The organism is uncultured Abyssibacter sp. (genome assembly GCF_964000955.1).
Lineage (GTDB): Bacteria > Pseudomonadota > Gammaproteobacteria > Nevskiales > OUC007 > Abyssibacter.
In genome coordinates this window covers 1-44,618 of sequence record NZ_CAXFCL010000173.1, presented here as the reverse complement: position 1 = coordinate 44,618, position 44,618 = coordinate 1, and the positions used below count along the sequence as shown (strand labels likewise).

At 65.9% G+C, this 44,618-nt stretch carries 34 protein-coding genes; 10 read left to right on the top strand and 24 right to left on the bottom strand.

Annotated elements, in window-relative coordinates:
* The 9 genes from ABNS06_RS08500 to ABNS06_RS08460 form a co-directional block, all read right to left on the bottom strand.
* Positions 1-886, bottom strand: an 886-nt coding sequence (locus tag ABNS06_RS08500) for a cytochrome c peroxidase (protein ID WP_348673880.1), incomplete at its 3' end; no start/stop codon positions are given.
* On the bottom strand, positions 886-1,779 hold the full coding sequence (locus ABNS06_RS08495) for an MbnP family copper-binding protein (protein ID WP_348673878.1): 894 nt from the start codon (positions 1,777-1,779) through the stop codon (positions 886-888). The genes ABNS06_RS08500 and ABNS06_RS08495, both read right to left, overlap by 1 nt.
* A gap of 43 nt (positions 1,780-1,822) precedes the next feature.
* Positions 1,823-2,719, bottom strand: a complete 897-nt coding sequence (locus tag ABNS06_RS08490) for a hypothetical protein (RefSeq protein WP_348673876.1) — start codon at positions 2,717-2,719, stop codon at positions 1,823-1,825.
* Positions 2,720-2,769: 50 nt separating this feature from the next.
* Positions 2,770-3,174, bottom strand: a complete 405-nt coding sequence (locus ABNS06_RS08485; protein ID WP_348673875.1) for a DUF2946 family protein — start codon at positions 3,172-3,174, stop codon at positions 2,770-2,772.
* Positions 3,175-3,253: 79 nt separating this feature from the next.
* The gene (locus ABNS06_RS08480) at positions 3,254-4,054 is read right to left on the bottom strand and encodes a ferredoxin--NADP reductase (protein ID WP_348673881.1); all 801 of its coding nucleotides are present in this window, start codon (positions 4,052-4,054) and stop codon (positions 3,254-3,256) included.
* A gap of 170 nt (positions 4,055-4,224) precedes the next feature.
* Positions 4,225-7,365 (bottom strand): efflux RND transporter permease subunit, encoded by a 3,141-nt coding sequence (locus ABNS06_RS08475; protein WP_348673874.1) that lies wholly within the window; start codon positions 7,363-7,365, stop codon positions 4,225-4,227.
* Entirely contained in the window at positions 7,362-8,561 is a 1,200-nt protein-coding gene (locus tag ABNS06_RS08470) for an efflux RND transporter periplasmic adaptor subunit (RefSeq protein WP_348673873.1), read from the bottom strand. The genes ABNS06_RS08475 and ABNS06_RS08470 overlap by 4 nt, the downstream gene beginning before the upstream one ends.
* Positions 8,558-10,603, bottom strand: a complete 2,046-nt coding sequence (locus tag ABNS06_RS08465) for an efflux transporter outer membrane subunit (RefSeq protein ID WP_348673872.1) — start codon at positions 10,601-10,603, stop codon at positions 8,558-8,560. The genes ABNS06_RS08470 and ABNS06_RS08465 overlap by 4 nt, the downstream gene beginning before the upstream one ends.
* A gap of 94 nt (positions 10,604-10,697) precedes the next feature.
* Positions 10,698-15,989 carry a carboxypeptidase-like regulatory domain-containing protein gene (locus tag ABNS06_RS08460; RefSeq protein ID WP_348673870.1) on the bottom strand — a complete coding sequence of 1,764 codons (5,292 nt, stop codon included), beginning with the start codon at positions 15,987-15,989 and terminating at the stop codon, positions 10,698-10,700.
* A gap of 305 nt (positions 15,990-16,294) precedes the next feature.
* On the opposite strand from ABNS06_RS08460, the gene ABNS06_RS08455 reads away from it, so the two are divergent.
* On the top strand, positions 16,295-18,793 hold the full coding sequence (locus ABNS06_RS08455; RefSeq protein WP_348673869.1) for a TonB-dependent receptor: 2,499 nt from the start codon (positions 16,295-16,297) through the stop codon (positions 18,791-18,793).
* A gap of 18 nt (positions 18,794-18,811) precedes the next feature.
* Here ABNS06_RS08455 and ABNS06_RS08450 read toward each other — a convergent pair whose 3' ends face one another.
* Positions 18,812-19,582: a DUF1571 domain-containing protein gene (locus tag ABNS06_RS08450; RefSeq protein WP_348673867.1), complete on the bottom strand. Its 771-nt coding sequence runs from the start codon at positions 19,580-19,582 to the stop codon at positions 18,812-18,814.
* Entirely contained in the window at positions 19,582-20,343 is a 762-nt protein-coding gene (locus ABNS06_RS08445; protein ID WP_348673866.1) for a hypothetical protein, read from the bottom strand. Before ABNS06_RS08445 ends, ABNS06_RS08450 begins: the two co-directional genes overlap by 1 nt.
* A gap of 223 nt (positions 20,344-20,566) precedes the next feature.
* Between ABNS06_RS08445 and ABNS06_RS08440 the strand changes: the two genes are divergently transcribed.
* A complete protein-coding gene (locus ABNS06_RS08440) occupies positions 20,567-21,481 on the top strand; it encodes a hypothetical protein (RefSeq protein ID WP_348673864.1) in 915 nt (304 codons plus the stop codon).
* Between the two features lie 19 nt (positions 21,482-21,500).
* On the opposite strand, the gene ABNS06_RS08435 is transcribed toward ABNS06_RS08440, so the two are convergent.
* The 5 genes from ABNS06_RS08435 to ABNS06_RS08415 all read right to left on the bottom strand — a co-directional run bounded on the left by ABNS06_RS08435 (position 21,501) and on the right by ABNS06_RS08415 (position 31,994).
* Positions 21,501-23,051 carry a S8 family serine peptidase gene (locus tag ABNS06_RS08435; protein WP_348673863.1) on the bottom strand — a complete coding sequence of 517 codons (1,551 nt, stop codon included), beginning with the start codon at positions 23,049-23,051 and terminating at the stop codon, positions 21,501-21,503.
* A 205-nt stretch (positions 23,052-23,256) separates the two neighbouring features.
* Entirely contained in the window at positions 23,257-24,699 is a 1,443-nt protein-coding gene (locus ABNS06_RS08430; protein ID WP_348673861.1) for an outer membrane protein transport protein, read from the bottom strand.
* 120 nt (positions 24,700-24,819) lie between these two features.
* Positions 24,820-25,602, bottom strand: coding sequence for a co-chaperone DjlA (djlA, locus tag ABNS06_RS08425; protein ID WP_348673860.1), 783 nt, complete (start codon positions 25,600-25,602; stop codon positions 24,820-24,822).
* 85 nt (positions 25,603-25,687) lie between these two features.
* Positions 25,688-30,739 carry a choice-of-anchor U domain-containing protein gene (locus ABNS06_RS08420; RefSeq protein WP_348673859.1) on the bottom strand — a complete coding sequence of 1,684 codons (5,052 nt, stop codon included), beginning with the start codon at positions 30,737-30,739 and terminating at the stop codon, positions 25,688-25,690.
* 406 nt (positions 30,740-31,145) lie between these two features.
* A complete protein-coding gene (locus tag ABNS06_RS08415; protein ID WP_348673858.1) occupies positions 31,146-31,994 on the bottom strand; it encodes an OmpW family outer membrane protein in 849 nt (282 codons plus the stop codon).
* A gap of 136 nt (positions 31,995-32,130) precedes the next feature.
* Between ABNS06_RS08415 and ABNS06_RS08410 the strand changes: the two genes are divergently transcribed.
* The 4 genes from ABNS06_RS08410 (at position 32,131) to ABNS06_RS08395 (ending at position 35,116) form a co-directional block, all read left to right on the top strand.
* The gene (locus ABNS06_RS08410; protein ID WP_348673856.1) at positions 32,131-32,886 is read left to right on the top strand and encodes an ATP-binding protein; all 756 of its coding nucleotides are present in this window, start codon (positions 32,131-32,133) and stop codon (positions 32,884-32,886) included.
* Positions 32,883-33,551, top strand: a complete 669-nt coding sequence (locus ABNS06_RS08405) for a response regulator transcription factor (RefSeq protein WP_348673855.1) — start codon at positions 32,883-32,885, stop codon at positions 33,549-33,551. Before ABNS06_RS08410 ends, ABNS06_RS08405 begins: the two co-directional genes overlap by 4 nt.
* 67 nt (positions 33,552-33,618) lie before the next feature.
* Complete coding sequence (locus tag ABNS06_RS08400; protein ID WP_348673854.1) at positions 33,619-34,389, top strand: tetratricopeptide repeat protein; 771 nt, start codon at positions 33,619-33,621, stop codon at positions 34,387-34,389.
* A 31-nt stretch (positions 34,390-34,420) separates the two neighbouring features.
* Complete coding sequence (locus tag ABNS06_RS08395) at positions 34,421-35,116, top strand: hypothetical protein (RefSeq protein ID WP_348673852.1); 696 nt, start codon at positions 34,421-34,423, stop codon at positions 35,114-35,116.
* On the opposite strand, the gene ABNS06_RS08390 is transcribed toward ABNS06_RS08395, so the two are convergent.
* From ABNS06_RS08390 to ABNS06_RS08375, 4 genes are read right to left on the bottom strand one after another with little or no spacing between them, the layout of a single operon-like run.
* Positions 35,088-35,666, bottom strand: coding sequence for a hypothetical protein (locus ABNS06_RS08390; protein WP_348673851.1), 579 nt, complete (start codon positions 35,664-35,666; stop codon positions 35,088-35,090). The genes ABNS06_RS08395 and ABNS06_RS08390 overlap by 29 nt on opposite strands.
* Positions 35,663-36,205, bottom strand: a complete 543-nt coding sequence (locus ABNS06_RS08385; RefSeq protein ID WP_348673850.1) for a pyridoxamine 5'-phosphate oxidase family protein — start codon at positions 36,203-36,205, stop codon at positions 35,663-35,665. Before ABNS06_RS08385 ends, ABNS06_RS08390 begins: the two co-directional genes overlap by 4 nt.
* Positions 36,202-36,753, bottom strand: coding sequence for a glutathione peroxidase (locus tag ABNS06_RS08380; protein ID WP_348673848.1), 552 nt, complete (start codon positions 36,751-36,753; stop codon positions 36,202-36,204). The genes ABNS06_RS08385 and ABNS06_RS08380 overlap by 4 nt, the downstream gene beginning before the upstream one ends.
* Before the next feature lie 16 nt (positions 36,754-36,769).
* Positions 36,770-37,327, bottom strand: a complete 558-nt coding sequence (locus tag ABNS06_RS08375; protein WP_348673846.1) for a DUF2845 domain-containing protein — start codon at positions 37,325-37,327, stop codon at positions 36,770-36,772.
* A 91-nt stretch (positions 37,328-37,418) separates the two neighbouring features.
* On the opposite strand from ABNS06_RS08375, the gene ABNS06_RS08370 reads away from it, so the two are divergent.
* Positions 37,419-39,575: a thioredoxin family protein gene (locus ABNS06_RS08370; RefSeq protein ID WP_348673844.1), complete on the top strand. Its 2,157-nt coding sequence runs from the start codon at positions 37,419-37,421 to the stop codon at positions 39,573-39,575.
* Between the two features lie 24 nt (positions 39,576-39,599).
* Entirely contained in the window at positions 39,600-40,202 is a 603-nt protein-coding gene (locus ABNS06_RS08365) for a redoxin domain-containing protein (protein WP_348673843.1), read from the top strand.
* 48 nt (positions 40,203-40,250) lie between these two features.
* Here the strand turns inward: ABNS06_RS08365 and ABNS06_RS08360 are convergent, their stop codons facing one another.
* Genes ABNS06_RS08360 through ABNS06_RS08345 form a run of 4 tightly spaced genes read right to left on the bottom strand, consistent with a single transcriptional unit; the run spans position 40,251 to position 43,367 of the window.
* Positions 40,251-40,700, bottom strand: a complete 450-nt coding sequence (locus ABNS06_RS08360; protein ID WP_348673841.1) for an MgtC/SapB family protein — start codon at positions 40,698-40,700, stop codon at positions 40,251-40,253.
* Positions 40,694-41,194 carry a hypothetical protein gene (locus ABNS06_RS08355; RefSeq protein ID WP_348673840.1) on the bottom strand — a complete coding sequence of 167 codons (501 nt, stop codon included), beginning with the start codon at positions 41,192-41,194 and terminating at the stop codon, positions 40,694-40,696. The genes ABNS06_RS08360 and ABNS06_RS08355 overlap by 7 nt, the downstream gene beginning before the upstream one ends.
* Entirely contained in the window at positions 41,184-41,951 is a 768-nt protein-coding gene (locus ABNS06_RS08350) for a slipin family protein (RefSeq protein ID WP_348673838.1), read from the bottom strand. The genes ABNS06_RS08355 and ABNS06_RS08350 overlap by 11 nt, the downstream gene beginning before the upstream one ends.
* 33 nt (positions 41,952-41,984) lie before the next feature.
* Positions 41,985-43,367 (bottom strand): nodulation protein NfeD, encoded by a 1,383-nt coding sequence (locus tag ABNS06_RS08345; protein WP_348673836.1) that lies wholly within the window; start codon positions 43,365-43,367, stop codon positions 41,985-41,987.
* A gap of 181 nt (positions 43,368-43,548) precedes the next feature.
* On the opposite strand from ABNS06_RS08345, the gene ABNS06_RS08340 reads away from it, so the two are divergent.
* Both ABNS06_RS08340 and ABNS06_RS08335 read left to right on the top strand, forming a co-directional pair.
* Positions 43,549-44,190: a hemolysin III family protein gene (locus tag ABNS06_RS08340; RefSeq protein WP_348673834.1), complete on the top strand. Its 642-nt coding sequence runs from the start codon at positions 43,549-43,551 to the stop codon at positions 44,188-44,190.
* A 35-nt stretch (positions 44,191-44,225) separates the two neighbouring features.
* Positions 44,226-44,618, top strand: a 393-nt coding sequence (locus tag ABNS06_RS08335) for a hypothetical protein (RefSeq protein WP_348673833.1), incomplete at its 3' end; no start/stop codon positions are given.

The following is a 44,618-nucleotide window of genomic DNA, read 5'->3' as shown; positions in this document are numbered from 1 at the left end:
TGCCCATGTCGGCCGGGTTTTCGGTGAACTCGTAAAGCCCCTGGTTGCCGGCCGGATAGTTGCCACTTTCCAGCGGCAGCCCCGGACCGGGACCGGCGATGTTGTAGAGACCGTTGTTCTTGTACTCGATGGTCTCGATGACCGATCCGTTGTGCTGCACGGACTGGGCGAAGTTGAACGCACCGTGGCAATGGAAACATTCCAGTCGCTCGGAAAAGAACAGCTCGCGACCGCGTTGCGCCGAGGCGGACAACGGCTCGGGGTCGACGCTGCGCTCGGAACGGTCAAAGGCCGAATCGCCGGAGATGAGCGTCGCCGCGAAGCTCGCCAGGGCCTTGGCCACGTTGTCGACCGTGAACGGATCCTGCGCGTCGCCATAAGCCGCGGCGAACAGGGACGGGTAGTCCGCATCCAGACGCAGCCGGTCGAGAATCTCGTCCTCGTGATTGGCCCAGCCCAGCTCGATGACATCCTCGTTGAACAGCACCGCCACGGCCTGCTGCCGCAGGTCGGTAAGCGTCGGGTTCGCCCAGTTCTGCCTGGCGTTGTAGACCACGTTGGTCAGGCTCATGGCATTGCGGTTGTGCACATCGCCCGTCGGTCCGACGGACGTGACGCGGCGATCGGTGAACGCATGGCGCTGCTCGTGACAACTGGCGCAGGAGCCGACCTGGTTGACCGAGATGCGCTGGTCGTAGAACAACCGGTGCCCCAACGCGACCTTCTCGACGGTCATCGGGTTGTCCGCCGGAATCCTCGGTTGCGGAAAATGCGCCGGCAGATCGAACACGAACGCCGCGGCGGCGGGAGCATCATCGCCCCCGCCACCACAGCCACCGAACAGCACACCCAGCGCCAGCAGCGCCGCTTTGCCCGGACGCCGCATCACTGGAACAGGCTGGGGGTGCCGGCCGGCACCGTCGAACCGTTCAACGAATAGCTCAGGCCGTACTTGGGCATGATCGTTTCGCATTCCGGATCGTCGATGAAGCTCATGCAGCCCGCGGCCGTGCCTTCGGTGTTGGTCCGGATGTCGACTTCATCGAGCACCCGCGCCGGATCAACCGACACCGTCGGCGTGTACTGCGCACTGGCACCCAGCGCAAAGCAGTACGTCGGCGTGTTCGGGGCGCCGCAAGGCTCGCTCGGCGGCTCGGTGGCCGAGGCGCTGTCACAGCCGGTGCTGCCCAGATGCAGGTTGAAGCGATTGTTCACGCCGCTCGGGTCGCCGAAGCCGTCGAAACGGACGAACTTGCGACCGCCCTTCCAGTTCCAGTTCATCGCCGGCAGATTCAGCGGGCTGGGCGTGTCGCCGGCGGTGGGGTCACTGTGGTTCAAGTCGAACGGCACGCCGAGGGTGAAGCACAGCTCGGTGTAGTCGTCTTCCGGCACCGTGCCGGTGACGGTGAAGTTGCTCGCCGGTTCGGCATCCCCAGTGTCGCAGCCCGACACGAAGCCCAGCAGCGAAACGTTGTGCGTCTCGCCCTGGTACTGAAGGCCATCGCCGCGGTCATCCAGCAGGATCGGTGTCGCGTCGCCGCTCGCGGTCCGCAGGTGGAAATCGCTGGCGTACCAGCGGTACTCGACCAGTTGGTAATCCACGACCGGATCGCCGACGCTGGCCAGGTACTGACCATTGCAGGCCGGCGCCTGACCGGCGACCGTCGGCTCGAACGTGACCGTCACGGCCTTGGTGGACATGCCATCACCGTCATCGTCGCTGCAAGCGACCAGCACGAGCGCGGCCATGGCCGCCGCGAAGCATTTCGTAGTCCGCATATCCCTAATTCCCTTGGGTTGGTCCCGTGATGACGGGACGCAATCAGAAGTCGTAGGCGAGCCCGACACGGATCGATGGGTCCTGTGTCTGCTCGCCGTAAAGCGCATCGATGACCGGCCACTGCCCGAGGGCGCGAATGACCAGCTCCTCCGTCGCCCGCAGGGCAATGCCCGCGCTAGCGAGGACGAGCGTGCCGCCGGAATCCGGATCGGACTCCCCATCGAAGCGATTGCGCTGGGCATGGCGGCCGTCCAGGCTGCCGACCAGCGCGAATTTCGGAGTGAGGGCGTACTGACTCAACAGGCTTCCGACCACGGCGTGGCCGGGTTCGAACCCCTGCTCGCCGTCACCGAACAGATAGGCCTGCAACGAGGCCGTCGCGAACCACGGGAACCGGTGCCAGGCGTACCAGCCACCGAACCGCCCGGCCGGCGCACCGGCATCGGGCTGCACATCGATGTCCAGCGGAGCGCCGGAACCATCCCGTACCGTCTCCGCCGTCGGCAGGCGCAGGCCCAGGCTGACACCCGCCAGCCGGCGACCCGACATCGGCCCCTGCTTCCACAACCGGTAGCGGGCCGACAGATCGACATCGCCAAGACCGCTGGCGCTTTGCCGGTCCAGATTGCTCTGCGTCAGCGTCTTGTCGACGAAGGGCAGCTGCACCGCGGCGGTCAGACGCTCACCGAAGCTGTAGGCCGCACCCAGGGTGTAGCGTGTCTCCTCGGTTTCGGAGCGGTTCGCCCCCGCACCCTGGGTTTCGGTACGCCACAAGGCGTCCACACCCAGCCGAAGTCGACCGGAGAAGCCCTTTTCCTGACCCATCAGGGTGATGGTGGGGTCCCCGCATTTGCAGGTGGAACAAGCCAGCACGGCTTGTGGCGCCGCCACGGCGGCAAGCAGGCCGACAGACACGGCCAGCCGGACAATGGACATCATGGAATTCCTGCGTTGAGGCCGCGGACGCGACCAACGTGTTCGCTATCGAATCAGAACGCGCAGGAGAGAGCGGGCGGAGCCCTGGACTGGTAGGGCCGCAACATGGCCACCGACAGACGCCGGAGTCGCGGGAACGATATTGCGGTGGCCGAGCGTCGCTGCAGTGCGAACACGCACACAGCGCCGGCCATGAGTGCGGAGGCCACCGCCGCGACGGTCAGACACAGCGGGCAACCTTCGGCCAGCCGCTGGCCGTGATCCTGGGCACCGGAATCCAGCTGGGGCGAAACCTCTCGCAGCTTGGCGAGAAACTCCGGGGAACCGGTGCCGCAGAAGGCATACAGACGCGCATCACCATTGTCCCGCGCCCAACTGCTGGCATGCAGCATCGGCAGGAAGAGCTGCGACAGAATGGCCAGCACGGCGAGCGTGGCGGCCAAACGGCGGTGACGCATCATCATCTCTTCAGTCTAGCATTCGGGCGCACGATGGGATTGACCTGGGAGGCGCGATTTTTCCCGTCACGACGCCGGTTCAGCTATCCACGAAGGCGCGCTCGAACACGTAGTCGCCCGGCACGCCCTGACGCGGCGAACCCTCGAAACCAGTGGCGTCCAGCCGCTGGCGGACATCCTTCAGCATCGCCATGCTGCCGCAGATCATCACGCGGTCGCTTTGCGCGTTGAGTTGCGGCAAGCCCAGATCACGGGCGAGCTGACCGTTGTCGATGGCGGTGGTCAGGCGGCCGGCATGCTCGAACGGTTCGCGGGAAACTATCGGGTAGTACAGCAGGTGTCCGCGGACCATCTCGCCCATCAGTTCGTCTTCGGGCAACGCCCGCTCAAGCAGGTCGCGGTAGGCCAGATCCTGCACACGGCGCACGCCGTGGACGACGATGATGCGCTCGAAGCGGTCGTAGACCTCCGGATCACGGATCAGGCTCAGAAACGGCGCGAGCCCGGTGCCGGTCGCGAGCATGTACAGGTTCTCGCCGTCACGCAGATCGTCCAGCACGAGGGTGCCGACCGGCTTTCTGGACACCAGCACCGAATCGCCGGGCTGGATGGCCTGAAGCCGCGACGTCAGCGGCCCGTCCGGCACCTTGATGCTGAAGAACTCCAGATGGTCGTCATAGTTCGGGCTGGCGATGCTGTAGGCGCGCATCAGCGGCCTGCCCTCGACCATCAGGCCGATCATGATGAACTGGCCGCTGCGAAAACGCAGACCGGAACGTCGCGTCGTGCGGAAGCTGAACAGGCGGTCGGTCCAGTGGTGGACCTCCAGCACCGTCTCCTCCGTGGGACCCGTCTCGGACCGGGGTGGACGCGCCTTCACGCGTTCTGGGCTGACTTGCTCGACGGATTCGACGACCGCTGCTGATGACGTCACCGTTGTGCTCCTGAAACATCACGACCGGAACCCAACTTTCGCGCGAGTCAAACGGCCGCCCGTTGATTCACATCAAGCAAACGGCGTGTTCAGCAACACAAGCGTCCACGCCAGGATCAGCCTGTGTGGCCACCCGGCTCCGGTGAACCCGCCAGCTCCGGCGTATCCACCCACACCAGGCTCACCAGCACCGGCACGAGGAACAGCGCGATGAAGGTGGTGATGAGCACCGCCCAGGCCAGCGACGTGGCCATCGGAATCAGCACCTGCGCCTGGGTGGAGCGTTCCATCAGCAGGGTCGACAGACCGACAAAGGTCGTCAGCGTCGTCAGCACGATCGGGCGGAAGCGCAGCACGCCGGCGGTGCGAATCGCCTCGTCACGGCTCATGCCCTCTCGCCGGGCGCGATTGATGTAGTCGATCAGCACCACCGAATCGTTCACGCAGACACCCAGCGCCGCGACGATACCGGCGAAGGACAGCATGCTCAGCGTCAGCCCGAACACGAAGTGGGCGAAGATCGCGCCGACGACGGCGAACGGCAGCACGCCGAACACGACCAGGGTCTGCACGTAGGAGCGGAACAGGATGGAGATCGCGCAGAACACGAGCAGGATGGCGGCGCCGCCGTACATCACCAATCCGCGGATCACGTCACCCTGCTCCTGCTGGGCGCCGATGAAACCCCAGTGCAGTCCCGGGTACTCCCGCAACAGTTCCGGCAGGTAGTTCAGCTTCAGGTCGTCGAGGATCCGGTAGGTGTTGCCCTCGTCGCGATTGACGTTGGCGGTGACGATGTTGGTCCGCCGCTGATTGACCCGCGTGACACTGGTGCTGGTCTTCTCCGACTTGAGGATCGCGGCGTTCGCCAGCGGGATCGCGACCCCGTCGCGGGTGCGGACCTGCATGGCTTCCAGCGCGCTCTCCGAACGGCGACTCTCCGCGTCGTAGCGAATGACGACCGGCACTTCCTCGCGTCCACGCTGGATGGTCTGCACGGTCTCACCGAGAAAGCCCTGACGCACCTGGCGAGCAAGATCCAGGCTGGTCAGCCCCAAGGCCTGCGCCTCGTTACGCAGCGAGAACTGGATCTCGTCACGGGGCGGCCGCTCCGAATCACTGACCTCGTGCACGCCAGGGTAGCGAGCCAGACGCTCCTTGAGCGCGGCCGCCGCCGCCGCGAGGATCTCATCGTCCCGCGAGGACAGTGCGATCTCGATATCCGCACCCGGCTGGTTCAGCGAATAGTCGAAGTTGATCGACGTGACATAGGGCACGCCCTCGACCGCCTCGCGCCAGTGCTCGATCAGCGTCGGGGTGTCGACCTTGCGATGTTCGGAGGGCGCGAGTTCCACGAACAGCTGCGCCGCGTTGGTGCCCTCGCGGACGCGGATGCCCAGACCATCGGAGGCCTCGCCGATGGAGCGCATCAGATGACGAATCGTCGGTTCGCTGTCGAGGCCCGCGCCATTGTCCACGCGGTCCGCTACCGACCGCAGCCGGGATTCCACCTCGCGCACCGCGGCCTCGGTCTCGGTAACCGGAACGCCACCCTGGAGCGTGATGTCGACGATCACGGAATCCGCGGCAACCAGCGGGAAGAACACGATCTTCACCTTGCCGCCAATCAGCAACCCCAGCGTCAGCACCATGATGCCGACGAAGCCGGCGAGCGTGGCCCAGCGCCAGGTCAGCGCCTTGAGCAGCGCCGGCTGATACACCTCGCTGGCAAATCGGGAGAGGCTGTCGGCCACCATCTGCTGAACGCGCTTGAGCCACGCCAGTCCACGCGCGTCACGCCGCTCGGGCTTCAGCCCGGACAAGTGCTCCGGCAGGCACAGCATCGACTCGAACAGCGAGACCACGTACGCGATCACGACAATCATCGGCACGAACGCCCAGATCTGCGCCTGCACGCCCGGCAGGAACATCAGCGGCGCGAAGGTCAGGATATTGGTCAGTACCGCGACGATGATCGGCCAGAACACGCGCCGGGTCCCGACGATCGCGGCCTCCGGCCCGGGCAGCCCGCGTTGATGCTCGACGAAGATCGCCTCGCCAACGACGATGCCGTCATCCACCAGCGTGCCCAGCACGAGCAGGAAGCCGAACAGCGTGACCATGTTCAGGGACACGCCCAGCATGTACATGCCCAGCAGCGTGCCCATGAACGTGAGCACGATGCCGCCGGTGACCCAGAAACCGACCCGCGGCCGCATGAACAGCATCAGCGCCAGGAAGACCAGGCACATGCCCTGGAGGCCGTTGCGCACCAGCGTGTCCACCCGGCTGCGGTAGAGATTGGAGAAATCGCGCCACAGCGCCACCTGGATGCCTTCCGGCAGCTGTGGCCGCAGTTCGGCGGCGTACTCCTTCACCGCGTCGGTGACTTCGACGATGTCCTGATCGCCGACCCGGAAGACCTGGACGGTGACCGCCGGCTGCCCGTCGAAACGGACCGAGCGATCCGTGTCGGCGAACCCGTCGGTCACCTTGGCGACATCGCCGACCACGACCCGGCTGCCGTCGGGCCCGGCCACCAGTTCGATGCCGGACAGCTCCTCGGCGGTTCGCGCCTTGGAGTTGGTTCGCAGCAGCACGCCGCCGGTTGATGTGTGCAGCTCGCCGGCGGGAACGTCCAGCGACGAACGGCGAATCATCTCGGCGACCAGATCAAAGCTGATGCCGTACTCGGTCATCGCCGCTTCCGACAACTCGATCGCGATCTCGTCGGCCCGCACGTTGGCGAGCTTGGCGCGGGTCACCGGCGACAGCGACAGGACCTCGTCACGGACACGGGTGCCCAGGGTCTTCAGCGTGCGCTCATCCACCGCGCCATAGACGGTCAGATAAATCGCGGGCATCTCCAGCAACAGCTCGGTGACATGCGGCGACTCCGCCCCCTCCGGCAGATCGACCACGCCCTTGACCCGGCTGTCGATCGCCTCCATCACCGGTCGCACATCCATCTTCGGATCGATTTCGGCGACGACGATCCCCACGCCCTCCAGGCCCAGCGAGACCGTGCGATCGACACCGTTGACCTCGGTGATCGCGTTTTCCAGGGGAATGAGCAGACCTGACTGGATCTCGTCGGGACCGGCGCCCGGATACGCCACCGTGACCTGCACGCGCTGCAGCTTGATGGCGGGGATGACCTCGCGTTGCAGGTTGGGCGCCGCCCACAGGCCACCCACCAGCAGCAGCAGGGTCAGCAGTTGCGCCGGGACCCTGTGCCGGACAAACCAGGCGATCACGGCGTGGTGGCCGTTCGCGTCGTCACGATCATGCCTTCCACCGGATATTCCGGAGGCCGCACGATGACCTGTTCACCGTTCTCCAATCCCCCGCCCACGACAACCCGCTCATCATCCCGGAATACGACGTCGACATCACGAACACGCAGCCGTGAGTCCCCGTCCACGAGATAAAGCCGATTGTCCGGCAGCAACGCGGCACGCGGCAGCGAGAAGACGTCGTCGAACCCCGCGCCCTCGATCCTCGCGTTGACGAACTGGCCAGGCGCCAGATCGTCGAGCGCCTGATCCGGATTCACCTCGGCGATGGCATAGGCCAGCCGCGTGCGCAGATCGAACGTCGATTCCACGCGGGTGATCCCGGCGGACCAGGTCCGTGCGCGACCATTGCTGTTGGCGGTGAGCTTGACTGGCAGGGGCTCCTCCAGCGGCCCGCCCAGACCCTCGATACCGAGCAACTGGCGCTGCTTGTCGGTCAGCGGCAGGCGCACTTCCAGCTCGTCGGCGGGGAATACCTTGGCGATGGGGCGCCCCGGGGACACGAACTGCCCGAGCCCGATCGCCACGCCCTGCACGCGCCCCCGATACGGCGGCGCCTGGACTTCCGAGCGTGCCACCGTCAGCTCGGCCCGGCGCACATCGGCCTGCGCGGTGGCCAGCGCGGCGCGTGCCTCGTTGAGCTGGGGTTCGCGGCGCGCAAGCGGCGGGGGCTCGCCCTGCCCGTAGCGATTCCATTCCCGGACCGACTGCTCGGCCTCGACCTCGACCTGAGCGAGGGCCCGCTCGGCCTGCGCGACCCGGGCACGCGCCTGATCAAGCAACAACTGGTAATCCCGCGCGTCGACGCGCAGCAGCGGCTGCGAAGGCTGCAATACGCCGCCGGGCACGAAGTTGTCCGCCATCCAGATCACACGACCGGAAACCTCCGGGGCGATCTCGGTGTCGCCGGTGGCGCGCACGGTGGCCTGGACCTCCACCGGAATCACCAGGGATTCCGACTCGGCGATCACGACCGACACCAGCGGCGGAGGCGCCAGCGCCTCCTCGGGTTCGGCCGGCTTGCGGCTCTTGATCAGGATCACGGCGGCGACAACGCACACCGCGAGAATCAGCACCGCGACCAGTGCCTGGCGCTTCCAGGATGGCGTGGAATCAGCGGCATCCGCGCCGGACGACGTGGTTGCTTCCGTGTTCATAGCGGTCCCCAATTCAGTGCCGCGGACGAAGACAGCACGCAGGCGTCGACGCCCCCGATATCCGACCGTTCACCACAGGCGTCGACACCGGTGTACGCGACAGGTGTACCCGGCGACTCCGCGGGCTCAACCGGATCATCGGCCTCGACCGCTTCAACCGACTCGGCGGTCTCCCCGACGTCATCCGCATCATTCGATGCGGCCTCCCCGGGGGCCTCGGCCGCGTCGCCCGGCTTGAGCGTTTGCGCCGGCTCGGAAACCTCGACGGGTTCGGTCGGCTCTTCCTGCGATTCATCGGCCTCGACCAGATCTGCGGATTCAGCCGCCGAGTCCACCACCTCGACCGCGTCTCCGTCAGCCACGGTCTCGGCCGGTTCCAGATCTGCATCCGCCTGCCCGTCCTGTTGGACCGGCGTTTCCAGCGCAACGGGCTCCGGCGCAAGCACGTCCTCCGAGTTCTCGGGTTCGGTGATTTCGCTCGAATCCATGGGCGCCTCCAACGCAGCCTCCTCCGTCGGATCGACGGACGCCACGGGTTCGGTGATTTCGCTCGAATCCATGGGCGCCTCCGACACGGCCTCCTCCGTCGAGTCGACGGACGCCACGGGCTCGGACACTTCAACCGGTTCGGCGGGTTCGGCCGAATCGAATGCGCCCTCGTCCTCAAGAATGGGCGCGGCCCCCAGCGCCACATAAAGCGCCAGCCGGTTCTTCAGCCGCGCCATGTCGATATCCATCAGCTCGCGCCGCGCCTGCAAGGTGTTCGCGCGGGCGGTCAGCAGCGTGCGCGCATCCACCGAGCCCCGCTGGAAACGTTCCTCGATGTCACGTTGTCCGTCCTCGATAAGCTGCAACGTCTCGCGCAGCCGCAGGCTCTGCTCGCCCAGTGCCTGATCGGCCGACAGCGCATCCTCCACCTCGCGAAACGCCGTCAGCACCTTGCCCTGGTAGGAATGGATGGCCTCGATCAGAAAGGCGCGCTGCGCGGCGATGCCGGCGCGGATCTTCCCCCCGGCCAGCAAGGGCTGAAACACGCCTCCACCCAGCGACCAGATGAAGGAATCGTCGTCGAACAACAGGTCACGATACTTGGCCTGCGACGCACCGGATGCAGAGATCGAGAAACGCGGCAGCAGGTTCTTCTTGGCCGAGCGAAGCTTGTCGTCGGCCGCTCTCAGACGCAGTTCGGCGGCGCGGACATCCGGACGCTGCTCCAGCAGCTCAGAGGGGACACCCGTCTCCGGCAGTGACGGCAGCGATGGCAGCACCTCACCCGCCTCGATGGCTCCCGACGGGTACCGGCCGAGCAGCACTTCGAGCTCGCGGGCCGCCTTGTCGACCTCCATCTCCGCCGCCTGCAGGGCGGCCGCTTCCCGCGCCTCGATCACCCTTGCCTGCTGCAACTCCGCGGCGGTGGTCAGGCCGGCGTCGTAGCGCTCCTTGATCATCACCGCCTGATCGCCACGCAGCTCGGCCATGCTTTGCAGCAGCTCGGCCCGTGCCCTCGATTCCGCCAGCTCGTACCAGCGCAACACGGCCTGGGCAGCCAGCGAGTGCTTGGCGGCCACGAGGTCCAGCGACGCGGCGCGGATTTCGCCTTCCACCGCGTTGCCGGCGTCGAGCACGCGGCTCCAGACATCCAGCTCCCAGCTGATACCCAGCCCCAGCTTGAGCCGGGACACATGCACCCGCTCGGGGATCACGTTGGAATCGCCCAGGAAGTCGTTAATGACCTTCTGGCGACCCGCCGTGGCTTGCAGATCAACGGTGGGGCGGGCACCCGCGACCTCGATCTCCGCCAGCGCGGCGTTGCCGTCGCGCTTCGCGATCGCGCCAAGCAGGTTGTTGTTCTGCGTCCAGGCTTCGACCACGATCGACGTCAACTGCGGGTCATCGAAATCGGCCAGCCAGCCAGCCTCGCTGACCAGGCTGCCACTCGGCTCGGTCGTCCACTGCTCGGGAATCTCGGGCAGCAGCTCGGTGCTCTCCTCGGGCAGCTCGTGCTGGAAGATGGCGCACCCGGAGGCCAGCGTCGCAGCCATCACGACTGCGAACCACGAGGATGGCCGCTGACCATGAGCCAGCGACCTCCTCGGATCAGGCGGACCGTTCATTCGCATCGTCAACAAGAGGCGATTAAGGCCGGATGTCCGCCATTGCGAAGCGTGGATTGGTAATCCCCAATCCGTTCACGGCCCAGTTGGCCCAGGTGTTGTCGATGGCCCCGTTGCCGGCATCCGCCGCGGTGTCCGGCACCTGCACATAGGTCACGACTCCATGGGTCGGCGTCGGATTGACCGAACCCAGTGCAGTCAGTCCGCCCAGATTGCCCAGTTCGTAGGATGTCTCGGCATAGGCCGGCAGATCGAAGCAGACGCTCTCCGCCTGGAGACCCAGCTGATCGGTCACGACATGCGCCTGTACGGTGAACGTGGTCCCGTCACCGGACTGGCTGACATCCTGGGTCAGATCGGCGTTGCTGTCGGCGGTCGAGGACAGGTCGACCGTGACATTCGCGGTACTCGGACCGGCCACGTCGCAATCCTGGAACACGATATTGCCCGTCGCCCGCACCGGTTCGTTGAAGCGGAACACGAAGTTCGTGCCGTCGTAGAACGCCAGCGACATCAGCGGCGGGGTCTGGTCGCGCAGCAGCACGAAGGCCCGCGTGTCCGCATCCGGGGCGTTGGCGTCCATGTCCTCGATGGCACCGGTCAGCGCGATCTCGGCGTCACCGTCACGAGCGTCGGCCTGGAGCGTGAAGATGTCATCGACATCGAAGGCCGCGACGTTGCTGGTGGTGCCGTCCTCGCCGACCAGACCGTTGAGCGCGGTCAGATTCGACAGCGTCGCGCTGACGTTCGTCGTGACCGGCGCGCCGATCGGAGCGATCTGCTCGGTCACGGCGATGCCGATACGCGGTGACGTCTGGAGGAAGGCGGCGGTGCCGTCGGCGTCACCGACCGCCGCGGTCGTGCCCAGCGTGCCGGCGAAGGTCTCCAGCAAGGCGTTGGACAGACCCTGAAGCTCGTCGGGACCCTTCCAGTCGTCGTTCGCGAAACCGGCCTCGGCGTCATTGACGTCAGCGGCCTGCGGCGTGATCGAGTACAGCACGGTGGACGCGGTGTCCGGACCGTTGTCGACGATGGCGCTGCCCGATCCACCCGTGGTGCCTTCACCCTGCGCGCCGGCGATCAACTCATCGAACAGTTGCAATGACACGGTCGGCGGCGAGACATCGAGCATCGCCATGGTCGCCGCGCCACCAACCGCTCCACCCGGCGCACGGGAGGTGATCGTCAGCACGTCGCCCGGCTGCGGTTCGTCACCACGCGGAGCGATGATCAGGTCGAAGCTGCTCGCCCCACCGTCATCGATGACGTAGGTCAGCGCGCCGAACGACGTCGGACCGTTATTGGCCGGCACGCCGGAACCCGTGTAGACCGGGAAGAACAGCACGTCCAGCGGCTGGTTGGTCCGCTCCAGCCTGACCAGATAGTCAGCCGCATTCGGACTGGTGGCGATCGAAACGCGGGCCACACCGGTGAACACCGTCCGCGTGGATGTCTCGATGGCGTCCAGCAGGTCGTTCAGCGGTGCGTCAGCCTCCGGCGCATTGAGCTGTTCCAGCCCGTCCGTCTGGCCCAGGGCCGTGGCGTAACCGATGGCTGCGCCGTTGGGCTCACGGGCCACGCGGATGTCCTCGCTGTCCGCGGCGACCGTATCGAGCATCGCCGATGTCGTCAGATGGGCGCCATCGGTCGGGAACAGCGTGGTCGCGGCCTGCCCGGTGATCACAGGCGCCTCCGCCGTGGCATCCGCCGGTGTGAACGTGGTGAATGCCAGCACCAGATACTGACTGGTGCCGTTGATGCTGTCGTAGGCCACCTCGGGGCTTTCGACGACCACGTTACCCGCCGGATCAGCCAGCGCTTCGCGCGCCAGCAGCACGTCCACGGGAGTGGACTGCGGGATCGGATTCATCACCGTGACCGTCAGCGTATCGCCCATCAGCGACACCGAGGCGATGTCGGCGAGGTACTGCTCATCGCCTGCGCCCACCTCGACGATCACGTCGGCGGCATCGAAGCCGGCCTGCAAGCTCTCGTTGAACCGTATGACGAAGCCGTTGGCGCCGGTTCCGTCGATGCGCGACTCCAGCGGAGCCGGGTCCACGGTTTCATCGACCACGCCTTCGGTGGTCTCGACGAACGGCGCCTGATCATCCGCGGCCCCGCCCGTGGCGAGGAACAGCGTGAAGAACTGCGCGTTGGCACCGGTGAAGCCGTCGTAGGCGATGTTGTCGTTCAGATCGATGCTGTTGCCGACGACATCCAGCAACTGTCCCTGCGGCATGCGCACGGTGACCTGGCTGCCCGCGGGCAACGCGTCGCTCAGCGTGATCTCCAGCGTGGTGTCGCCGACCAGTTCCGTGGTCAGCACGCTGGCAACGCCGGCATCGAGTTCCACGGTCACGTCACCGGGTTCGATGATGTCCTGCATGGCCTCGCTGAACTGGACCACCAGCGGTGCCGCGGCCAGGCCGGTCACCGAGGCATCCAGCTCGGCCGGGCTGCGCAGCGGATCAAGCACGCCATCGACTCCGTCGACCATCGGTGCGCCAGTATCGGGCACCGCGGCAGTGCGATAGCTCAGCACCAGGTAGGCGCTGTCACCGCTCAAACCGTCATAGGCCACCTCGGCTCCGAGCACCGCCACATTGCCGGCGGTATCGAGCAACGCCTCACGCGCCAGCCAGACCTCGACGAGCTGTCCACTCGCGATCGGGCCGGCCGTCTCGACACTCACGGTGTCACCGGAGATGCCAGCCGACGCCACGGTCATCGAGGCCTGATCGCCGGACTCGCCAACCAGCACGATCACGTCGCCGGTGTCGAGCACGGGCTGCAGCGCCTCGTTGAACACGATGGCGAAGCCATTGGGGGCGGCACCATCGATCCGGCTTTCCAGCGGAGCGGGTGTCACACCCTCGTCAACCACGCCGTCGGTGGATTCCACGAACGGCGGCTCCTCGTCGGCAGCCTCGCCGGTGGTGAGGAACAGCGTGAACAGCGTGGCTTCCGGACCGGTGAAGCCGTCATAGGCCAGCGCGTCGCTCAGCGCGATGCCGTTGCCCGAGAGATCCAGCAGTTCCGTGCGCGCGATCAGCACGGTGACATCGCCGCTGTCGGGCAACGCCTCGTCCAGCACGATCTGCAGTTCGTTGCCGCCGATCAGTTCAACGGTGCTGACGGCCACGGCGCCACCCTCGACCTGCACCGCGACATCACCGGGTTCGACGATGTCCTGCATGGTTTCGCTGAACACCACGGTCAGCGGTGCGGCCGCCAGCCCGGTGATCACGTCGTCCAGTTCCGCGGGGCGGGTGGACGGATCGGCCACGCCGGTGACGCTGGCTGCGGTCGGCGCCTCGGTATCCGGCGCGCCGGCCGTGCGATAGCTCAGCACCAATTCGGCACTCGACCCGCTGAAGCTGTCGTAGGCGACCTCGTCGCTGAGCACCGCGACGTTGCCCGAGGTGTCGCGCAGCGCATCACGGTTCAGTCGCAGTTCAACCTGTTCACCCGGACCGATCGCGGCCGCGGTCTCGACCGTGACCGTCGCGGCGGACACCGTGGCCGTCGCCACGGCAACCGTCGTCTGGCTGCCGGACGGCCCAACGAGCACGGTGACGTCGCTGGCATCCAGCCCAGCCTGCAAGGTCTCGTTGAAGCGGATCACGAAGCCGCCCGCACCGGTCCCGTCGATCCCTGAGGCCAGCGGCGCCGGGCTCACGGCGGGATCGATCACGCCGTCGGTGGATTCCACGAAGGGCGCCTGCTCATCGTCGGCACCGGTGGTGGCGAGGAACAGGGTGAAGAACTCGGCGCTCGCGCCGGTGAAACCGTCGTAGGCCAGATCGTCGCTGAGCACGATGCCGTTGCCTTCGGCATCCTGCAGCTCGCCGCGATCGATGCGCACCGTGACCTCGCTGCCAGCTGGCAACGGCTCGTCCAGCGCGATCTGCAACTGACTCTCGCCGACCAGCTCAGTGGTCAGCACGCTGGCGAAACCGGTATCCAGCTCGACGGTGACGTCACCCGGTTCGACGATGTCCTTCAGCGCCTCGCTGAAGCTAATGACAATCGGGGCGGAGACCACACCGGTCACGGCATCATCCAGCGTCGCCGGGCTCATGGCCGGGTCGGCCACACCGGCGACACCCAGGGCGCGCGGCGGCGAGAGGTCGGGCGAGCTGAAGCTGCGGTAGTCCAGCACCAGATAGGCGTTGTCACCGCTCAGACCGTCGTAGGCGACCTCCGCCGACGGCGCGGCGATGTTGCCGGCGCTGTCCAGCAGGGCCTCGCGCGCCAGCCACAGCTGCACGCGTTCGCCGGCAGGCAGGGCGGCATCGGTCTCCACCGTCACCGTGCTGCCGGACACCGAGGCCGCGGCGACCGTCACCGATGTCTGCGTCGGCGCCTCGCCGATCAACACCAGTGCATCATCGGCATCCATGCCCGCCTGCAAGGGTTCGCTGAACTCGACCACGAACCCGTTCGGCGCCACGCCGTCGATGCGGCTGGCCAGCGGAGCGGGACTGACGCTGTCGTCGACCACGCCATCGGTGGACGCGACATGCGGCGGGATGCCATCGCCGTTGGGATACGGGTCCACGGTCACGGTGGCCAGATCCATGACCCCGCCATCGTTCGTGGTGGCAAAGGCGATGGACGAGGTGTCGGTGTCCTCGTCGTCCAGTTCGGTGCAACTCGGCAGCGATGCCGCCGTGGTCACGATCTCGTGCCCGCCCACTGAGACCCGCACGCAGGAATCGGCGTAGACATCGGCGAAGCTGAACAGCCCGCCGTCATCGGTCGTGGCGGTGCGATTGGCTCCGGAATCGTAGGTCGCCGCGACCCCGACGTTACCGTCCTGATCGAACTCCACGCCCTGGAATTCCAGCGTAACCTGCACGCCAGGCACCGCGGCGCCAGTGTCAACGTTGCGTACGGTGCCCCGCACCTCGGTGTTCAGCGCGGGCAGACGGACCGGCCCAGTATCGACATTGAAGTTGTCGATGAACACCGGATCATCACCCGGGTTGGCGATCACGTCAGCATCGGGGCTGACCAGAACCGTGGCGCCCATGTGAGGCTGCTCCAGCTCACCGGTGTCCAGCACCAGCGTGATCGGCCCGTTGGCGTCGTTGGTGCCGACGCTGGATGTTCCGGAAACCACGACACCAGGCAGCTCGAACTGCCCCGCGTCGTTGGTCGTTGCGGACACCGCCGCCTTGGTCACGGCACCCGTGTACCGGACGAGAACACCCTCGATCGGGCTGCCGTTGCTGTCGAGCACCGTGCCGGTCACCGTGCCGGACAGTGTCGTCACTTCATTGAGCGTGTCGTCTTCATCGGGCGACATACAGCCCGTGAGCGCCAACGCCGCGCAGACCATTCCAGCCTGCACCCACCGCAAACCACGAAAAGACATCACCTACTCCCCGGGCGGTCCCCTGGACTTTCGTTAACCGTCAATGGTCGGGTGGCATCCCGCCACCTGAAACACCATGTTTGCCTGATTCTTGCCTACGACTTCCCAGACCGTCGCAACCTGTGCCTACGACGCTATCAGGCCATGTTGCAAGAACGGTGCCTTAATCGACAAACAGTTCGTTCAGTTTCCAGGGAACTCGCGCCCGTTTCGGGTGCGATGCACGGGGTGGGGTCATGATCGAATCGAGCACGATGCGCCGGCTGCGCGCACTTTGCACGATCGCAGGGATGGGGCTGGTGCTGCCACAAACGGCAACGGCGCAATCGGATACCGACGAGATCGAAACCGTGCCGACCATACCGGTCGCCGCGCTCGATCCCGAGGATGTGCCAACGGAAATGGACGCCGATCCCGTCGAGCTGGAGGAGCTGGTCGTCACCGCGCAGAAGACCCGGCAAACCCTGCGCGAGGTTCCCGCATCGGTGTCCGCGATCAGTGGCGAGAAGCTGGCCGAGGCCAACGTGCTGCTGCCCAACGACGTCAACAACTACGTCCCCAACCTCACCATGAAGGTGTCGCCGTACCTCAGCGAGGTTCGCATCCGCGGCTACGGGACCACCATCTCCAATCTGGGCGCCGAGTCCTCCGTGGGGACCGTCATCGATGGCGTTTACTACGGTCGATCGACCTTCCTGTCGACCATGCTCTACGACGTGGGCCAGTTCGAAGTCATTCGCGGCCCCCAGGGATCGCTGTTCGGCAAGAACACCATCGCCGGCGTACTCAACCTGACCACGCGCGATCCCGAACCGTACAGCGAGGCCTCGATCAGGCTGGTCGGTACCGACAATCTGGATCAGCGCATCGCGCAGGGCGGCGTCACGATCCCGGTCTCCGACACCTCGGCGATCCGGATTGCGGGTGCGTCCTACGGCATCGACGGCCTGCTCTACAACACGTTTCTCGAGCGGCCTGAAGCGGATTTCGTCGCGACCTACGGCCGGATCAAATGGAAGCTGCCCGATTTCGGCTACGGCGGGCGCATCGTGCTGGGCGCGAACATCGCCAATCAGTCGTTCAACAACAACGCCTTTCAGATCGCCAGCCTGACACCCACCGTCTTCGAGTACATGCAGCAGTTCGATCCCGATGTGGAGACGAACCCGCGCAACGATCTGGTTTCCAGCAACGTCCCGGCCTTCGCCAAGGTCGAGACGCGCTCGGCGCAGGCCCTGGTCGAATATCCGATCAATGGCTGGCTGGGTATCCCGAGCATCGATCTGACCTCGGTGTCCGGCTACGCCCGCACCACGACGATACAGCGCGACATCGACTTCGATTTCTCGCCCGTGCCGGCGATCAAATACACGCTGCAGGAACCCAGCCCCTACGAGCAGTACTCGCAAGAATTTCGCTTGAGTGGTTTTTCCGACAGCCTGTTCGGTCTGTTTGGAGAAACCGAGTTCATTCTCGGCGCGTACTATTTTGACGCCGATTCCTACAACAACGAATTCATTGAAATCGAGGATCTCGGCGCACTCGCGGGCCTTGTGCTCGCGAATCAGGCAGACAACCCGGGGGGTGGCGATGTCGTGCCCACGCCGACGCTCGGTGGCGGCATCCCGATCCCTCCGGTGGTGGTGGATGCCCTGACCCAGATCGTCATGTCCCCCCTGGCCGACGAGATCTTCGCCCTCCAGGGCCAGAACGAGAACGTACTGCTGACCTTGTCGCAACAACAGCAGTCCATGGCGCTGTTCGGACAGATCACGACCGAAATTCTCACCAACCTGCATGCCATCGTCGGTCTGCGCGTCGGCCAGGAGAAGAAGGATGCCTTCCTGACCTCCACCGCTCCCGATGGCGCGATCTTCATTCCGGCGGTGATCGGGCAGTCCAATCATCAATCATCGCTGTCCCGATCCGAGAGCGAGCTCTCGCCGAAACTGGGGCTGCGATACGACTTCGGGCAACGCGCATCCGCGTATGCGCTCTGGGCGCGCGGATTCAAGAGCGGCGGATTCAACGGCCTGCCGCTCAATGACGAAAACCTGGAGTTCGAACCCGAACGCGCCGACAGCTACGAGATCGGCTACAAGGCGCGGCTCCTGAACAACACCCTGCACACCAACATCGCCTTCTTCCAGACCGACTTCGAAGACCTCCAGGTGTCGTCGTTCACGGGGTCGGCATTTTCGGTACTGAACGCGGCGGCGGCGCGCACGCGCGGGTTTGAAGCCGACTTGCGCTGGCTGCCCCCCATCCGGGCCTTCGAACTCGACGCCAGCGTCGGGTATACCGACGCCTACTACACCAGCTACCCCAACGCACCCGCCCCGGCGTTCAGCGACGAAAGCACGCAGGACCTCACCGGCAAGACCCTGCAGAACGCACCAAAGTGGTCATTCAGCGTACTGCCGAAGCTGCTCCTCCCCGGATTCTCACCATCCTGGGGATTCATGGTGAATCTGGAAGCGAACTACATCAGCGAACGGTTTCTGGATGTCGACCTCGATCCCGCCACCCTTCAGGACGACAGCATCACGTACAACGCGCGCCTGTCCATCGGCGCCGTCGATCGCAGTTGGGGCGTGACGGTTTCCCTGCAGAACATCACCGACGAGCGCGTGCTGAGTCAGGTCACGGACATGCCGGTGGCGACGGGCAACTATGGTGCGGTCACGACCACTGTCGGGCGCCGGGTCTACGGCGCGATCACCCTGGAGTTCTGATTCAGGCGCCCGGAGGCATCAGAAGTCGTAGTCCTCGTTGTCGACATCGAAGTCGGCATCGCTCAGGCCGGGATTCACCGCGAAATCCCGAAAGCTGTAGTGCTCCATCAGCCGCCCGTCTTCGTGCCACATGCGAATCTGCGCAGGCAGGCCGTTGTCGTCATAGAAACACAGTTCCCGCTTGCCGATCGGATACGGCGCATGCCCGTCGTCCGGCGGCGGTCCGGCCGGCAGCAGACAGCGAGCCGGCGCATCGTGAACCGTGATCGCGGAGATGGCTACATCCGGTTCATCACCGTCCGACTCGGCCTCCGAACGCTGGGCCTCGATGCCCAGCTGCAGGCGCTCGGCCAGATTGAAGATGCCACCCTCGGTTGGCGGCCGCAGATTGCCTGATCGCTTCACGAACGACCCGTCCGGGTCCAGCGACATGGTCCACCCGAAAAAGCCTGGCTGGTGAAACTTGATCTTGCCCTTGTAGCGCTCGGCGCAAAAGATGATCTCGCGCCCCTCCTCGGGGCCGGGCAACCACTTCATGTACCGACATTCCGGCGCCCGCCGATGCTTCATGAACAGGGTTTCGACGGGCTGGAGTTCACCCTCGATGCGCTGCTGCTTGGTCATGATCGCGGTGTAGGCGTCAAAGCCTTCAACCTCGCCGACGAAACGGCGAAGCATGGCCGCGGCCTGGTCGCGATTGGAGACAGCCGGCTCATCGTCGGCGGCACCGGCAACAACCGGAACGGCCAGCATCCAGGCCAGCCCAACCGTCAAAACCATCCTGGTCATCAGATTCCGAACCCCACGGACAGCGTCGCATTCACGTAATCGGACCCCGCGCTGGCCTCGCCGTTCACGAATATGGCACCCAGCCATCGCGACAAACCGATTGCGAGACGTCCGGCGTCAACTGTTTCGGCGTCCAGCGCCGATTCATCGAAGGACACATCGAAGCGGCTCGTGGACCAGCCAGCGCTTCCGTAGACGGTCATGACCCTGAGCCGACGGCGCAACGCCAGATCCACGCCCACGGTATCCAGCTCGACATCGTTCTCGCCGATCATCGAGGAGTAGGCTCCGCGCGCGGCGATCTCCCAGCCGGATTGCCCCGCGACCGGCCAGGTCCAGCCCAGACTCGCGCCAAGCACGCCATAACCCGAATCCGGGATGGCGGCGGCGGTCGCTCCAACCGACCAGCCGGAGTCGAAGGCGATCTCGCCCGCCGCGCCGATCTGCCCGAGCAGGGACGTGTCCTGTCCGAACACGCGCGACCAGGCATCGTCATGCTGCACCGACGACGCGGAGAACACGCCAGCACCCAGCCCCCAGTACCCGGTCAACGGGCGAATGTGCTGCCACTGGCGAAACTGGTACGCGTTGGCCGCATCCTCGGCAATCGCTCGGAAGTCGGCCTGCGACGCATCGCGCAGCCGGTCGAAATCGAACGCCTGAACCGACGGCGCCACCATCCCCAACACCAGCAGCAGACCGCATCGGATGGATGCCCGGGACCGGAACTCGTTCCGGCGGCTAGCAACGGCTCTCGCCATCAGACCCTTCATTTCGATGCACCTCGTTTGCCTGCCATGGCCAGTCTTAGGGCTTGTTAACACGATTCAGGCCGCCGCCGCTGAACCCGAACCGCCGCGACCGGTCATAGACCTCAAGCGCCAGCAGTCGAACCGGCGCCGGGCCTCGGGAACGCACGCTGCATGCGACGGCAAGATTCTTGCCGTCTGCCAGTCCACGTACGCCGCATCCGGAGGAACGGCAATGAAAACAGTCCGCAACCTGGTCTTCTCGTCGGTCACCTGCCTCGCAGCCCTCGCCACCGCCTCCGCACAGGAGGCCCCGGAGCAAACCGACGAGCCCTCGCTGTGGGAGCGCCTGGCCGCCGAACGCGGCGTGACACTGCCCCCGCGCTTCGGCGTCGGCCTGATCTACGTGGGCTACAGCCACGATATCCAGATCGACGAGCTGCAGATCTCCGCCGACGATGGTCGCCGCGGCGGGATCGATTTCATCCAGTCCGACAACTCCGAGATGACCAACCGTCAACTCCAGTTGCGCGCCGACGCCTGGCTGCTCCCGTTCGTGAACGTGTTTGCGCAGATCGGCACCGCCGACAACAGCCTGAGCACGAATGTCACCGTGGATGGAGAGGACATCGTCGCGTTCGTCGGAGACGAGAGCCGCTGCGACCCGGACGCCTCCCCGCGCCCGGCGCTTTGCGACCAGACCTTCACCGCGGTCGGAAAGCAGGACCCCGGAGGCGAGGTCTACACGCTTGGCGCCCTGCTCGCGCTTGGCCGCGGCCCTTACTTCGCGATCGGCGGCGCGGCCTTCACCTGGGCTGATCTGGACACGTCCGACTCGCCGATGGAAACCCTGGCACTCACACCTCGCGTGGGCCGCCGCTTCAATCTGGGCGACGACGGCGAACTCGCGGTTTACGTTGGCGGGCTGCACATCGACACCAGCGTGGCGTTCAGCCGCAGCGTCAACGTGCAGACGCCCGACGGCGGCACGGTCGTGACCCTGACCGCCGACATCAGCAATCGGGATCCCTGGAGCTACGTGCTCGGCGCCAACTGGGACATGCACAACGGCTGGAACCTGCAGGGCGAGCTCGGCTACGGCGCGTCACGCGATGGCTTAATCGCATCGCTGACGCGCCGATTTCCCTGAACCGGCCCGCGGTTAGCCGTTAACGCGTCGCCGTCGGCGCAACCGTTGCCGGCGCGACCACCGGGCTGGAACCGCCGCCGAGATACTGCCAGGCCGCATACAAATCGATCAGACCGTAGCCATAGGCGTCGTCCACGCCGGGTCGACCCAGGTCGATGGCCGTGGCCGTCAGCGCCTCGCGCACCTGGCTCCCGGTCAGGCCGGGATTGCTGCTGAACAACACGGCGGCGGCGCCGGACACGTGCGGCGCCGACATCGACGTGCCGTTGTAGTACTCGTATGAGTACTCGTTCAGCAGGGTCGTGACGGTCGCATCGACACCCATGGACGTCAGCAGCGCGGTGCCGTCTTCCTGGGAAATGGTAATCGCCGGGATTGACGAGCTGTCCTCGCCCAGCGTGCCCAGGAACTCGCCCGGCTCGTTGTTGTAGATCACGACGGCGGCTCCGCCGCCGGCCTCGACGGCCGCGACCTTCTCGGCGAAGGAGTTGTCACCGCGCTCGCACAGGACGACCCGCCCACTCCAGGAGGCCGAACGCTTGCACAGACGGCCATAGGCCAGCGCACCCGACACCATCCCGTAGGCCGCATTCTCCAGCGCGTTGGCCGCGTAAACCGTGCCGGCCACTTCCAGGTCCGCCTGCTCGGTGTACGGCACGGTGCTCAGCACGCCAACGCCGGGCGCCGCCAGTTCCACCGCGTCGTTCTTCTGTGAGAAGCGGGCCACAGACATGGTGTCGTCCACCGCCGCGACCGACACCACCGAGGAATAGCTCGCGGGGTAATTGTAGGCTCGCGTACCGCTGTTCCCGGCCGACGCGATGGACAGCGTGCCGACGCTCTCGATCCAGTCAAACGCCGCTTCCTCCATGCGCTGGGCACGACCGCCGCCGAGACTCATGTTGATCACGTTGGCGCCCGCCTCCGCACACTGGAAGGCGATGTCGGCGAGCGTGGACGAGTAGGACCACGCGCATTCCGCGCCGTCGAAAACCTTGCCGATCATCACGTTCACCTTGCCCGGCGACACACCGACCACACCAATGTCGTTGTGCACGGCGGCGATGGTGCCAGCGACATGCGAACCATGACCGCAGGTATCGGTATCCCAGCCGGTTGGCGTCCCGTCGACCAGATTCAGGCCGGCAAGATCATCGTGCGCGGCGGAAATGCCGGAGTCGATGATGCAGACGGTGGCCCCGGCGCCGGTCGCGGCACCAGGATCGATCACACCGTCACGATCCAGGTCCCAGACATCGCGCGCACGCACCATGTCGATGCCATAAGGCACTTCCTGCGCCATCGGATAGCGCTTGACGTCCGGCTCGATGGACAGAATCCGGCTGTTCCGGCGCAACCGGTCAATCACGCCCGCAGGCGCGGAGACGACGAATGCGTTGATCCTGTCGAAGCGGTGATGCCGCTCCAGGTTCTTCTCCCTGGCCAGCACATTGGCCACCGCGGCCATCTTTCCGGGCTTGACCTCGATCCAGACCCGCTGCTTGGCAGCCGCCGAGACACTACTGACGTACAGACTCGCCACCACGGCGAGCGCAATCATCCTCAACATCGCGTGAATCCTCCCGATTCGGATAAATCAACCGCAGTTCCATCTGCCACAACCCCGCCATCCGATTCGGACGGAAAGACGCGACACGGTCGATAGTGCAGGCAACGCCGCCATGCACGACGCCGTATTCAATGCAAATTCAACGCCGATCTCTTGCGCTTTTGGCGCCTGGGAGCGATATCACATCACCGGAATGTCGCATCCATCACATCCGCCAGCGCATTCGCAGACCGAACCACAACAATGTCAGCGGCTGATAGCGACCGGTGACGCGATTTCCGGTCATCGGATCAAGGTCGTCGACCTCGCCCTCACGGCTGCGCAACACGCCGGTGCTGAAGTCCACGGTCCGCCGCTCGTTCACGACCCAGCTGAAGCCGCCGGTCAGGTAGAGGCGACCGGCATCGGCGGAACTCGCGCTGCGATTCGCATCGCTGACCGCGGCCGACTCGCCCGCCACGCCGGTCGACAGCGTCCAGCGCTCGTTGAGCCGGTAGCGCAGCCCGAGCGCGACCAGATAGGCATCCTGAAACCCGAGCTGGCGGCGGATCGTGGGCGTGGCGTTGTCGAAGCGGATGACGACCTCGTCGAACCGGGACCATCGTGTCCATCGCAGGCTGCCGGCGAAGGTCCAGCGCTCACCCGACCAGGTCACACCAGAGGACAGGGTCTCCGGCAGCGTCAGCGTGAGGCCGAAGCCGGTATCCGTCGTCGCCGCCCGAACCAGCGCGACCACTTCGTCCTCGAACGACCCGCCCGTCGCCAGCAACGCCGTTCGCGTGGTCAGGAAACAGGGATCGTTCTCGAACTCCTCGACGGTCCAGCCCAGGCGCTGCCGGGTCGCCTCGCCATCCAGACCATGCTCGATCGGCGCGAGATAGCTCATCCCCGCCGCCAGACGATCGGTCAGCGCGACACGCAGGCCCGCCTGCCAGGCCGCGGCGAAACGGCTGGCTTCGGCCCGGTGCCGGAAATCGTATTTACCTGGCAGCGCGTCCTCCCCAGCCACGAGACAGGCCGGTGTCACCAGATCGACGCCGGTGCGCGCCTGGACCTCGCGCTGGACGACGGCCCCCAGATCGACATCGTTCGAATACTGAAAGTCGAACCAGTGCAGCCGCAGCCCGGCGCCGACACGAATGCGCGGCGTCATCTGCCAGGCGGCGCCGGGGGTCAGCTCGATGCCGCGAATCACCGTGTCGATGGCGTTGTAGCGCCCTTTCCAGTCCGCATCCCGATGCTGGGAGGTGCCGTAGGGTGCGGCCAGCGTGGCACCAACGGCTACGCGCTCGTTCAGGCGCCGGGTCCAGGTCCAGTCCGGAATCGGTGCGTCGACACGACCGCTGCGGCCGCTGTTGCCGCCGCTGATGGTCGAGCCATCCGTGCCCTCGCGAACCGCCTCGCCCTCGAACTGCGTGGACAGATGCGCGAAATGCGCCCCGCTCGCCAGGCCGGATTCCAGTGCCAGACCATGCAGTGCGGGATTGCGCACCGCGGCGCCGGGATCGTAGTCGGCGGCATCGACACCGGCGAACCCCATGCCGCTGGCACCCACCGAATCAAACGGCAAGGCGAAACCACCCGCGGACCAGGCCGGAGACAGTCCCGCCAGCATCAGGCCAACCAGCGTTCCGACAATCCTGCGCATCTGATTCCGCCAACCGGGTCGGGATAACCAGCCGGCAGCAGAAACCAGGCCAGCCCGACCGCCGCCATCACCGGAGCCGACACCCGGGCCCGAGAGCACCGCCGATCCGGATGCGAGGCGTCAGGACGCCCGGGCCTGCTTGATCAGGTCGTAGGCGCGCGTGATCTCGCTGGTCTTCTGCTCGGCGACAGCGCGCATCGACTCGGGCAGCCCCTTGGCCGCCAGCCGGTCGGGATGATGTTCGCTCATCAGCCGGCGGTAGGCCTTTTTCACCTCGGCGTCGCTGGCCGAGGAATCCACCCCGATGATCTTGTAGGCATCGGCCAGTTCATCCCGCTGAGGGGGACGGCGACCGCCTGCCGCACCACCGCCCTGCGCCATGCGCAGCGAGGCATCCAGACGCGCGAGATCACGCTCCGACAGACCCAGACCGCGCCCGACGCGAAAAAGCAGTTCACGTTCGGCATCGGTAATCCGGCCGTCGGCAATGGCAACCTGGATCTGGGCGGTCAGAAAGACCTGGATCAGATGCATCTGGCCGCGGCAGGTCGCGCGGAACTGCCGGACCTCGGCGTCGACATCGAACCCGGTCTGCTTGCCGCGATTGAACGCGGCGATGGCCTGCTTGCGCTGATCCGGAGAAAAACGGAAGCGCTGCATCATGGTTTCCAGCGCGGCGATCTCGGACTGATCGACCCGGCCATCGGCCTTGCTGATCGCACCGGCCACCGCGAATGTGGATTCCAGGAACTGATGCTGCGCGGCACCGGCGATCAGCCGTGTCGGCGAGACCCGGCCGAGCTGCCGCCCCAGCCACCAGCCGGCCAGCGCACCAAAAATCAGGCCGGGTAACCGGCCGAACGCGAAGCCGAGCACGGCTCCAATCAGGATCGCGGGAAACATGGCGCCGGATTCTACGCCAGCTCACCATCCGGAAAGATGACGGCGCCGCCGGACCCTCTGGTCCGGCGGCGTTGAAAGGATCCGACTACGGTCGGTAGTCCATGAAGATTCGACCGGAACGGACGACCGGCTGACCGAAGGCCTCCAGCGCCTGTTCCCAATCAGGACTGTCGGTGGACGACCCTGGCAGAGTGGCATTTTCGAAGCTGTCGCCATTGTCTTCACTGACGTAGAGCCGCCCGTCCGGCGCCGTGACAACCACGTAATTTCCGACGCCTCTGGCGTCCGAGGTGATCTGGTTGATCACGGTCGTCCAGCTCGTCAGATCATCGCTGTAGGACAGCCCGCCGGTTGTCGGCACGAAGTAGCGGCCGTTGATCAGACGAATCGCGTTGATCGGGCTGGGCACACCGGGCGGCAGTTCCGTCCAATTCATCAGGTCGGCGGAACTGTAGAGCATGCCACTGCCGCCACCGAACAAGTATTGGCTGCCGTCATGCATGACCTCCAGCGGATGGAACCGACCCGTGCTCCCGCTGTAGACCTGCTCGGGCAGCGTCCCGGTGATGTCCGTCCAGCCGGTCCCGATATCGCGACGGATTTCGCTGCTCGAGAACCCGAACTGCGGATAGGCGAGGAAGGTGCCGGCGGCCTCATCCAGACCGGAGTACGTCCCGCGATTCAAGGTGTTCTCCAACGTCCAGTTCTGGCCATCCGCACTGACATACCCGATAACGCGGCCATCGCCCGTCTCCCCAAAGGTGGATGGATTGATGGGCCCACCTACCGCCACGAACTGCGACCCGTTCCACTCGATATCCAACAACGGAACGGTGTTGTTGATCCCCGTGTAATCCAGAGGCACGGTCTGCTCTTGCCAGGTAAACCCGCCGTCGTAGCTGATGGCAATGGCAGGCACCGTCTCTTGTTCGTTCCCGTTCTCGTCAAGGATGGTTTTTGCACCAGCCGCAACGAGTTCACTACCGGCCACGACAACATCGTTGATCTGAAACGGTGCGTGGTGGCTGCGGGTATCCCAGTTGTTCAGATCCGTACTCGCCCAGATCTGCCCGTTGTGACCCACTGTCACATAGTCCGTGCCGTTGAACGCGATGTCGTTCAATTGCATAACCGCCTCACCCACGCGACCGTGCGTGGTCCAGTTCGTGCCGTCGGCGCTGCTGTAGACGTACCCGAGACTTCCGACCACGATCAGTTGCGAGCCGTCGTAGGCGATGGCCTTGGGTGTGCCGCGACTGACAAAGGGTTGCGGGCTCACGGTCAGCCAAGTGCTCGCATCCGAGCTGGTCTGTAGCGTCGAACCGTTGAGGATTCGGTAGTACATGGTGCCGTCATAGGCCACCGTGGGACTTTGATTCGCCTGCAAAGCCGCAATGTACGGTGCATTGTCGGCTGCAGTCGTCCAGCTATGGCCGTCCGGGCTGACATAGGTGGTGCTGCCGTTGATCCCGACGAACTCAGTCCCGTTGTAGAAAATCTCGGTGACGGATTCGGTGGGCTCAACCTCACCCCACAAATCGCCATCGAAACTCTTGACTGTCGTTCCGCGCGTCACTGCCGCGACGAACGTCTGCCCATCGGTGGCGAAGGTGGACAAACTCCCAGAGCTCGAATCCCTCAAGGCCGGCGTGTTTGCCGCCACCCAAAGCTCGGTATTCGTGCTGCGGAAGATTTGACCACGCCCACCCACGGCGATGAATTGCTGGCCATCCCACACCACGCGATTCAGATTGTTGTAGGTCTGACGCGGCGACAGCATGCGCCAACCGTCCGAAGCCTTGGGCGGCGCCGTGTCCTGTGGAAATCCGAAATACCCGGCCGAACTCTGCCCCAGAGCGATTGTGCCAATCGGGCCGGTCGCCACGGTGTAGAGGTCGCTGGTCAGCGGATAGCCGGTCAGATCGCGCAGGCTCGGTCCGATCAGCATCGCATCGTCACCCACCAGCACGTACAGGCCATTCGCCACGGTGATGTCGCGGATGTGGCCATTGATACCGCCCAGTGACAGCCAGTTGAAACCGTCGGCGCTGATTGCCAGTGCATTCTGGCCCACCACGACGAACTGGCTGCCATCCCAGATCACCGACCGGAGGTCCGGTGTGTTCGGAATCGGGTTGGCGAGCGTCCAGGTCTGGCCACCGTCCACGCTCGTCACTATGTCACCGTCCAATGCAACGGCGACATAGGTGCCGTTGTGCTCGGTGACATCTTGCAGATTGCGAGTGCTCCCGGTCGCGACTTCGGTCCAGTTGCTGAGGTCACTGGACAGGAAGGCACGCCCGCCCAGCCCCACGCCGACGTACTGACCCGATTTGCCATGCAGATACTGCATGTTGAGGATGGCCTGATTCCCAGGCAGGTCGGTCCAGTTGCTGCCATCGGTGCTCGTAGAAAGGAAGGCACTTCGGACCGCGATGAACTGGTTGCCATCGAACGCAATATCCGTCGGCCCACCCTGGAAGCTTCCACCTCCGGTGAAGGTCTGGCCGTCCGTGGTGACAAAGGGAAGACTGTTGAACTGCCCGGCCATCACGAAGCGACCGTTCCCCCACTCCGCATCCAGAATGGTTCCGCTGGGCGGATTGGCGATGGGTGCCAGGCCGCCGATCACATCTTCGCACGGTGCGTTCAGGATCAGGTCGAAGCCTGGCATCGTCCCGGACGCGGAGTTGGGCGTCGGCAGACACAGCTTGCCTTCCGGATGACGCAGCACCTCAAAGGTATACGACGTGCCTTCCTCGGCCGTACCGTCGATCAATCGAATCGAGGCATTGCTCTGCGTGTACGTGTCCTCGATCACCTGGCTGCCGAGGGTGAAGCGGAAGTCCAGCGTCGTGCCGGCATCCATGCCACTGATGAACAGGTCGACGCTGGATTTCGCGGCCTGCGAACAGCTGATGTCGATGTCCGTGATGTCCGCCCCGCTGACCGTTCCCGACCCGTTGGCGACGGTGCAGGTGAGCCCGGACGACGGTTGCGCCCGCACCTCGTAGTCGCTGCCGTCGGCGATGCTGGCCGTGTAGGTCACCGCACCGTTGCGCAGGCCTCCGTCGTTCACGATGAACCCTTCGGACAGCAGCTCCCACTGCCCCATCGAGTTCGTGCCCGGGATACCCGAGATGGCGCCGGAGAGGCTGAAGGTGCTGGGCGTGGAGCAACTGATGTCGACGCCGGTGATGTCGCCACCGGAGACGGTGCCCGTGGCATTGGCCACGGTGCAGACCAGCCCGCCGGACGGCGACGCGGTCACTTCGTAGCTCGCGCCATCGGCCACACCGCTTGCGTAGATCACGGCGCCATCGGTCAGCGGACCATCGGCGACGAGGGAACCCTCGACAAAGGCTTCCCACTGGCCGTTGCTGCCACCGGTGCCGACACCGGAAATGTTGCCGGAAACCGAGTACGTCGCCACCTGCGTGGTCATGCAGTTGATGTCAACGCCGGTCACGTCGCCGCCGGAGACCGTACCCGCCGCATTCAGCACCGTGCAGCTATAACCACTGGGCGCAAAGGCCCGAACGATGTAGTTCGAGCCGTCGGGCACGGGGCTGACGTTATAGGTGATCGCGCCGTTGGCCATGGCGTTGCCGGCCACGACCGTGCCGTCGACCTCCACCTCGTAAGTCCCGGTCGCACCGGTGCTCGGCAACCCTGCAATGGTGCCGCTGATGTCGTAACCCGCGGCCTGCGAGCAGGTGATGTCAACGCCGGTCACGTCGCCGCCGCTGACCGTGCCGGAGGCGTTGGCCACGGAGCAGGTCAAGCCGCTGACTGGCGATGCGACCACCTGATAGCTCGCGCCATCGGCGACCGGTGCAGCCGTGTAGGTGACGTTGCCGTCGTTCAGCGGGCCGTCGTTGGCGAAGCTGCCGTTGATGAACAGTTCCCACTGGCCCGAACTGCCGCTCGTACCGGCGCCGCTGATACCACCAGTGATGTCGTAGCTGGCCGCGGATGCCTGCGTGCGGGACGTGAACGCCTGCATCACCGTGCCGACGGTCAGGGTCGTGGTCACCGTGGTGTCAAAGCTGCTGGCCGAGGTGTGACGCACGCATAGCGTCTGGCCGACCTCGACCACGCCGTCGGCGGTCGTGAACCCGCTGGGCTGGCAGTTCGGCGACCACTCGCCGTTCTGCACCGAGACGTTCACGGTGGAATCGATGCCGGTGATGGTCACGGTGTTCGACGTCACCACCGTGCTCAGCGGCACGCCGGTCTGATCGGTGAAGGCGAAGGCGTCGGGCGTCGTGTCCGGCCCGCCGGTCGTGCCCATGCGCAACTGGCCGAGGAAAGCCGGCACGCCGCTGCCCTGCGGCTGACTGGCGTCGCCGATGTTGATCTCGTTGAAGTTGCCGCTGTTGTTGTCGGACAGCGCGTACTCGATCTGCGCTCCGGCATCCAGCCAGATGATCTCGGCCGTGTTCGGAGTGCCACCGAAGCTGCGATAGAACGGGCTGCCGAAGGTCCCGGCAGGCACGGTCAGACGACCATCCGCGGCCACCGTCACGTTGACCGTGTCGCCGTCGGAGAACGGGCCACCCGAGGCCGCTTCGTGGTAGGTCAGCGTGTAGCTGCCCACCAGCGCGCTGTTGATCGTGCCCGGCGTCGTCACCCCGGCCCCGGACGTCTTGGTGCCCGGCGCGCCCGGATCGTCGATGACGCCGTTGGCGACACCGTCGTCGTCACCCCGCCCGCCGTCGACCAGCGTCAGCGTCACGGTGCGCCCGTTGAACCGGGCGCCGTCGGTGCCGTTGAAATCGAACTGGGTGAACTGGCCGTCCTGCACCTTGTAGTAGGTATTCGCGGTCGAACCCGCCGGAAGCTGAATGGTCACGTCCACCGATGCCCCGGGCGTCAGGCCCGTGACACTGAAATCGTAGAAACCGTTGTCGAAGCTCACGCCCGCCGGCGCCGCACCCGGGGCCGGGTTGTCGATGACACGCGCCTCGCTGAGGGTTCCTGCCGACGTGGTCAGCGTCACCGTGCCCCCCCCCGGCACCGTCAACTGTTGCTGGTTGTCGCTGACCCCTTCCAGATTGATCTCGGTCGGATCGCCGCAGGCGGCGAGGGCAAGGACGGCGGCCGCGCAGACAAGGCGCTTGAGATTGACGGACATGGACCCACTCCCCGGGGAAAATCAGGTCGCCCAAAGGTAGGTGGAGGATCGTCGGGCCCATACCCCCCAGACGGGGGTGTAAGAACCGGTGAATCAGACATGACCACCGATTTCACCCAGAAGCGCTCGGAAATCCTGGCGGTGACGACGGCACCCTGAGCTGCCGATCAAGATGAGCTCGGATAGAGACAATCCCTGCACGCGCGGACGGAAACTCGAATTCCGGCTGGAAAACAAGCCGGCACGCCGGCGCAACTATGGTGCTCTTGCTCGACCGCGATATCCGGCCCCGCAGACCCAGCGTGGAGCCCGGCATGCGACAGGAAGGGCGGGACGAGAGCCGGCGCAGTTCTCGTGTGAATGGCCGGTTCCCCGCCCTGGCGACGGGAGATCGTTAGCGGTTCAGCTAGAACCGGTATCCCAGCAGCAGGGCGGAGATCACCGGATTCACATCGACATGGGTCTCGCTGCGAGCGAGGCGTTCGCCGTTGTCGTCGTGGATCTCGATGATGGAGGTTTGATCCAGGCGCAGAAACGACACCGAGCCGATGACAGACCAGCGCGCCGAAAAGCGCCAGTCGAAACCGGCGTTGACGATGTACCCGAACCCGCCTTCGGCCTCGGCGGACACGCTGGTCTCGCCGGGATTCCCGGTCGCCAGTGCCAAGGTCTGGCCAAACTGCTGGTTGAGCGAGTCGCGCAGATCGGGATCGAGCTCCTCGTCTGTGTAGAAGGTGTAGGTCGTGCCCAGTGCCAGACTCGGGCGAAACGCGCGGGACGGATCGCGAAACACGTACTGAAACAGCACGGTGGGCGACCAGAGCCTGGCGGAGGCCAGCGGGTTGTTCTCGGGTGCGCCCAGATCGACCTCGATCACGTTGCCCGATGGTCCGGTGGGCCGAACCACGCCTTCGCCCTTCAACTCGAACTTGGGCGGAATGCCACCTTCCAGCTTGACCGTGATGTGATCGGTGAACGCCCGCGCATAGGCCAGCAACAGCGTCTGTGATTCCGAGACGTGGGCCTTGGTGCCAGGGGAGGAAAACGTCGGATCAATGCCCAGCAGGGTACCCAGCGCGCTGTCCTGCAACTCGGTATATACGGGATCGCTGTGCTCCCGCGGGGAGAAATGCGCACCGCCGATCAGCAACTGGTTCCTGCCGTCCCAGGCCGTCGCCCCGGGGCTGCCCATCATCAGCAGCAAGGCTGTCGCGATCCGCAGCATCGCGGCACGGGATCGTCTTTGCTCGCTCATCTCGCACCATCCGGTCGACCCCGTCCCGCGCGTGACCCGCATCACTGTGACCGGCCTTGAACAGGATTGTTCAGCTTGAACACGCCGACTCCGTCGGTTATCAATCCTGGTTACAAAGGGAGGGGGCGAATCTCGGATGCCTGTTTTCGAACTGGTCGCGGCGATCGTGCTGGGCGTGGGTGTGATCGTGCTGGCGCCGCTTTGCCTGCGGCAGCGGCGCGTGATTCGCCGACTGCGCGAGGCCGCCGACTCACTGTCCTCGGCCCGGAATGAGACCGAAGCCGTCGTGCATGAACGCGAGCGCATCTATCGCGATCTGCACGATGACATCGGCGGCCGGCTGCTGACGCTGGCGCATGGTGATCACGACCCGGCGGTCAGCGCGCTGGCCCGGGATGTTCTGCACGACCTGCGGGCCGTCGTCTCCAGCACCCAGTCCGCCGAAGGCACGTTGCTGGAGATCCTCGCCCAGATCCATGACGAGATGGAACAGCGCCTGGAAACGATGGGCGTCACGCTGATCTGGCAGCAGGCGCCGAACGTGCCCGACCCGCAGTTACCCGAAGCCGACGCGCTGCATCTGTACAGGATCGCCCGCGAGGCGATCAGCAACAGCGTGCGCCACGCGCATGCCTCGCGCATCCGCATCCGGGTCAGCGCCACCGGGCCGCTGTTGCTGATGGATTTCACCGACGACGGGGAAGGCATTCCGCAGGAGCGCATCGGCAAGGGTCGCGGCACCTCCAACATGCGCAAGCGCGCCGAGGAACTCCATGGCGACATCGACTGGAATCCGGGCACCGAGGGCGGCACCAAGGTCGTGCTGCGCGTGCCGATCCCCCCATCTGAGGGGAGCAGCGCAGCCCCACCACAGGCGATGATCAGGTCATGAGCGAGTCGTCAGACAACGAACAGGTCGCGTTGCGACAGGGTCTGGTGGTCGAGGACCTGCCGGCCTCGGCCGCCTGGCTATGCGATGTGCTGGAGGAGGTGTTTCCGGACATGGCGGTCCAGCAGGCCGACTGCATCGCATCCGGGCGCAAGGCCATCGAGACCGCGGTGCCGCAACTCGCGCTGATCGATCTGGGCCTGCCGGACGGCTCGGGCATCGAGCTGATCCGCAAGCTCGCCCACGGCGGCGAGACACCGCACATCATCGTCTCGACGATCTACGCCGACGACCGCCATCTGTTTCCGGCCTTGCGCGCCGGTGCGACCGGCTACCTGCTCAAGGACCAGTCCCGGGAGCGCGTGACCCGGTCGCTGCGGGGCATCGCGGCCGGCGAACCGCCGCTGTCGCCGCGCGTGGCGCAGCGGCTGCTGCGCATCTTCGCGCACGAGCAGGAGGAGCCCGAGGCGCCCTTGTCACCACGGGAACGCGAGGTGCTCACGCTGATCGCCAAGGGTTTTCGCCTGCCGGATGTCGCCGAAACCATGGGCGTAACCCGCAATACCGCAGCCGGCTACGTGAAAGCCGTGTATCGCAAGCTGAACATCTCCAGCCGGGCGGAAGCCGCGCTGGAGGCCAGCCGCCTGGGACTGGTCGGCGATCTGTAGGGAAGCACTGATTGAATCCCTGGTCCGGCGGATTTCCAACGGCTGATGCGACGGGTAACCTGCGCGGATGCGTTCGGTTCTGCTCATCATCGGTCTCGGTCTGCTGCAACAGGCGTTTGCGGCGGGGCCAGAACCCGTCTCCACGGTCATCAACGATCCGATCACCACGTACCGTACCGGCCCGGAACTCGTCGACTCGGCCAGTCAGTACTTCCGCTCGCAGGCCTGGAAGAATCCCGACTGGTACGACGTCTGCCTGACTCCGGACTACGTGGCGAAACCGGCCATCTGCGACGAGCCGACCGACCGCATCCCGATGACCCGCAATGTGCCGACGCTGATCTCGGATCTGCGGCCCGGCATCGATGCGCGCGACCAGACCACGCAGTGGTCGCTGGCCACGCACTACGACCGCGGCCAGTACATCCCGCGTGACCGTCCCGAGGCCGCGAAGTGGTACGCGGTGACGGCCCGGGACGGCATGGCCGCCGGTCAGTACGAGCTGGGCACGATGTACGAGGAAGGGATCGGAGTCGAGCAGTCGGACCAGGCGGCGTTCTCGCTTTATCAGGCCGCCGCCAATCAGGGTTATCAGCCGGCGCTGCGACGCGAGGCGAGTCTGATCGCCGGCCGCGACTACCAGGTCCGCATGGACGGCGGCGTGCTCTACGACCGCCCCGAGGCGCTGACGGGCTACGGCCTGCGCCGCCCGTTGCCCGGCGGCATGACCGTGCTGGTATTCGATCGCCTGCCTGACTGGTACCGGGTGTACGTGGGCGACCTGGACCGCTGGGGCTGGATGCGCCGGGCGCATGTGGAGTTTCGCGTCGACGGTTGATCCCGCGACGCTAACCGATTCGTCTCGATCGATGACCGGTGCACGCTCGCTCCCCGTTGCGCCACTGGGCTGGCTCAGCGGCCTGCTGCCGTTCACCGCCGTACTGATCTGCACCGTGATCTCGATGCAGCAGGCACTGATCCCGCAGTGCCTTCCCCTCATCGAAGGCTGCACCACCGTCAGCGCCACCGGCCGCCATGGCGCGCCCTACTTCATCTTCAAGGCGATGGTGATTCCGTCCGGCGTCATCCTGATGGGGTTCTGGGTTGTCAGCGGGCTCTGGTGCCTGGAACTCGGCCGCCGCCTGGCCGGCATCAGCCTGCTGATCGCCGGGCTGGTCGGCGCCGGCTTCCTGATCGTGTACGCGACGTTCCTGGGCTCCGACGGCATGTGGTACGACTGGCTGCGCCGCTTCGGCGCGCGGATGTTCTTCGCGCTAACCGCCTTTGCCCAGCTGCTGCTGACCGCCGGCGCCTGGACGGGGCTCGCGCCACGCCGCCCGCTGGCGCTGCGGGTCATGCTGGGACTGTGCGTGGTTCAGTTGCTGATCGGCCTGGCCAGCCTGCCGGCGCCGCTGGCGCTGGCCGACCCGGACGCCATCCAGAACATCGTCGAATGGAACTACGGTCTGGCGATGCTGCTGTTCTTCCCCGTCGCCGGCGAGCTGCTTCGCGAACAGCGCCTGCGTCTGGCGCTGGTCAGGGCAACCGCCGGAACCCGAAGCTGACCAGGATCAGCGGACTGTGCGAGGCCACGGCCGGCACGCTCAGCACCATGTCGTTCGGCACCGCGAAACAATCACCCGGCCGGGTGTCCTCCGGCACGATGAACCGGTGCTGGGCCAGACTGGAATGCTGGAACAGGAACCGGGTGTCGCCGGACAGCACATAGGTCAGCGACGCGATGCTGCGTTCCGGCTGGTGCGACGGAATCTGCTGACCGCGACGCACGACCAGCACGTCGGCGGATTGCAGCGCAATCGCTGGCGAGTTCATCAACGCTCGGCAGAACTTGATCGCACGCAACCGCAGCAATTCAGCCTCCGGCACCTCCCAGCCATCAAACTCCTCGATCCGCGCGTGCCCTCCGGCCCGAGGCGCCGCGCGACTGCGATCCTCCTCGGCCTCGGCCAGCGCCTCGAACAGACTGTCGTGATACCGCGCGTGATCGTCGAAGCGAATCCGCCCGATGGTCGGCGAACTGTGGACCAGATCGATGGCCAGATGCTGGGGCCAGACCGGAATCGGCCCGCTTTCGATGTCCATCGTCTGTGTCATGGCGCAAGCGTCTCCGGCACCCAGTCCCGGTGCTGTTCGAAACGAACCCGGTGATGCACGATCCGGCCGAGTTCCAGATAGTCCACCGAACACACATCCACGCGCAGCAGCGCGAAATGTGACCGCGCGTCCTCGACCGTGGCGATCGCTGATCCGGGGTCGATCCGCGCCCCCGGATTCACTGCCAGCGCGTACTCCCGACGCTGGCCATCGTGCAGGCCCGCCCAGGCCGACTCCACGCCGGCGCCATCCGTGTCGACCGACGCCGACCCGGCCAGCCGCAGCTGCATGCCAGCCGACGCATCGTAAAACATCCACTCCACCCTGGGCCGCATTCCGATCGAACCGACCTTCGCGCTGCGACGGTCGGTGTACGCGATCAGCCGGGGGGCGGAGCGATCCACCGCGCGCAACACCACCGAGCGAACCGACGGCCCGTCCGCATCACAGGTGGCCAGCGCACCGACGCGCAGCGGATGGCTGGCGTCGGAAACCGCCGCTTCCAGGGCGGTCCAGAGTTGGTGCCAGGTGGCGTTCAAGGCCGCAGCGCGGTCTCGATCGCGTCGACCAGGTCAGGGTCCGAGGGCTGGGTGGCGCTGGGGAACGCGTGAATGACCCGGCCATCGCGTCCGAGCAGATACTTGTGGAAATTCCACTGCGGGTAACCGCCACCCGCCGCGGCCAGCGCGGTGTAGAGCGCGTCCTGCGTGCCTTCGGCAGTGGATGTCTTCTCGAACATCGGGAAGCGCACACCGTAGGTGAGCCGGCAGAATCGCGCGACGGCGGCCTCGCTGCCCGGCTCCTGCCCGCCGAAATCGTTGGACGGGAATCCCAGCACCACGAAACCGCGATCACGGTAGCGGTCATAAAGCGCTTCCAGTCCGTCGTACTGCGGTGTGTATCCGCACTTGCTGGCGGTATTCACGACCAGCACAACCTGATCCGCGTAGGCCTCGCAAAGGCGAACCGACTCGTCGCCGGCCAGCCGGCGCTTGGTGACATCCAGCGGACCGTCGCAGCTCGCCCCCGCCGCCGGCCCGAACGCCATCGCGGCCGCGACCAGGCCCGTCATCATCCAGTGCTTCATGGGTACGCCTCGTTCGTCATCGGTTTCGGTAACCACGCTCGCCGACCTCGACATCGACCACGCGTCCATTCTCGATCCAGGCGATCCGCAGCAATTGATCCGGCCCGAAATTGTAGATCCAGCGCTCACGCACCACCTCGATGCGATGACCCTTGAGGTGCGCGCCAAAGCCGCGGTAGTCGTGATGGTCCACGGGCCGCAGCACGCGTGCGATCTCGGTGTCATCGGGCAGGCCGCAGCTTGCGATCAGACGGAACTTGGACAGCCCCTCGACCACGTCGAAGGAATCGCAACTGCCGTTACCGGTATCGCGGAACCCGTAGCCGTCCTGGTCGATTTCCACCAGTGAACCCCGCCGGAACCGCAGCACCCGGATGAGCTGGCGCGGGCCGAAGTTGTAGTACCAGGTCTCGCTGTCCGCGGAGGCAACATGGCCAAGGTAGTAATGTCCCGCCGCATCGACCAGGTCCGGTTCGCCACACAGCGAGCGCACCCGCAGGCGGCTGTCGCCGGTCTCGATGATCTGGCCGTCACAACGAAACGCGGCCTCGGCGTGACAACACGCCGTCAACATGAGCAATGCCAAGATTGCGTGAAATCGAGGTCTCATACCCTGTGAGACAATCCTTTCCGGTCATCGTCGCCCATCGAACAAGACCCTATCGATGAAACAATCATCCCGCTACGCTGCACGGCGCGCCGCCCCACCGCAACGTCTGTCCGCCATCCCCGGCCGATGGCTGGACCTGTTCCTGGTCGCGGCGGCACTGCTGCCACCCCTGCTACACGCCGAGCCGGTGCGACGGGACCACATCAACGTGGAACTGGTCGCGGCCTCCGACGCGGCGGTCCCCGGCGAGACGCTGACCGTCGCGCTGCGCCTGGAGCCGGACGACCACTGGCACACGTACTGGCGCAACCCCGGCGACTCCGGCCTGCCAACCCGCATGGAGTGGTCGCTTCCCGACGGCGTGACCACCAGCGACATCCTGTGGCCGTTCCCGGAACGCCAGCCGATGGGGCCGCTGACCAATTTCGGCTACTCGGGCGAGCATTTCCTGCTGACGGAAATCAACGTGCCGACGGACTTCGACGCGGACTCGCTGTCACTGGCGACGGCGGCCAGCTGGCTGGTCTGCGACGATGTCTGCATTCCCGGCTCCGCCGATCTGACCCTGGACCTGCCGGTCCGCGACAGCGCGAACCCGAGCCGCTGGGCACGGCAGATCGAAGCGGCGCGCGAGCATGTCGCCACGCCGCTGACGGTGCCGGCGCAGTATGCGATCGATGGCGACCGCGTTCGCATCCAGCTGCCTCCCGACGCGCTGGGTGATCCGGCATCCACGCTGTACTTCCCGGCCACGCCGGAGCTGGCCAGCAACACCGACCAGCCCGTGTTCCGGCGCTCCGATCACGTGCTGGAAATCGCCGTGGCGACCAGCGAGTACCTCGGCGAGCCGCCCGCGAGCACGGAGCATGTCGTGGTACTCGACGACAGCCGGGCGGTGCGCTTCACAGCACGGTTGATCAGCGCGGACGCGCTGGTGCCGGTCGCCACCGAACCGGCGTCCGCACCAGCCGGCGCCAAATTCAGCCTCTGGCTCGCGATTCCCTTCGCCCTGCTCGGTGGGCTGATCCTGAACCTGATGCCCTGCGTGTTCCCGGTCCTGTCGATCAAGGCAGTATCGATCGCCCAGCAATCCGCCAGCGAATCGGCCCATCGCCGCGCCCACGCGCTGTCATACACCGCCGGCGTGGTCGGCGGCTTCCTGGCGCTGGCCGTCGGCCTGCTGGTGCTGCGCGAGGCCGGTGAACGGATCGGCTGGGGCTTTCAGCTGCAATCGCCGGTGTTCGTGACCATTCTCGCCTGGGTGATGTTCGTGCTGGGGCTCAGTCTGGCGGGGGTTTTCGAGGTCGGCACCCGACTGATGGGCGTGGGCGACTCGCTAACCCATCAAGACGGCAACCGCGGCGCGCTGATCACCGGACTGCTCGCCTGCCTGGTTGCCACACCCTGCACCGCTCCGTTCATGGGGCCGGCCATGGGCTTCGCCATCACCCAGCCCGCGGCGGTGGCGCTCACCGTGTTCGCCGCGCTGGGACTGGGCATGGCTCTGCCCTTTCTGCTGATCGGATTCGTTCCCGCCGCGGCGCGGATGCTGCCGCGACCCGGCGCCTGGATGCTGACGTTCAAGCAGTTGATGGCGTTTCCGATGTACCTGACCGCGGTCTGGCTGATCTGGGTGCTGGGCCGGCAGACCGGCGTCAATGGCATGGCCATCGGCCTGACCGGCATCGTGCTGCTGGCCTTCGCCGTCTGGCTGTGGGGCCGGCGCCCGCTGGACGGCCCGCAGCGCGTGATCCTGGGTGCAATGGCCTGGGCGTCGGTGGTGCTGGCCTGCGTGCTGCTCGCCTCGCCGATGCTGCGCTCGGCGCCGCCGGGCACGGCGGCGGACACCGCGGTAACCGCGCACGGAGGTGAGTGGGGCGTCTATACGCCGGATGCCGTGACCGAACTGCAGGCGCAAGGCCAGGCGGTCTTCGTCAACCTCACCGCCGACTGGTGCGTGACCTGCCATGTCAACGAGCGCGTGGCACTGAACACCGGCGAGGTGATCGCGGCGATGGAACGCTCCGGCATTGTCAGACTCAAAGGGGACTGGACCAACCGCGATCCGGTGATCACGACGGTTCTGGAACAGTACGACAGGACGGGCGTGCCCCTTTATCTGCTCTACCCCGGAGAAGCGGGTGCCCAGCCCAGAGTACTGCCACAATTGCTGACACCACAGCGCGTCATCGAGGCGATCGACGCGCTCTGATCTCAACGCCAAGGAGGCCTGATCATGCGTCATCTGTTCGCCCCGCTCGTGCTGCTCGCGCTTTGCCTCGGCACCGCCCAGGCCAAGGTCGCCCCGGGCAATCCGGCACCGGACTTCACGCTGCCCAGCGCCTCCGGCGAGACCGTCTCGCTCAGCGACTACAGCGGCAAGACCGTGATCCTGGAGTGGACCAACCACGGTTGTCCGTTCGTCCAGAAGCACTACGACAGCGGCAACATGCAGTCGCTGCAAACCCGTTATACGGGCGATGACGTGGTGTGGCTGTCCATCATCTCGTCCGCACCCGGCAAGCAGGGCCATGTGACGCCGGAAAAGGCGATGGCGCTGACCACGGCGCGAGAAGCCACGCCCACGCACGTGCTGCTTGACGAGGACGGCACCGTCGGCCGGATGTATGGCGCCAAGACCACGCCGCACATGTACGTGATCGACACGGAGGGCACGATGCTGGCCTACATGGGCGCCATCGATTCCATTCCCAGCGCGAATCCCGCCGACATCGAGCAGGCGATGAACTACGTCGATACGTCGATGACCGCACTGGCCCAGGGCGATCTCCCGGACCCGGCCTCCACGCGACCCTACGGCTGCTCGGTCAAGTACTGATTCGCGGCGCGGCGGGCGTCGCCGGGCCAGGCCGGCGATGTCTATCGGTCAGGAACCGGAACCGCCGGCGCCGACCCTGGCGAGGACGCGCAGCGTGAACAGCGTCAGCAGGGTCACGCCCAGCGCGACTATCCATGCCTCGACGGCGACGATCACACCAACGCCCGCGACCATCAGCAGCGAGGCCGCCGTGGTCAGGCCGCGCACGCGGTCGTCGCCCGACACGAAAATGGTGCCGGCACCGAGAAACGAGACGCCGGCGACAATCGCCTCGACCACGCGGATCGGGTCGGTGCGCATCGCATTGCCGGCATCCGCGCCGAAGCGGTCGATCAGCAGATCGGCCGAGCCCACGAGCAGCGCGGCCGCGCCGCCGACCAGCATGTGCGTGCGAAACCCGGCGGCCTTGCCGTCGGCCTCGCGCTCGAATCCGATCACGCCGGCCAGCGCCATGGCCGCGGCCACCTTGCCGACGAGAATGACTTCCTCGATCACCATGCCGGGGGCGTCTCGCTGCGGCCGCTGACGTAGTCGTCCAGCGCCTGCAACCGAGGCAGATGCGGCTTGACCGCCGCCCAGTCCTTGCGTGACGGTGCGGCGGCCGACGCGGCGCTCTGCAGCTCGATCATCTCCGCCTCGAACTCGCCCTGCTCCATCAGCCCGGCGGCGCGCAAATCCTTCAGCCGCTGCATCTGGCGCTGCCGTTCCGGATCGGTGACGGAACCGCGGGTCAACGCGGCCCTGGCCTCGGCGATGCGCGCGCCGTGCGCGCGGAACTGCGCGGCACCGGTGTAACCGGCCTCGGCGATCAGTTCGTCTCGAAGCCCGGACTCGGGCTCCGCCGCCTGCGATTCGTGCAGTGCGAGCCGGGTCTGCATCCAGCGCTGAACATCGGCCTCGGTCAGACCGCCGGCCACCGCCGCGATCGCACAGGCGGGCAGAATCAGCGCCAGCCAGAACAGGCGGCGGCCCGGCACGGGATCAGGCCTCATCCCGTTCCAGCTTTTCCATCAGCGGCCGGATCAGGTCCATGGGCAGCGGGAAGATGATGGTCGAGTTCTGGCCGCTGGTGCCGGTACTGACATCCAGCAGCGTTTGCAGGTAACGCAACTGCATGGCCTGCGGCTGCGAGGACAAGGCCTTCGCCGCCTCCGTCAGCTTTTCGGCGGCCTGCTGCTCACCCTCGGCGTGAATCACCTTGGCGCGGCGCGACCGCTCCGCCTCGGCCTGGCGCGCGATGGCGCGGATCATCGACTCATCGAGGTCCACGTGCTTGATCTCGACGTTGGACACCTTGATGCCCCAGGCGTCGGTGTGACGATCGAGAATGCTCTGGATGTCCTGGTTGAGCTTGTCGCGCTCGGTGAGCATGTCGTCCAGTTCATGCTGACCCAGCACCGATCGCAGCGTGGTCTGCGCGAGCTGGCTGGTCGCCGCGTAGTACTGCTCGACCTGCAGGGTGGCCTTGCCGGCGTCCACGACGCGGAAATACACCACGGCGTTGACCTTGACCGACACGTTGTCACGCGAAATGACGTCCTGGGTCGGCACGTCCATGACGATGACACGCATGTCCACCTTCATCATTTTCTGCAGGAACGGGATCACCAGGATCAGGCCCGGCCCCTTGGTTCCGGTGTATCGCCCCAGGGTGAAGATGACGCCGCGCTCGTACTCGTTGAGGATCTTGATCGACGAGGCGATCAGCGCGATGAACGCCACGACGACGATGGAAATCATTGGTGTCATTTCGAGACCTCCGTTTTGGACCACCGACCCCGGTCAACCGGGACGGTGAATCGGTTCAACCTGCAACTCCAGCCCTTCCCGGCTGACGACGCGGAATCGATCACCGGCCATCAGCGACTGCGTGGGGCGGACCTTCCAGGTTTCGCCCGCCACCACCGACCATCCGGCCTCCCCGGCCGCCAGCGGCGTATCCGCGGTACCGGTTTCCCCAACCAGCGCCTCGGCCGCGGTCGAGACCGGCGCATGCCGCGCCCGCATCAGCATCCACAGGCTCAGCCCCACGCCGGCAATGCCGACGAAGGCGATGCCCCCGATCACGCCCAGGTTCACGCCGTAGCCCGGCACATCGGCGTCCATCAGCATGATGGAACCGAACACGAACGCGGCGACCCCGCCCAGCCCCAGGGCACCGAAACTGGGCGCGAAGGCCTCGGCGATCATCAACGCGACGCCGAGCGCCATCAGTGCCAGACCGGCGTAGTTGACCGGCAGGGCCTGGAACGCGAACAGCGCGAGCAGCAGCGAGATCGCCCCGACCACGCCGGGCACGATCGCGCCGGGGCTGTAGCCCTCCAGCAGCAGCCCGTAGATTCCGATCATCATCAGGATGTAGGCCACGGTGGGGTTGGTGATGATCGACAGCAGTTCGATGCGCCAGTCCGGCTCCACGCGTTCCAGCGTCAGCGCGGCGGTGTCCAGCGTCACCTCACCACCGGAGACCTCCACGGTCTGGCCGTCGATCTGTTTCAGCAGATCGCCGACATCCCGCGCGATCAGATCGATCACGCTGTCGGCCAATGCGGCATCGGCGGACAGGCTCACGCCCTCGCGGACCGCGCGCTCGGCCCAGTCGGCATTGCGACCCCGACGTTCGGCCAGTCCGCGGATGTAGGCCACGGCGTCGTTGACCGCCTTGCGCCGGGACGCGGTGCCGGCATCGGCCGGTTCCGATGGCCGGTCGCTTTCGGCTTGTTCCGAATCGGAATCCGTCGACTCGGCGTCCCCATCCGACGGCGCCGGCTTGTCGGGCTGCCCGCCCGGCGAGCCGCCGACCGGGATCGGTGTCGCCGCGCCGAGGTTGGTCGCCGGCGCCATCGCCGCGATGTGGCTGGCGTAGAGAATGTAGGTGCCGGCGCTGGCCGCGCGCGAGCCGGACGGCGACACGTAGGTAACGACAGGAATCGGACTGCCGAGGATGCGCTTGATGATGTCGCGCATGGCGCTGTCCAGCCCGCCGGGCGTGTCCAGCTCCAGGATCAGCAGGGATGCGCCGCCCTCGATCGCCGCATCCAGCGAAGCCTCGAAATAGGCCGCGGTCGCGGGGCTGATGGCGCCGTCCAGCGCCACGATCACGCCCTGTCCGGACGTTTCCGCCCGGCTTTCGGAGACGGTGAGCAGCGTGCTCAAACCGACCATCAGTAGAGCCATCCATCGCATGCGGCGAGCGTACCACCACTGTTCCGCGCATGCTCCGCGACCCGCCCTCGCGACACGCGCTGGCCGGATGCCCCTGCGACGGATGACAAGCGCCGGGGCTTCTGCCAATGTCCGGGTTTCACCAGCATGCCCCGGGAGACCTCCGATTTCACGAACGAGCGTGAGCTACTCCGTCGGCGAAGAAATCGCCCACACCATCACGCACGGCCTGGGCGCCGTGCTGGGCATTGGTGGTCTCGCGGTGCTGGTCGGCTTCGCCGTCCCCACCGGCGACGTCAAGCTGCTGGTGGGTTGCAGCGTGTTCGGCGCGACACTGATCGTCACCTACACGGCCTCGGCGCTCTACCACGGCATTCCGCACGAAACCGCGAAGCCGGTGCTCAAGGCCATCGACCATGCATCGATTTATCTGCTGATCGCCGGCACCTACCCACCCTTCGCCCTGTCGGTGCTGACACCGCCCTGGGGCTGGAGCCTGTTCGCGGTGGTCTGGAGCCTCGCGGCGGTGGGCGTGATCTTCAAGGTGTTCACCGCCGGCCGATACGACTGGTTTTCCGTCGCGCTGTACCTGGGCATGGGCTGGGTCGCGGTCGTGGCCACCAAGCCCATCATCGAGCTTTTCCCCCTGGGCGGCATTCTGCTCATGCTGGGGGGCGGCATCGCCTACACGTTGGGCGTGGTCTTTTACTTGTGGCGCTCGCTGAAGTATCACCATGCCATCTGGCATGTGTTCGTGATCGCCGGCAGCCTGCTGCACTATTTCGCGGTGCTGTTCTACGTGATTCCGTACGTCAGGCACTGAGCCGGATACGGCGAGGACTCGAAGGTGCTCGAGCGATGAACGCGAACAAGCCTCAACGCCCGAAACCGCCACCGCGGACACCGCGCGCCCTGCGCCAGAAACTCGTCCAGCGCGCACCCGAGCTGGAACGGCGCGCCTATGCGCGCTTCGCCCGCCCCAACCGGTGGGGCTTCGAAATCACCCGAATCCTGCCGGTCACGCTGGGCACATCGATCGGCCTCTGGGCGTTCGCGCCGCTGAAAACAATGCGTACGCTCACGCCATACGTCGGCGCCGCGGCGCTGATCTGCGCCGGGCTCTACCTGTTCCGCGTGCTTGCCCGGATCGGACATTTTTCCAACGAGCATCTGGCCCGGCTTCCCGATCCGGGGCGCCCCTCGCTGATCCGGCTGAGGCGGTCGCTGTACCGGATGGCCGTGGTACTGATC

What these genes read in the sequence shown, in the direction of transcription:
- ABNS06_RS08490 (WP_348673876.1), bottom strand. Translation starts at nt 2,719, where the DNA reads ATGATGTCCATTGTCCGGCTGGCCGTGTCTGTCGGCCTGCTTGCCGCC.
- ABNS06_RS08355 (WP_348673840.1), bottom strand. Translation starts at nt 41,194, where the DNA reads ATGAGGCCTGATCCCGTGCCGGGCCGCCGCCTGTTCTGGCTGGCGCTG.
- ABNS06_RS08405 (WP_348673855.1), top strand. Translation starts at nt 32,883, where the DNA reads ATGAGCGAGTCGTCAGACAACGAACAGGTCGCGTTGCGACAGGGTCTG.
- ABNS06_RS08440 (WP_348673864.1), top strand. Translation starts at nt 20,567, where the DNA reads ATGAAAACAGTCCGCAACCTGGTCTTCTCGTCGGTCACCTGCCTCGCA.
- ABNS06_RS08360 (WP_348673841.1), bottom strand. Translation starts at nt 40,700, where the DNA reads ATGGTGATCGAGGAAGTCATTCTCGTCGGCAAGGTGGCCGCGGCCATG.
- ABNS06_RS08350 (WP_348673838.1), bottom strand. Translation starts at nt 41,951, where the DNA reads ATGACACCAATGATTTCCATCGTCGTCGTGGCGTTCATCGCGCTGATC.
- ABNS06_RS08485 (WP_348673875.1), bottom strand. Translation starts at nt 3,174, where the DNA reads ATGCGTCACCGCCGTTTGGCCGCCACGCTCGCCGTGCTGGCCATTCTG.
- ABNS06_RS08375 (WP_348673846.1), bottom strand. Translation starts at nt 37,327, where the DNA reads ATGTTGACGGCGTGTTGTCACGCCGAGGCCGCGTTTCGTTGTGACGGC.
- ABNS06_RS08450 (WP_348673867.1), bottom strand. Translation starts at nt 19,582, where the DNA reads ATGACCAGGATGGTTTTGACGGTTGGGCTGGCCTGGATGCTGGCCGTT.
- ABNS06_RS08430 (WP_348673861.1), bottom strand. Translation starts at nt 24,699, where the DNA reads ATGCGCAGGATTGTCGGAACGCTGGTTGGCCTGATGCTGGCGGGACTG.
- ABNS06_RS08435 (WP_348673863.1), bottom strand. Translation starts at nt 23,051, where the DNA reads ATGTTGAGGATGATTGCGCTCGCCGTGGTGGCGAGTCTGTACGTCAGT.
- djlA (WP_348673860.1), bottom strand. Translation starts at nt 25,602, where the DNA reads ATGTTTCCCGCGATCCTGATTGGAGCCGTGCTCGGCTTCGCGTTCGGC.
- ABNS06_RS08370 (WP_348673844.1), top strand. Translation starts at nt 37,419, where the DNA reads ATGAAACAATCATCCCGCTACGCTGCACGGCGCGCCGCCCCACCGCAA.
- ABNS06_RS08345 (WP_348673836.1), bottom strand. Translation starts at nt 43,367, where the DNA reads ATGGTCGGTTTGAGCACGCTGCTCACCGTCTCCGAAAGCCGGGCGGAA.
- ABNS06_RS08445 (WP_348673866.1), bottom strand. Translation starts at nt 20,343, where the DNA reads ATGGCGAGAGCCGTTGCTAGCCGCCGGAACGAGTTCCGGTCCCGGGCA.
- ABNS06_RS08415 (WP_348673858.1), bottom strand. Translation starts at nt 31,994, where the DNA reads ATGAGCGAGCAAAGACGATCCCGTGCCGCGATGCTGCGGATCGCGACA.
- ABNS06_RS08420 (WP_348673859.1), bottom strand. Translation starts at nt 30,739, where the DNA reads ATGTCCGTCAATCTCAAGCGCCTTGTCTGCGCGGCCGCCGTCCTTGCC.
- ABNS06_RS08470 (WP_348673873.1), bottom strand. Translation starts at nt 8,561, where the DNA reads ATGAACACGGAAGCAACCACGTCGTCCGGCGCGGATGCCGCTGATTCC.
- ABNS06_RS08390 (WP_348673851.1), bottom strand. Translation starts at nt 35,666, where the DNA reads ATGACACAGACGATGGACATCGAAAGCGGGCCGATTCCGGTCTGGCCC.
- ABNS06_RS08460 (WP_348673870.1), bottom strand. Translation starts at nt 15,989, where the DNA reads ATGTCGCCCGATGAAGACGACACGCTCAATGAAGTGACGACACTGTCC.
- ABNS06_RS08465 (WP_348673872.1), bottom strand. Translation starts at nt 10,603, where the DNA reads ATGGCTGCGACGCTGGCCTCCGGGTGCGCCATCTTCCAGCACGAGCTG.
- ABNS06_RS08455 (WP_348673869.1), top strand. Translation starts at nt 16,295, where the DNA reads ATGATCGAATCGAGCACGATGCGCCGGCTGCGCGCACTTTGCACGATC.
- ABNS06_RS08400 (WP_348673854.1), top strand. Translation starts at nt 33,619, where the DNA reads ATGCGTTCGGTTCTGCTCATCATCGGTCTCGGTCTGCTGCAACAGGCG.
- ABNS06_RS08495 (WP_348673878.1), bottom strand. Translation starts at nt 1,779, where the DNA reads ATGCGGACTACGAAATGCTTCGCGGCGGCCATGGCCGCGCTCGTGCTG.
- ABNS06_RS08395 (WP_348673852.1), top strand. Translation starts at nt 34,421, where the DNA reads ATGACCGGTGCACGCTCGCTCCCCGTTGCGCCACTGGGCTGGCTCAGC.
- ABNS06_RS08365 (WP_348673843.1), top strand. Translation starts at nt 39,600, where the DNA reads ATGCGTCATCTGTTCGCCCCGCTCGTGCTGCTCGCGCTTTGCCTCGGC.
- ABNS06_RS08380 (WP_348673848.1), bottom strand. Translation starts at nt 36,753, where the DNA reads ATGAAGCACTGGATGATGACGGGCCTGGTCGCGGCCGCGATGGCGTTC.
- ABNS06_RS08410 (WP_348673856.1), top strand. Translation starts at nt 32,131, where the DNA reads ATGCCTGTTTTCGAACTGGTCGCGGCGATCGTGCTGGGCGTGGGTGTG.